This is a genomic window from Paraburkholderia ribeironis (genome assembly GCF_900019265.1).
Classification (GTDB): domain Bacteria; phylum Pseudomonadota; class Gammaproteobacteria; order Burkholderiales; family Burkholderiaceae; genus Paraburkholderia; species Paraburkholderia ribeironis.
Map to the genome: position 1 here is coordinate 12,423 of NZ_CYGX02000046.1, position 53,645 is coordinate 66,067.

A 53,645-nucleotide genomic window follows, 5' to 3' on the forward strand; every position below is an offset into this window, starting at 1 on the left:
CCACCGAAGCACCACCGACGCACTGCCAACTCACCACCTTATGGCGCGGCATCCGCCTGCATTTGCGGCGGAGCCAACATGGCGACACCACAGAACCAGTCGCTATCGCGCGGCTTGTCGTGCCACGGGTTGGGGCTCTGCCCGATCACGGTCGAGCACTGCTCACTGACGACGAGCCCAGGATTGGCGGCCGTGCATTGAAGCACGGCTGGTCCGGCGGCATGCGCTGCCGCCATCGATGGTCTGCGCCGGTCGTCTGCAAAGACCGGCGTGACTGGAGTAGCCGGCGCGCCCGGAGCAACGGACGGTTCGGGCGGCGGCCCCGTCCGCATGCTCTCGATCAGCCGTTGCAACTCGTCGATACGCGTCGCGTACCAGGTTCCCAGACACTCGAGATCGCGACAATTCGCTTCCCGCCATGCCCACTTGCTGTCGCTGTCGCTGTCGCTGTCGCTGTCGCTGAGAAACGCGCGCCGGTCGATAACTCGCCGACGCGCTTTCCAGTACAGTTGCCCCAACGTGTCGTCGAGTTTCGACAGCGCGGGATCGTTGCAGATCATTCTTTCAGTCAGCGAACGTCCCCGGTTGCAGTCGAAGCTCGTCGCGTGGGCAGGCAGATGCGTGAGCATCAGGCCGGCGATCAGAAGTGAGCGGAATACTTTCATGGCGGTCGCGGCAGTGCGTGGGTTGTTCATGCCGTGAATGATCGACCGGATGACCGGGATGCAGACCCCTGAAAAACGCCTGACTTGCTTCAGGTCCTTACCAGATCTTGCGTCGCATGAGGCAGGCGGCAACCTGCCAGGACGTTGGTTGCGGACTATGCGAACGGAGCGCTTGCGGGCACCCACAAGCCTGGCGTACACCGCGCCGCAACCCCGCCCCGAGCACCGCCAATCCATGCATCCCAAATATTCCACGTCGGATTCGCGTAAACCCCAGTGTGCCGCTTACACTAACGTGCCGATGTTGGGTTGGGGGGCGCATATATGAGCTGTGAAGCAACATCAGGTTGCACCATGGGAGCGACGCCACAGGGCACCCGCTACCAGCCGGATCTGGCCGAAGAGGTGTTGGCGTCGGAGCGTAGCGTGTTGCGGCTGATTACGCGCAATACGCCGCTGCCGGAATTACTCGACGAGGTGTGCCGCCGCGCGGAAGCGCTGCTCGGTGAAGGCGCGTCCTGTTCGATCCTGCTGCTGGACGCCGATGGCGTGCACGCGAGGTGCGGTGGCGCGCCGTCGCTGCCGCCGCATTTCAGCGCCGCGATCGACGGCGTCGCGATCGGTCCGCACGCAGGATCGTGCGGCACCGCGATGTACGAGCGGCGCCTCGTCGTCGTCGAAGATATCGAAACCGATCCGCTGTGGGCGGATTACCGGCATCTCGCGTTGCCGCTCGGCTTGCGCGCGTGCTGGTCCGTGCCGTTCGAAAACGACGCTGGCGCGGTGCTCGGCGCGTTCGCGGTGTACTACCGCACGTCGCGCCGTCCCAGCCGCGAGGAACAGGCGCTGCTGCGCGACATCGGCAACAGCGTCGGTCTTGCGGTCCATCAGGACACGATGGCGCAGCGTCTCGCCCATAGCGAAGAGCATCACCGGCTGGTGGTCGATCATCTGAGCGAGGGCATTCTCGTGCAGTCGCGCTCGGGCGTGGTGCTGGCCTGCAATCCGAGCGCGCAGCGCATGCTGCGCACGACGCCGCAGGTCATCGGCCGCAGCATCGAAACCGTGATGCTGCGCGCGTTCCACGAGGACGGCTCGATCGTCACCGATGCCCAGCGCCCGATCATCCAGGTGCTGGCGACCGGCAAACCCGTGCTCGGTGTCACGATCGGCGTGGAGCTGATCGACGGCGACATCGTCTGGATCACGGAGAACGTGGTGCCGATCGTCCGACCGGGCGACACCGAGCCGGACTCGGTGCTGATCTCGTTCACCGATCTCGGCCCGGTACGCGAGGCGCAACGGCAGCTCAAGTTCCTCGCCACCCGCGACTCGCTCACTGGCCTGTACAACCGCGCCTATCTCAGCGAGCGCATGCGCGATCTGCTCGCGCCTGTTGCGGCCGACGGCTCGGGCGGACTGGCGAGCCTCGCCGTGCTGTTCGTCGATCTGGACGGTTTCAAGAAGGTCAACGATACGGCGGGTCACGAGGCCGGCGACGCGCTGCTGTGCAGCGTGGCCGAGCGGCTGTCGGCGTGCATCGGGCGCAACGACACGCTGGCGCGCGTGGGCGGCGACGAGTTCGTGATCGTCGTCAGCGCCTACGAAACGACCGGGCGTCTGATCGGACTCGCGCACCGGGTCCTCGACATGATCGCGGTGCCGTTCGCGGTGGCGGGCAACGAGTACTACCTGGGGGCGTCGATCGGCATCAGCCAGTTTCCCGAAGACGGTCAGGACGCCGCCACGCTGATGCGCAACGCCGATTCGGCGATGTATCACGCCAAGCAGCGCGGCCGCAACAACTTCCAGTTCTTCACCGCCGAGCTGAATCAGCATCTGCAACGCCGCTTTACGATCGAGCAATCGTTGCGGCGCGCGCTCGCCGCCGAAGAACTGAGTCTGGTGTATCAACCGATCGTCGATAGCGAGAACGGCCGCACGATCGGCGCGGAAGCGCTGCTGCGCTGGTACAACAGCGATCTGGGCAATGTGTCGCCGGGGGAGTTCATCCCGGTGGCCGAAGACGCCGGGCTGATCGCCGAGATCGGCGACTGGGTGCTGGCGCGGGCCTGCGCGCAAGTCGCGCAATGGCGGCGCACGCTCGCGCCGGATCTGATCGTCGCGGTGAACCTGTCGCCACGGCAATTCAACGACGGGCTGCTGGAGCGCGTCCAGCGCTGTCTGTCGGAGTCGGGACTCGAGCCGGCGGCGCTCGAACTGGAGATCACCGAACGGCTGCTGATGCATGACAGCGACACCGTGCTGCCCATGCTGAGCGCGTTGAGCGAGATGGGCGTGCGGATCTCGGTCGACGACTTCGGCACCGGTTATTCGTCGCTGTCGTATCTGAAGCGCTTCCCGCTGCATAACCTGAAGATCGACCGCTCGTTCGTCGCGGGCTTGCCGGATCATCGCGACTCGGTCGCGATTACGCAGGCGGTGGTGGCGATGGCGCATTCGCTCGGCATGAACGTCACCGCGGAAGGCGTGGAGACCGCCGAGCAGGCCGCCTTCCTGCGCTCGATCAATTGCGATAAGCAGCAAGGCTATCTGTACAGCCGGCCGGTTGGCGCGAGCGCGTATGCACGCTGCCTGTGCGACGCGCAGATGAGCATGGCCAGCGCGCCCTGAACGAGCGGGTGGCTGCGGCCGCCCGCGCGCATTCATCAAACTGTCAGGCGCTCGCCGGTCGGCCCGCGAGGCGGGCGAGCGCGCCATCGATCCGTCAAGATAGACGGTCCGCTGGCGCGATTGTTCGGATTGGTCAACAAGTGACTTCGCGTTCGCGGTATTTATCCGTAGCTGTCCGCTTCATACAATCCTCCCATCGAAATGCATATTGAGCGCGGTGCCGAAGCGGCGCCGCGCGATGGGAGTCGTCATGCCAGCCTTGATCAGAAACCAGTTGTACCGACCGTCGGTGGTGCTGCCGATGGTCGCGCTCATGCAGGTGATGGTGGCGCAGGATTTCAATCTCGGCCAGGTCGGCTGGGTCGTGGCGGCGCGCGGCGCGCAGGCCGCGCTGCAACGCTCGCGCGAACTGATTTGCGCCGTGCACTGCCACGCCTGAATGCACCCCTGAACCCACCCCCACTGAAACAGATCCGCCGCAATCAGCGGCACCGCGTGGCGACGCGAGGCACTAAGGGTAAGATGCTACGACCTGCACCCAAGCCTCGGGAGAGTCGTCATGCCACAGCACTTCGACGCAGTCGTGATCGGTACCGGACAAGGCGGCTCGCCGCTTGCCGTGCGTCTCGCTCAAAGCGGGCGTAAAACCGCGGTGGTCGAACGCGCGGCCTTTGGCGGAACCTGCGTGAACGTCGGCTGCACACCCACCAAGTCGTATGTGGCTAGCGCGCGTGCCGCGCACGTGGCGCGCCATGCCGCGGAATTGGGCGTGCAGGTGAGCGGCCCGGTCAGCGTCGATCTCGCGGCGGTCAAGGCGCGCAAGGACAGGATCATCGGACAGTCGCGCGACGGGGTCGAGAAATGGCTGCGCGGCACCCAGAACATCACCGTATTCAACGGCCACGCGCGCTTCACCGGTGCGCATACGTTTGCGCTCAGCGGACCGGACGGCGAGGTGCTGACTGAATTCAGCGCCGACGAAATCTTCCTCAACACCGGCACACGCGCGATCGTGCCGCCGCTCGAAGGTCTCGAACGGATCCGCTACCACACCAACTCCAGTCTGCTCGAACTGACGGAATTGCCGAGTCATCTGGTGATCGTCGGCAGCAGTTATATCGCGCTCGAATTCGCGCAGGTGTTTCGCCGTTTCGGCAGCCGCGTGACGGTGCTGGTGCGTGGCGAACGCGTGCTCACGCGCGAGGACGCCGATTTCGCGGAGTCGGTGCGCAAGGTGCTGGCACGCGACGGTGTGGAGTTCCGCTTCGGCGTGCAGCCTGCGCGGGTCGAGCCACATCCGCATCGTGCGAATGACGTGTGCATCGGCTTCGAGCAGAACATGCCGGCGCTCGAGGCGTCGCATCTGCTATTCGCGACCGGCCGCGCGCCGAATACCGATGACCTCGGCCTAGCCACCGCGGGCATCGCGACCGACCGGCACGGCACGATTCCGGTCGACGGCCAGTTGCGCACCAATGTGCCGGGCATCTGGGCGATCGGCGACATCAACGGCCGCGGCGCGTTCACCCATACTTCCTACGACGACTTCCAGATCGTCGCGGCCAACCTGATCGACGGCGGCACGCGCAGCGTCGACACGCGGATCATGACCTACGCGGTGTTCGTCGATCCACCGCTCGCACGCGTCGGGCTCTCCGAGGACGAGGTGCGCAAGACCGGCCGCGACGCGCTGATCGCTACCATGCCGATGTCGCGCGTGGGTCGCGCCCGCGAACGCGGCGAGACCGACGGCTTCATGAAGGTGATGGTCGACGCGCAGAGCAGGCGCATTCTCGGGGCGGCGATCCACGGCATCGAAGGCGATGAGGCGATTCACACGTTCGTCGACATCATGACGGCGGGCGCGCCGTATCCGACCTTGCAATACGCGATGCACGTTCATCCGACCATCAGCGAGCTGGTGCCCACCTTGCTCGATGGGCTCAAACCGATGAAGTGAGCAGCAGGCGCGCACGACGCCCATGGCGCGGAATCAGCTCGGACACGATCGATGAAACACGTACTCGCCACCGGCAATCTGTTCGACTTCAACGCAGCCACATCCATACCCGCATGCGCCGGCGAGCGGGTCGACGCGCTCGTCGAGCAGCGCGGCGTCACGATCGAGCGCATCGTGTCGACCGGGCAGGCCAGTGCGCCGGGCTTCTGGTATGACAGTCCGCGCGCCGAATGGGTCGTGCTGCTGAGCGGCGCGGCGACGCTCGAGTTCGAAGGCAACGCGCAGCCGCATTCGATGAAGCCCGGCGACCATGTGCTGATCGACGCGCATTGCCGACACCGCGTGGCATGGACGAGCGATAGCGAACCGAGCGTGTGGCTCGCGGTGTACTACCCGGGCGACGTGTCGAGTTGAACGGCGCACGCGCGGCGGGTGTCAGTCCCGGCGTGCGCTGCCGGGCCGTCGCATGGTGGCGCACGCCACGCAGGGCCACGTAGCGGCACGTAGCGCCACGTAGCGCATCGCTCTCGCGCATCGACAAAGCGTCGCGGCATCGCGGATAATCGGCAGCGGCGCGGGTCGTCTGCGGGACACGGCCGAGCTGTGCGCCCAACCGCATTCGTCATCAGGAAACCCACCGATGGGCAAGGGACGTGTCGAGGCCTTCAGCGATGGCGTGATCGCCATCATCATCACGATCATGGTGCTCGAGCTGAAGGTGCCGCAAGGTTTCGATCTCGCCGCGCTGCGTCCGGTGGCGCCGGTGTTCTGCGCGTACGTGCTGAGCTTCGTCTACGTCGGCATCTACTGGAACAATCACCATCACCTGTTCCATGCCGTGCAGCGGGTCAACGGCGCGGTGTTGTGGGCCAACCTTCATCTGCTCTTCTGGCTTTCGCTGATGCCGGTCGTCACGCACTGGATCGGCGCAACGCATCTGGCCGCGTGGCCGACCGCGATGTACGGCGTCGTGCTCTTCATGGCCGCGATCGCCTATTTCATTCTGACGCGCATGCTGATCCGCGAACACGGCAAGGGGTCGACCATCGCCAAGGCGGTCGGCAGCGACTTCAAGGGCAAGGTGTCGGTCGTGTTGTATCTTGCCGGCATCGCGCTGGCCTTCGTCGTACCGTGGGGCTCGGCGGCGCTTTATACGTTCACCGCCGCTTGGTGGCTGGTGCCCGATCGGCGCATCGAACACGTGCTGGAAGCATAGGCATGCTGCTCGCGCTGAAGCTCGTGCTGGTGCCGGCTTTTCTCGCCGCGTTGACGGTGGCCGCACGCGTGTGGGGGCCGTCGGTGGCGGGATGGCTGGCGGGGCTGCCGGTCGTCGCCGGACCGATCGTGTTGCTGCTTGCGTTGGAGCGCGGGCCGTCGTTCGCGGCGCAGGCGTCGGTGGCCTCGATAGCGGCGATCGCCGCGTCGGAAGCATTCAATCTCGCCTATGCGTGGACCTGCCGACGCTTTGCATGGCCGCTCGCGACGGCTGCCGGCATGGCGGGATGGCTGGGTGCGGCGCTGTTGCTTGCGCATCTGTCCGCGCCTTTGCCAGGCTCGCTGGTGGCGGCGATGGCCGCGGCATGCGTGGCCGTGGCGGTCTCGCAAAGCTGCCTGCCACGGGTGACGGGCGCCGTGCCGGCGGCGCGTGGCGGGCGCGTCGATCTGGCCGTGCGCATGCTGGCCGGCGCGCTGCTGACCGTCATGGTGACGACCATGTCCGTGTCGATGGGCGCGACCTGGAGCGGGCTGCTGTCGGTGTTTCCATTGCTTGGCATCGTGCTCGCGGTGTCGGCGCAGCGCGCGCACGGCGTGGACTTCGTCGCGTTGCTGATGCGCGGCATGGTGATCGGGCGTGGCTCGTTCGCCGCGTTCTTCGCGGTGGCCGCGACGATGCTGCCGCGCTATGGTGTCTGGTTGAGTTTCGCGTGCGCGGCGGTGGTGTCGATCGTCGTGCAGGGCGCGACGCGGCGCATGCTCCGCGCGAGGCGGCCAGTGCCGGCCGCCTCGCGGGCAGCGGGCCGGGTCGGGCGGATGAGGCGGGATGATGCCGAAGGAGGCCGAATGACGCCAACTCGTCGGAACCCGACGCTATGACTTCGCGTCACTCACGCTCGCCGACGACCCGCATCGGTCTCATCTCCGATACGCACAATCTGATGCGGCCCGAAGCGCTCGTCTATCTGGCCGGCTGTGACTTGATCATTCATGCGGGCGATATCTGCAATCAGGCGGTGCTGGATGCGCTGAGGAAGATCGCGCCGGTCACGGCGGTGCGCGGCAACAATGACACCGGCGACTGGGCTGCGTCCTTGCCGACGCATGCGACACTGACCGTGCAGCAGGTGACGATACGCGTCGTGCACGACATCGCCGAGCTGGGCGCTGATCTGTGCAGCGAGGGTGTCGGCGTGGTGGTGAGCGGCCATTCGCACAAGCCGTCGATCAGTGAGCGCGATGGCGTGCTATTCGTCAATCCTGGCAGCGCGGGGCCGCGCCGTTTCAGGTTGCCGGTCTGCGCGGGAATGCTGCGGGTCGAAGGCGCGCAGGTGAGCGCGACTTTCGACACGCTGCTCATGTAACAGAACGGGCCGGCAGAAATCTGCCGGCCGGTTTGCGGGCCACTTGCACGGCTCGCCGGTAATGCGCGTTTCAGGCACGCGCCGTTGCGCGCGGCGGCCATCCATCCATGCGAAAAAGGTGAAAAGCTGGGTATCCGTATTCGGCGGTTGAGTTGTCATTGTGCGGCGCAGTGAATGCGGCGGGATGCCAGTGGCTATAGAGGTGTCGCTGAACGACCACAATCGGCCGGTGGACGCGCCCTGCTAGATCGTCAACAATCTGCCGCATATTCAAGAATGGGCCAACGGTATGACTATGCATTTCGTAAAGATGCATGCGCACGGCGACGACTTCGTTATTTTGGATTTGCGCGGCAAAGCCGATCCGATAACGAGTGAGGTAGCTCGCAGTATGGGTGATCGACATAGAGGAATCGGGTTCAATCAGCTTGCCGTCATGCTTGACTGCGATGATGCGGCAGTACGCTTACGGTTCTGGAATGCCGACGGGTCCATGCTTGATACCTGTGGGAGCGCAACCCGAGGCGTCGCGGATATGCTCATGCACGAAATCAATAAGCCTACCGTCGTGCTAAGAACTAATCGCGGCTTGCTTACCTGCACGCGGGACGCGGATCAACGCGTGTCGGTCGATATGGGAAAGCCTCTGCTTAACTGGCAAGACATTCCCCTCACCGAGGAAATGGACACCACTGCGCTCCCCCTGTCCGGCAACCCCACTGCCTGTAGCATGGGCAATCCGCATTGCACGTTTTTCGTTGAGGATTTGGGGTCCGTGGACGTGGCCGCTATTGGACCAATGATCGAAACCAACCCGCTTTTCCGCAATAGGACTAACGTGCACTTCGTACAGGTTATCGATCGTGGTCGAATCCGCTTGCGCATTTGGGAACGTGGAGGCGGTATACCGCTCGGATCGGGCTCCTGTTGTTGTGGAGCAGCCATTGGAGGAATTCGACGCGGCCTTTTGGATGACACGGTCGAAGTCCAGTGCGACGGGGGGACGGTAAAGGTGCAATGGGACGGCATCGGCAGCGTTTTTCTGACGGGATCGGTCAAACCAGTCTTTTACGGAAAGATTGTTCTTTAGGTTTGCCCAGCAGACGTATGCGGAGAGCGCAATCGATTCGCAATCGACGACAGAAGCGATGGTAGATTAGGCCACTTGAATTGAAGAGGGGCCTTTATGAGTGCACATACCTACATGCTGTTCATTGGCGCCAGCGTGGTGCTCTGTCTCGTACCAGGACCGGACATGCTCTTTCTGCTGGGACGGTCGATTGCCCAAGGTCGATCCGCTGGGTTGAGTGCAGCGTTTGGCATTAACCTTGGCGCGTATGTACATTTGCTTGCCGCTGCCAGCGGGTTATCAGCGTTGGTTTTAGCATCAGCAACAGCATTTTCTGTGGTGAAGTGTGCTGGTGCGGCATACCTCATCTATCTTGGATGGGGCGCTCTGCGGACCAAAGGCGGGCTCGTTTTCCCGGAGGGTGGTGGCGCAAAAGAGGTCGCTTTGCGGCGTATCTTCTGGCAGGGATTTCTGAGCGACGTATTGAACCCCAAGGTCGCGTTGTTTTACCTTGCACTGCTTCCTCAGTTTTTGAGCGCACACGACTCGGACCCAATGAAGCATCTCCTTGCTCTTGGCGTGACTGGCAACATGGTCGGGATAGCGACCAGTGTCATCTATGTTTTTATCGCGTCCCAGTTGACCAATGTTCTTCGGCGTAGCCCCACCGTCTCGACCTGGATCACCAAGGCGATGGGCGCGTTGTTCGCCGGGTTGGGCGTGAGACTCGCTACGGAGAAGCTGTAACGAAATTCCACCGAAATGCTCACTTTCGAAAACGGCCTTGCGATGGCCGATGGCGAATGGTCGCTTGGGAGAAAACTGAGTGACAGCTTCGGGTCCGAAATGCCTCCCCCGTGCGACGGACGGTCGGCGCCCGATTTTTGCGATGCTGCGGAGAACGCCTGTATCAACCGCAAAATACGGACACCCAAAAAACCCCAAAAAAATCCGCGCTCGCGGCGCGGATTTTCTGTCTATACGAGAGGGTGTTGCCCGAACGCCTGCTCAGGCCGACGGCGGCACGTAACCCGACGCGGTATCCGCGCCCTCACCGAAGAAGAACTTTTCGGTCTGCTTCATCAGGTATTGACGTGCGCGGGGATCCGCCATGTTCAGACGGTTTTCGTTGATCAGCATGGTCTGTTGCTTCAACCAGGCCTGCCACGCTTCCTTCGAAATGCTTTCGTAGATCCGCTTGCCGAGTTCGCCCGGCAGCGGCGGGAAATCGAGGCCTTCGGCTTCCTTGCCGAGCTTCGCGCATTGAACCAAACGAGTCATGCTGTGCTTCTCCTGTAATCGATGTGGGGCGGCCAGACGCTTGATTGAGCGCCGCTCAGAGCTGTTTCATCAGCACCAGCGACTTGCGCTGCCAGTTATAGAGTCTGCGGCGGTCTTCAGGCAAGTCGTCGACCGTGACCTTGACGAAACCGCGTTTGAGGAACCAGTGTTCGGTGCGCGTGGTGAGCACGAAAATGCGCGTCAGGCCGCGCGCCCGAGCGCGCTGCTCGACGCGCTTGAGCAGGCGCTCGCCGTCGCCGGTGCCTTGCGCTTCGGGCGCGACCGTCAGGCACGCCATTTCGCCGATGCGCTCCTGCGTATACGGATACAGCGCCGCGCAGCCGAACAGCACGCCATCGTGCTCGATCACCGAGAAATGGTCGATGTCGCGTTCGATCTGGTGGCGGCCGCGCCGCACCAGCGTGCCGTCCGCTTCCAGCGGCTCGATCAGCGCGAGAATGCCGCCGACGTCGTCCGGCGTGGCTTCGCGCAGGCTTTCGAGGTTCTCGTACGAGATCATCGTGCCCACGCCGTCGTGCAGGAATAGTTCGAGCAGCAGGCTGCCGTCGAGCGCGTACGGGATGATGTGCGCCCGTGCGACGCCGCCCCGGCACGCGCGGATCGAATGCTTCAGGTAGAAGCCCGCGTCGCCGGTGACTTCGCCGCTTTCGTGCAGCTTGTACGCGTCGTCGAGCGACAGTTCGCGGATCAGTTCCGCGCCGTTTTCGCCGGCCTGCATCAGCCCCGGCGTTTCGGTCAGGAACACGATCTTGTCGGCGCGCAGCGCGATCGCCGCGGCCGAGGCCACGTCTTCCATCGAAAGATTGAACGCCTCGCCGGTGGGCGAGAAGCCGAGCGGCGATAGCAGCACGAGCTTGCGGCTCGCGAGCGAGTGGCGGATCGAATCGGCGTCGATCTTGCGTACCACGCCGGTGTGCTGGAAATCGACGCCATCCAGAATGCCGACCGGCCGCGCCGTCACGAAGTTGCCCGACACCACGCTGATGTGCGCGTGTGCCATCGGCGTGTTCGGCAAGCCCTGGCTGATCGCGGCCTCGATGTCCAGACGCACTTCGCCGGCCGCTTCTTTGGCGGACTCGAGCGCGCGGGCATCGGTAATGCGCATGCCATGCGAAAACTCGGATTCCACCCCATGCAAGCTCATCTGCTCTTCGACCTGCGGTCGCGAGCCATGCACCAGCACGATCTGGATGCCCATTGCCTGAAGCAGCGCGATATCGGACACCAGCGCGTTCAGGAGCCCTTGATGTACCACCTCGCCACCGAAACCGACCACGAACGTCTTGTTTCGGAACGCATGGATGTAAGGTGCGACTGAGCGCATCCAGTCGACGAATTGCGCATGCTGTGCGAGGTCTTCCGCTGCTCCGGCGGGGGCCGGAACGCTCGCGGGCGCGGGGACGAGGTCGGTTTGGGAATTCATGCCGGGGATTATAATGCGCCCCCATGTCGAATGTACCCAAAAGTCCCGCTGCGGCGAACGAGAATCCGGCGCCGGCCGCCGATCAGAAGAACGCCGGCGCCACGCGGCGCCGCGCGGCACACGATGCTGAGCCCAACGCGCCGCACACGGCGCGCGAGCCGCGTCGCGAATCTGGCGCGCCTGCCCGAAAATCGTCGCAAGCGGGCGGCGCTGAACGCACGGCCGCCGGCCCCGAGCAGCGGGAGGCCAGTAAGCCGAGCGGTGAAGCGCGTGAACCGCGGGAAGCGCGTGAGCCGCGGGAACCCCGCGCGCCGCTTGCGCCGCGTGCGCCGCGTGCGCCTCGTGCGCCGCGCGTCGTCGAACCGAATCCGATCCCGCCGATCACGTTCCCCGAAGCGCTGCCGGTGTCCGGCCGCCGCGATGAGATCGCGAAGGCGATCGCCGGAAATCAGGTGGTGATCGTGTCGGGCGAAACCGGCTCCGGCAAAACCACCCAGTTGCCGAAAATCTGTCTCGCGCTGGGACGCGGCCTCGGCGCAGGCGGCACGGGTCTGATCGGCCACACGCAGCCGCGCCGCATCGCGGCGTCGGCGACGGGGCGCCGGATCGCCGAAGAGCTCGGCACGCCGTTCGGCGAAGTGGTCGGCTACAAGGTGCGCTTCACGGACAACCTGGCGCCGGGTGCGTCGGTCAAGCTGATGACCGACGGAATCCTGCTGGCCGAAACGCAGACCGATCCGCTGCTCAAAGCGTATGACACGCTGATCATCGACGAAGCGCACGAGCGCAGCCTGAATATCGATTTCCTGCTCGGCTATCTGAAGGAAATCCTCGTCAAGCGTCCCGATCTGAAGCTGATCGTGACCTCGGCGACCATCGACGCCGATCGTTTCGCGCGCCACTTTGGCAGCGAAGAGAAACCCGCGCCGGTGATCGAGGTGAGCGGGCGGCTTTATCCGGTTGAAGTGCGTTACCGGCCGGTCGTGGAAGACAGCCCGGCGATGAAAGCGGCCCAGGGCACGTCAGGCACCTCGCCTGCGTCGTCGCGCGAGCGCCCGAAGACCCAGCGCGAAGCCGATCGCGATCTGATGGAGGCCATCGTCGATGCGGTCGACGAACTCTGCCGCGAAGGTCCCGGCGACGTACTGGTGTTCCTGCCCGGCGAGCGCGAGATTCGCGATGCCGCCGAGGCGCTGCGCAAGCATCACCCGCCGCATACAGAAATTCTGCCGCTGTTCGCGCGGCTATCCGCGGCCGAACAGGAGCGTGTGTTTCGTGTTTCGAACGCGCGCCGCATCGTGCTCGCGACCAACGTCGCTGAAACTTCGCTGACGGTGCCCGGCATCCGCTATGTGGTCGATACGGGGCTAGCGCGCGTGAAGCGTTACTCGTACCGCAACAAGGTCGAGCAACTGCAGATCGAGTCGATTTCGCAGGCCGCCGCGAATCAGCGGGCAGGGCGTTGCGGCCGGGTCGCTGATGGCGTGTGCATCCGGCTGTACGAGGAGAGCGATTTCCAGGGCCGCGTGCGCTTCACCGATCCGGAAATTTTGCGTTCGTCGCTGGCATCGGTGATTCTGCGGATGAAGTCGCTGCATCTGACGGCGATCGAAACCTTCCCGTTCATCGAACCACCGCCCGGCCGCGCGATCGCCGATGGCTACCAGCTGCTCAACGAGCTCGGCGCCGTCGACGACGACAACCGGCTCACGCCGCTTGGCCGTGAACTGGCGCGCCTGCCGCTCGATCCGCGCGTCGGCCGGATGATTCTGGCCGCCCGCGATCAGCAGGCGTTGAAAGAAGTGCTGATCATCGCTAGCGCGTTGTCCGTGCAGGACCCGCGCGACCGGCCGATCGACGCGCAGGAGCAGGCTGACCAGGCGCATCGCCGGTTCGCCGACGAGCGTTCCGAATTCCTGCAATGGCTGAAAATCTGGAACTGGTTCGACGAGGCGGTCGCGCACAAGAAGTCGAACAAACAGCTGCACGAGGAATGCCGCAAGAACTTTCTGTCGCAGCTGCGGCTGCGCGAATGGCGCGACGTGCACTCGCAGTTGCTGACGGTGGTGCGCGAGCATGGCTGGCGGTTGAATGAAGCGGAGGCTACCTTCGAGCAGATCCATCTCGCTCTCCTGACCGGTCTGCTCGGCAACATCGGTCTCAAGGCGGACGACGAACCGTATTACCTCGGTGCGCGTGGCATCAAGTTCTATCTGTGGCCGGGCTCGGCGCTCGTGAAGAAGGCGGGCAAGTGGGTGATGGCAGCCGAACTGGTCGAGACGAGTCGTCTGTACGCGCGTTGCATCGCGAAGATCGAGCCGGAGTGGGTCGAGAAGATCGGCGCGCATTTGCTGAAGAAGTCGCTCTCCGAGCCGCATTGGGAGAAGCGGGCGGCACAGGTGTCGGCGTTCGAGCGCGCGATGCTGTACGGTCTGCCGATCTACCACCGGCGGCGCGTGAGTTTCGGCAACCAGGACCCGGCGCGTGCGCGCGAGCTGTTCATTCGCGGTGCGCTGGTCGAAGGCGAGTTCGAGACGAAGCTCGCGTTCTTCGCGCATAACCGCAAGCTGCTCGCCGAGATCGAGCAGCTGGAACACAAGTCGCGCCGCCAGGACGTGCTGGTCGACGACGAACTGATTTTCGCGTTCTACGACGAGGCGCTGCCGGACGGCATCTACACCGGCGCGGCGTTCGAGCGCTGGTATCGCGACGAGGTGAAAAAGAGCGGTCAGCCGGAAGACAAATTGCGGCTGCTGTATCTGTCGCGTGACGATCTGATGCGGCACGAAGCCGCTGGTGTGACGACCGATCTGTTCCCGAAACGGATGACGATGGCGGGCGTCGACATGGCGCTCACCTATCACTTCGAGCCGGGAGCGCCGCGCGACGGTGTCACGCTCGCCGTGCCGCTGTATGCACTGAATCAGGTCGACGCGCGCCGCTGCGAGTGGCTCGTGCCCGGCATGCTGAAAGAGAAGACGCAACTGTTGCTGAAGTCTTTGCCGCAGAAGTTGCGGCGTCATTGCGTGCCGCTGCCGGACTACGCGGCGGGTTTCGTCGACCGGCACGCAGGGCCGCGCTTCGGCGCGGGCGGTTTGCTCGAGTCGTTGATCGTCGATGTTCGCGAGCAAACCCAGGTCGCGACGAAGCAGTCGGACTTCAAGCTGGAGACCGTGCCGCCGCATCTGTTCATGAACTTCAAGGTCATCGACGAACACGGGCGGCAGCTTGCGATGGGGCGCAATCTGTCGCAACTGCGTGCCGAACTCGGCGGCCAGGCGCAGCAGCATTTCCAGAAGATCGCGTCGAGCGCGGCGGGCGCGGCGTTGGCGGATGCCGGGGGCGGCGTGGCGACGCCGTCGCAGACTGCCGGTGCAGGTGGTGCCGCGGCGCGCGGCAAGGGCGCGGCCGCGTCCGGTCCGCAAACCGCGTCGCAGGATGGCACGGCGGGCGCGGCGGGCACGGCGTTGTACGAAAAGCTGACCACGTGGAATTTCGGCAAGCTTCCCGAATTGCTCGAGATTCGCCGTGGCGGGCAGACGCTGTTCGGCTATCCGGCGCTGGTGGATCGCGGCACGCATTGCGACGTCGAAGTGTTCGATTCGCCGGATGAAGCCGCGCGGATTCATCGCGCGGGACTGCGCAGGCTGTTCGCGTTGCAGTTGAAGGAGCCGATCAGGTATCTGGAGAAGAACCTGCCGGGTCTGCGTGAAATGGCGATGCAGTACATGCCGCGCGGCACGCAGGAAGAGCTGCGCGATCAATTGGTCGACACCGCGCTCGACCGCGCCTGTCTGCAGGATCCGCTGCCGGATGATGACGTCAGTTTTCATGCGCGACGGGACGAGGGTCGCAGCCGTCTGACGCTGCTCGCGCAGGAAATCGCCCGGCTGGTCGGGCAGATTCTCAGCGAATACGCGAGCGTAACCAAGAAGCTGGTGCAGGCGAAGTCGTTCACCGCTGCGCATGCCGACATGCAGAATCAGCTCGATGCGCTGATTGGCAAGCGCTTCGTGGTCGATACGCCGTATGCCCAGTTGACGCACTTCCCCCGCTATCTGAAGGGGATCGCGCTGCGCGTCGACAAGCTGAGGGCGGACCCCGCACGCGACGCCCGACAATTCGCCGAGTATCAGCCGCTGTTGCAGCACTATCAGCGTGCGGTGGCGCAGCGCGGCGGCGTGCTGGACCCGCGTTTGTCGGAGTTTCGCTGGCTGCTGGAGGAGTTGCGCATCTCGCTGTTCGCTCAGGAGTTGCGTACGCCGATGCCGGTTTCGGTGAAGCGGTTGTACAAGGTGTGGGAGTCGATGCAGCGCTGAGCGGTGGGTTGGCCGCTAATGTGGCGGTGTGAGCGTGTGACCGTGTGACCTTGCGACCTTGCGACCGTGTGACCGTGTGACCGTGTGACCGTGTGACCGTGTGACCGTGTGACCGTGTGACCGAGCGACTGTGACCGCGTGACCGCGTGACCACGTGACCGCGTGACCGCGTGACCGCGTGACCGCGTGACCGCGTGACCGCGTGACCGCGTGACCGCGTGACCGCGTGACCGCGTGACCGCGTGCGTGAGATGGCGAGAACGAAAGTTCCGATGTTGCGCCTGCGCGCGGACCATGGGCGCGCGCAACTCCAACCCTTGTGGGAATGAAGTCGCGCGCAACCGACGCCGGCCTTCTTCCAACCCGCGCGCTTTGCCGCCGCCACGATGCGCGGGCCATTGCGGCGGCGGCTCTAAAGCGGATCGCTCCGTAATTTCGACCTACCAATGCACGCCGGCGCCGATTGACGCGCCGAACTGGCCGCGTGAATCGGTGGCGCCTTGCACCTTGTAGACCCACTTGCCGGTATCGGATAACTGCGACACGCCGATTGCCAAAGCCGACTGGCCGCCATACGTGCCGCCGGCCATCGCGACCATCCCACGACCCGGTAGAACCGCCTGCGGCAATCCCGCCATCGCCAACGCGGTGGCCGTGCCGCCGTATCCATCCCGGCGGGCCGAGCGGATCTGGTCGTCGGTATAGTGGTTCGCCTGACCGACCGCGCCGCCGATACTCTGCTGCAATTGATCGACGTTGACCGCGTCGGTGCCTCGCACGCCGGCGGCAACGTTGGAGACCTGCCGCTCCTGACCGACGCTGCCCACCGATACCGTGTTCGGCCGGTCCGCGATCGAGCCTTGGCCCAATGCGACCGAATTGTCGGCGCTCGCGTTCGCTGCCGTGCCAAGCGCGATGGCGTTGTTGCCGCCGGCAATCGCATTCGCCCCGAAGGCCGCCGCGTTCGCGCCGGTGGCCTGCGCGTTCGCGCCCGCCGCGACCGCGTGTGGGCCTGACGACACGGCGCCTTCGGTAGCGTGATCGCCTTGCGCACTGAGGAACGTGTTGTCCGCGCTAACCGCATCGAGCACGGCATGGTTGACGGCGCCAGTGACGGCCGCGTTCAACTGACCGAGATTGACCGCATCAGAGGCGCTCACGCCGTCGGCGACGTTGTGAATGACGGTGCCGCTGCTTGCTGCGTCGCCAAGCGTGACGCTCGCGCGGTTGACACTGCCATCGGCGTTCAGGTCGTACATGAGCGCGCCGTCGAGCTTCGCGGCGGTGGCCGCGCCCTGTGCGTTCACCGCTTTCAACTGGGCGAGGTTGACCGCGTCGGTATCGGCGGTGCCCGCGGCGAGGTTCGTTAGCTGGCGTTCGTTGCCAGCGGAGCCGATCGAAACGGTGCCCGCGCGATCGGCGATCGAGCCTTGACCGAGTGCGACCGCGCCGACGGCAACGGCGCTCGCGTCATTGCCGAGCGCGACGGTGTTTGCGACCGAGGAATTCGCGTGGTAGCCGAGCGCGGTCGAGCCGTCGCCTGAAGCCGCGGAGAGCCCGCCGATGGCTGTGCTGAACTCGCCGCGCGCCAGCGAACCCATGCCAGCGGCGACGCCGGCCTCGCCAGAGGCGAGCGCCGCGCTGCCGATAGCGACCGCGTCACTGCCAACAGCCAATGCGTTGTCGCTGCCATCGTTGAGGCCGTTGCCATTCGCGTTGAAGTAGCGCGATGCGTTTGCGCTCGCGGCCTGCAATTGGCTCAGGTTGACCGCGTCGGTCGGCTGGGTGCCGGCCGCGACGTTCGTGAGCTGGCGTTCCTGTCCAGCTGTGCCGAACGACACCGTGTTCGCGCGGTCAGCCACCGAGTTCTGGCCGAGCGCGACGGCGTTGTCAGCGCTGGCAGACCCCGCGTAGCCGAGCGCGACACTACCGTCGCCGGTCACCGCCGAATACGCGCCGATCGCGGTCGCGTTCGCAGCGCTTGCTGAGGCCGATGTGCCGACTGAAGTGGCGTTCAGCGCGCCAGCCGCGGCACTTGCTCCGAGCGCCGTCGAGCCGGTTGCTCCGGCGACTGCGGCGGCACCGAGCGCGGCCGCATCGGTACCAGTCGCGCTCGCGCCGGCACCTGCCGCGAGCGCGTGCGTTCCGCTGGCGACGGCGTCGTCGGAGCTGTCGGCTGGACCATTGGCTTTGAAGTAATGCTGGGTACCGCTTTCGACAATCGCCTCGACCTTGCCGTCGAGCGCGCTCAACTGGCTGACGTTGACGGCATCGGTCGGCGCCGCGCCCGCGGCGACATTCGTCAGGCGGCGCTCGTTGTGCGGTGAGCCTAGCGAGACTTCGCCGGTCGGGTCGGGAGCCGCGATCAAGGTGAAGTCCGAATCCATCGGAGCAAAAGCGGGTTGAGTCAGATCCGCGGTGGTCGCGGAGTTCGCGCCCAACGCGACGCCATTGGCGGCACTGGCGTTGGCATGGTCGCCGATTGCCACGGCGCCGAGGCCCGCCGCCATGGCCCCGTAGCCGAACGCGCTCGCATTGGCGCCGCTCGCTTGCGCGAATGCGCCGACTGCGATCCCGCCCACGCCGCTGACGGCGGCCTGGTTGCCGATCGCAATGCTGTAGTCGGCCGCTGCCAGGGCCGACATGCCGCCAGCGAAGGCCGCACTGCCGCTGGTTTGCGCGTGGTAGCCGACTGCGGTGGACCCAAAGCCGCTAGCCGTTGCCAGTGCGCCGAAAGCGGACGACGCCGCGTCTGCCGCCGTCGTACCCGCACCTGACGCGATGGAATGGACGCCCTGTGCGTTGGCGTTCAAGCCTGCCGCGATAGCGCCCTCGCTCTGGGCGGTGGCGTTCACGCCTGCTGCGATCGCGCCGTTGCCCTGCGCGCTCGCGTTCGGGCCGACGGCGATCGCGCCGCTGCCCTGCGCGTTGGCTTGCGTGCCGAGCGCGACCGAACTGTCGTCCAGCGCAGCCGCCTGCTCGCCAATCGCAATCGAATAGTCGCCGGATGCGCTCGCTGTCGTACCCAACTCGATGGGATCGAGGGCCGCCAGTGTGATAACTCCATTCGCGCCGACACCAGCCGGGGCCGGCGTGAGAAAGCCGGCGGCGTGGGCCGCTGGCGCTGCGGACGCGAACGCCGCCGCGGTCAGCACGCCCTGCACGATGGCCTTCTTTCGCGCCGCCGCACGGTTTTCCCTTAAGTTTGCCGGTCCGGATACGGCCAGCCACGCGTGCGCCGCTCCATACCAGGCGACCGAAGTATTTTTATTCATTGCGTTATTGCCTCCACTTTATTTGCGCGCGTGGACGATACGTGATTCAAGGTGGTTAGTCGGATTCCATCGCCCTGATAAACCGTAAAAACATGAAAGCCAATAGCTGGCGATTCCATCCGCACTCGCGCTTTCGTGTCTCTTGCACGTCCGGAACACCCGCGTCACGCCATCGATCCACAGAAACGAGTGTCAGGGTGATGAGGGTTGGATTATCGAGTCCGTCAGCGTCGCGCGGATATCAGCGAACTCTTAAATGAATAAAGATGATGGGTTATCTGAATTAATAAGTAGGGAATTCTCAGAGTGATATATAAATTACAGGGCGGTCTGATCCACTCCTAAAAGTATTTGTCGAGATTTGCGAGTATTTAAATGTTTGGCCGAATGGGATAGGGGCGCGCATGACGAGAGTGATGCGCACATTGTTTCCTCGGCCAGATAAGCGTCGATTGCCGTGTCTGAACCGTCGTCCCCGGAACGCGGCTGAATTTAATCGTGCCTTTCATTTCCAACGCACCGTGCACCGACCTACGTCAACCTCTGGCGCTGGCAAACGTTCTACAATGACGGTCGTTCTCCGAAGCGAGTTTTCATGCGTAAATATTTTCTTCCCGGCTTGACTGCCACGTTCGCCGCAAGCGCGGCGCTGGTTGCCGCCGCAGGCGTTTTTTCTCCCGCGGCTCACGCCAATGACGTGATCGTGCTCAATTCCGGCGAAGCCACGCTGAGCCTGATCGACGAGACCAGCCGCCAGGTCGTCGCCACGGTGCCGACGGGCAAGGAACCGCATCACCTGATGGCCACGCCGGACAATTCGTCATTGATCGTCGCCAATTCGGTGTCGAACAATCTGATGTTCGTCGATCCGAAGTCCGGCCAGGTGCAGCGTTGGGTCGAGAACATCGAGGACCCGTATCAGATCGGCTTCTCGCCTGACCGCAAGTGGCTCGTTACCACCGGCCTGCGTCTGGACCGCCTCGACATTTATCACTACGACGGCCAGAAGAACCAGATGTCGCTCGCCTCGCGCCTGCCGCTCGCGGTGATGCCGAGCCACATGGCGTTCACGAACGACAGCAAGACGGTGTTCGTCACGCTGCAGGTCTCCGGCGAACTCGCCGCGATCGATCTCGCCACGCAAACCGTGAAGTGGAAGATGAAGGTCGGCAAGGTGCCGGCCGGCCTGTGGATGACGCCGGGTGAGAAATATCTGCTGGTCGGCATGACCGGCGCGGACTACGTCGCGGTGGTCGACTGGCACAACCAGAAGATCGTCAAGACCATCCAGACGGGCAACGGCGCGCACAACTTCCGTTCGCTCGCGGACGGCAAGCACGTCGCGGTATCAAACCGCGTCGCAAGCACCATCAGCATCATCGACGAAGACACGCTCACCAACGTCGGCGACATCACCGGTTTGATGCCCGGACCGGACGACATGGAACTTTCCGCCGACAAACGCTATCTGTGGGTGACGTTCCGCTTCGCGAAGCACATCGGCATCATCGACCTGAACACGCGCAAGCTGATCCAGACCATTGCCGTCGGCCGATCGCCGCACGGCATCTATTTCTTCGATCGCGCGCCGGTGACGGCGCCGAACGGCGCTTAGTGCTGTTCGGATGCCGCATCGAGCCGAGCCATCACGGATGAAGTAACCAGGCGAGCACCATGTTCCATCTGATTTTCTCTTCGCTCGACAACTTCGTTTCAGCCGTGCAGACGCTGCTGTACGTCGACGTGGTGCAGCCGCTGCTGTTTCGCTTCAACCTGATGGACTACGACGAAGACACCTACAACAGCCTGTACTGGGTGATCGTGGGTGTGCTCGAAGTGCTGGCGATGTACGCGATCCTGCGCCCGCTCGAGGCGCTGCGTCCGGTGGAACGGTGGGAGAACCGCAAGGCGGTGCGCGTCGACGTGCTGTACACGTGGATCGTCAAGCTCGGCATTCTCAACCTGTTCTTTTTCTTCGCGTTGCAGCCGTTTTTCGACAACGTGCAGGCCTGGCTGCGGCTGCACAACATCGCGAATATCGACTTCGACAATCTGTGGCCCGGCGTGACCACGCAGCCGCTCGTCACGTTCGTGATGTATCTGCTGGTGCTCGATTTCGCCGGTTACTGGTATCACCGCTGGGAACACCGGTTCGGCGTGTGGTGGGAATTGCACGCGGTGCATCACAGCCAGCGGCAGATGTCGCTGTGGTCCGACGACCGCAACCATCTGCTCGACAATCTGCTGCAGGCGTCGTTCTTCGCAGCGATCGCGCTGGTGATCGGCGTGCCGCCGTCGCAGTTCGTCGTGCTGGTTGCCATCACGAACCTCGCGCAGAGCGTGCAGCACGCGAACATCCGGCTGTACTTCGGCTGGCTCGGCGAGCGGCTGCTCGTCAGCCCGACCTTCCATCGCCGTCACCATGCAATCGGCTACGGCCACGAAGGGCTGAAGTACGGTTGCAACTTCGGCGTGCTTTTCCCGTGGTGGGACATGCTGTTTCGCAGCGTGTCCTGGAGCCGCGACATGGAACCGACCGGTATCAGCGATCAGCTCGAAGGCCGTCGCTATGGCGACGGATTCTGGGCGCAGCACTGGCTCGCGTTCGTGCGCATCGCCGCGCGCCTGGCGCCGAAGCGCGCAGCCGGTCCCGGCGAAAGCAACGACGCCGCGGCCGTTTGAGCCTCTTTCCTCCCACGCCGCCGGTTTGCCCGGCGGCGCGTCACGTGGTTTATCCTGTTCACACTTGCGCGCGTGTTCCCGGCTTTCCCGGTATTGCGGCCGGTTCGCCGCGCGCTTTCCTTCCTTCCATCGTTTCGTTCACCGGCACTGGCTCGCATGAATGATCTGTTGCGCTCGTTCGGACGCGCGCTCGCAAGCGCGCTCCACCCGCGCATGCTCTGGCTGACCTTCATGCCGTTTTGCGCGGCTGCGGTCGGGTGGGGCGTGATGCTGTGGTTTTTCTGGCAGACCCTGATCGGCATGACTCGCGAATGGCTCGAAAGCTGGTCGTTTACGGTCACGCTTTACCATCTGTTTGACTGGCTGGGTTTTTCGGCGCTGCATGCGGCGATCGCGCCGTTTATCGTGATTGCGATGGCGATCCCGCTGATCGTCGTCACGGTGTTGCTGCTGATCGCCTCGCTGTCGATGCCGTCCGTGATCCGCTTCCTGTCGACGCGGCACTTCCCTGGCCTCGAAATGCGGCGCGGTGGAACGTGGTACGGTAGTCTTGGCCAGGCGCTATGGACCACGCTGCTGTGTCTCGTCTTGCTGATCGTCACCTTGCCGCTCTGGCTGGTGCCGCCGTTCTTCGCGCTGATTCCGCCGCTGCTGTGGGGCTGGCTCACCTATCGCGTGATGAGCTACGACGCCCTCGCGCTGCATGCGACACGCGACGAGCGGCGCGTGCTGGTGCGCCGTTTCCGGCTGCCGTTGCTGTTGATCGGGATTGCGAGCGGCTTGCTGGGTTCGCTGCCTACGCTGCTGTGGGCGTCGTCGGTCTGGCTGATCGTGCTGTTCCCGGTGATCACGGCGGTGACCATCTGGATCTACGCGTTCATTCTCGTGTTTTCGGCGCTGTGGTTTGGCTACTACTGTTTGCGTGCGCTGCAACGCATGCGCGCGGAAGCGCCCGGCGGCGTGCATCACGCGGCGCCGGTTCCCTACTGATCAAACGAAAGAGGCCGCAATGGCATTTGGCGTCATTATCATCGGCGACGAAATCCTGTCGGGCAGGCGAGTCGACAAGCATCTGCCGAAGGTCATCGAATTGCTGCGCGCGCGTGGGCTGTCGCTCGGCTGGGCGGAGTACATCGGCGACGATCCGGAGCGCATCACGGCGACGCTGCGGCGCACGTTCATGTCGGGCGACATCGTCTTTTCAACCGGCGGCATCGGCGCGACACCGGACGACCACACGCGCCAATGCGCGGCGGCTGCGCTCGGTGTGTCGCTCGAACTGCATCCGGAGGCCGCGAAGCTGATCCAGGAACGCATCCGCGAGACGTATCCGGGGAACGCGGCGGCGCCGCTCGATCTCGACTCGCCGGAAAACCGCCACCGTTTGAACATGGGCACGTACCCGCAAGGCGCGTCGATCATTCCGAACGGCTACAACAAGATTCCCGGATTCTCGATCCGGCATCACCATTTCGTGCCGGGGTTCCCGGTGATGGCGTGGCCGATGATCGAATGGGTGCTGGATTCGCAGTACGTGCATCTGCATCATGCGATGCCGCATGCGGAGAAATCATTGCTGGTGTTTGAATTGCCGGAATCGCGCGTAACGCCGCTGATGGAAAAAATCGAACGCGATTTTCCGGGCGTGCGGGTCTTCAGTCTGCCGAGTGTCGGCGATGCGGAGCGCGGCGGCGTGTATGCGCGGCATCACATCGATCTCGGCGTGAAGGGCGAGCCGGAAGCGGTGGCGGCTGCGTTCGTCAAGCTGCGCGAAGGTGTGCATCTATTGGGCGGCGATATCGTCGAGCCCGAGCCGATCGCGACGGCGAAGCCGCGCAACTGACGGGGCGCGGCGCTGACGGGACGCGGCGCTCGCTCATCATCGGCCTGTCACATCTGGCGCCGACGATGGGCCTGTGATCGCGCGGGAGGCCTGAAGGTGCGGCGTCCACGCACGTAGGGACGAGCGGGGCACACAGAAAAGCAGCCGGGACGGCGGCAAGCGCAGCCGCCCGCAGCCGTCATCAGGCATCAGGCATCAGGCATCAGGCATCAGGCATCAGGCATCAGGCATCAGGCATCAGGCATCAGGCCGCGCTCAGGCAGTCACCCGCTTGGTTCACGCGCCGATCCACGGCAATCCGCGAAAGCACCAGCCCGATACCGTCTTACGATGTCCCTGGCCGTCCTTGTCGCCTTCGAAGCCTTCCAGCAGGTCGTACGCCTTGTCGAAGCCGGCCTGGGTGGCGGCGATCGCGGCGAGTTTGGAGCGTGCGGCGCTGCGGCACAGAAACAGTACCGGCGTATCGGGCGACGCCACCTGACTCAGTTGCTGCAAGAACTCCTGATTCGGCACTGCGCCCGGATAGCGCGCCCATTCGACGTGCGCGTATTGCCCATCGCCCACGACCGGCCGGCCGACCCAATCGAGTTCGGCACGGGTGCGCACGTCGACCAGACGCGTGCGCGGATCGAGTTGTAGCAGTTCGAAGGCCTCGGCGGGCGATACCGCGCCCGCGTAGGGCAGTTGATTCTCGGTGCGGCGTGCTTCCGCCTTGGCATACAGCTGTTCGAGCGTGCTCATGAGGCTCACTCTCCTTGGGATCAAAAGATTATTCTAGCGCTTGGCGCACGCCGCGCACACGTGACCTCCCGGCCGGCCCGTTGCCCGCGTTGCAGTCCGAATGCGCCAATGCGGTGCATTCGGAGCCGCACGCACCAGAATGAGGATTGTCGAGGCCTTCAGTCCGATGAATGCGCGAATATGGTGCGTAAAGCCGCCCGCGGATTTGAGCGTGGCCCACCAAACGGTGCGCTGATTCCCCGCAAACGCGCGCACAGCATGGTTTTGCGCCGGCTTGGCGCATACGTGGCACGGAAGCTGCTTTATTGGTATCGATCGACTCACCGGCAAATTTATGTTCCTTCCCGATAATTGAGGGTGGACGCGCCGGGACGGGTCAGCTAGATTGGGCGGCGGCTGAAATCCGCCGAATTCGTTAATCAGGAGATAGGTTATGAGTAAATCCGTGGCCGACGTCGTGCAACTCGTCAAAGACGAGGACGTCAAGTTTGTCGACTTCCGTTTCACCGACACGCGCGGCAAGGAACAACACGTTTCGGTGCCGGTGTCGGCATTCGATGAAGACAAGTTCGAAAGCGGCCATGCGTTTGACGGTTCGTCGATTGCCGGCTGGAAGGGCATCGAAGCATCGGATATGTTGCTGGTCCCGGACGCGAACACGGCCTTCATCGACCCGTTCTACGAAGAATCCACCCTCGTGCTGACCTGCGACGTCGTCGAACCGGCGGACGGCAAGGGCTACGAGCGCGACCCGCGTTCGCTCGCGAAGCGCGCTGAAGCGTACCTGAAGAGCACGGGTCTGGGCGACACCGCCTTCTTCGGTCCGGAACCCGAATTCTTCATTTTCGACTCGGTCCAGTGGAACACGGACCAGTCGGGCTGCTTCATCAAGATCGGTTCGGAAGAAGCACCGTGGTCGTCGGCGAAGGAATTCGAAGGCGGCAACACCGGCCACCGTCCGGGCACGAAGGGCGGCTACTTCCCGGTCGCGCCGGTCGACACGTTCCAGGACATCCGTTCGGAAATGTGCCTGCTGCTCGAACAGATCGGCATTCCGGTCGAAGTGCACCACCACGAAGTCGCAGGCCAGGGCCAGAATGAAATCGGCACCAAGTTCTCGACGCTGGTGCAACGCGCTGACTGGCTGCAGCAGATGAAGTACATCATCCACAACGTCGCGCACACGTACGGCAAGACGGCCACGTTCATGCCGAAGCCGGTCGTCGGCGACAACGGTTCGGGCATGCACGTTCACCAGTCGATCTGGAAGGACGGCACGAACCTGTTCGCAGGCAACGGTTACGCAGGTCTGTCGGAATTCGCGCTGTTCTACATCGGCGGCATCATCAAGCATGCTCGCGCGCTGAACGCGATCACGAACCCGGGTACGAACTCGTACAAGCGTCTCGTGCCGCACTTCGAAGCACCGGTCAAGCTGGCTTACTCGGCTCGCAACCGTTCGGCATCGATCCGTATTCCGCACGTGTCGAACCCGAAGGGCCGCCGCATCGAAACGCGCTTCCCGGATCCGCTGGCGAATCCGTACCTGTGCTTCTCCGCGCTGATGATGGCGGGTCTGGACGGCGTGCAGAACAAGATTCACCCGGGCGAAGCCGCCGACAAGAACCTGTATGACCTGCCGCCGGAAGAGGACGCAAAGATCCCGACCGTGTGCGCCGGCCTCGACCAGGCTCTGGACGCGCTGGATGCGGACCGCGAATTCCTGACGCGCGGTGGCGTGTTTACGGACTCGATGCTCGACGCGTACATCGAACTGAAGACGGGCGAGCTGCAACGCTATCGTCAGTCGGTGCACCCGATCGAATTCGAAATGTACTACTCGCTGTAAGCGGCCATGGCGCTTCGCCCTTCACGTGGCGAAGCGCTTTGCCCGACGCTCGCGATCGGTCACAAAGGGACGGCGGCGCCGTCCCTTTTTCGTTGGACCATGCACAACGCGTACGAGGCCCGGGTAGCGGGCGACACCCGGAAGCGGCACACTGATTTATCACCATCTCCTATCGGCCAGACTGCAAGATGGTTCTCAAGAATCTGATCAAGGCAAGGAAAGGGCACGAGCAGACGCTGTCGGACGATGCGCAGCTCGTCAGCTCCGGTTTGCTGCCCGGCTTCGAGACGTTGCCGACCGTCGTGCTGGTGCTCGACAAGCGCACGCTGCGCGTCGCGTTCGCGAACCCGTCGGCGGAGTCGATGCTGGAGATGTCGCGTCGGCAACTGACACAGATGGCGTGGCAGGAGATTTTCTCGAATGGGGACGAACTGGTCGCGACCATCACGTCGATCGCCGACCACCGTTTTCACGCGACCCATCTGGACGCCGTGCTCGAGCGTCCCGGCCACGAGCCGCTGCATGTGCATGCGATCGTCGGCTTCCTCGAGGGGGCGCAGGATTACGTGCTGCTCGAACTGTTCGAGAACGAGCGCCATTTGCGCACCGACCGCGAGGAGCGCATCAACGACCTCACGGCGGTCAACAAGCAACTGATCCGCAATCTCGCGCATGAGATCAAGAATCCGCTCGGCGGGATTCGCGGCGCGGCGCAACTGCTCGAGTTCGAACTCGGCGAGCGTCAGCGCGACGAGTTGCGCGAGTATACGCAGGTCATCATCAAGGAATCGGACCGGCTGCAAACGCTGGTCGACCGTTTGCTGGAGCCGCACCGTCATCCGCATATCGTCGGCGACGTGAACATTCACGAGGTGTGCGAACGCGTGCGCCAGGTGATTCTCGCGGAGTTTCCGCGCGGCCTCACGATCGAACGCGACTACGACGTGAGCGTGCCGGACCTGCGCGGCGACAAGGAGCAACTGATTCAGGCGTTGCTGAACATCGTGCGCAATGCCGCCGAAGCATTGCGCGAACGCATTTCGCAAGGCGATGCGCGGATCGAATTGCGCACTCGCGTCGCGCGCAAGATCACCGTGTCGAAACGCTTATGTAAGCTGGCACTGGACTTGCACATCATCGACAACGGCCCGGGCATCCCGGAAGACATTCGTGACCGCATTTTCTATCCGCTCGTGTCGGGACGCGAGGACGGCAGCGGTCTCGGTCTGACGCTCGCACAGACCTTCGTGCAACAGCACGAAGGTCTGATCGAAGTGGACAGCCGACCGGGCCACACCGAGTTTCAGATTTTGCTGCCGCTCGACTGCTAACCCCACACGCATCTCAAGACTTCTGACCGACCCATATGAAGCCGATCTGGATAGTAGACGACGATCAATCGATTCGCTGGGTGCTTGAAAAAGCGCTCGCTCGCGAAAACTTCGCGACTCGCAGCTTCGCGAACGTGCGTGAGGCTTCGGCCGCGCTCGATCACGACAGCCCGCAGGTGCTGGTGTCCGACATCAGGATGCCGGGCGGCTCCGGCCTCGAACTGCTGCAAACCGTGCGCGACAAGGTGCCGGGCTTGCCCGTCATCATCATGACGGCGTTCTCGGATCTGGATAGCGCGGTCGCCGCATTCCAGGGCGGCGCGTTCGAGTACCTGGCCAAGCCGTTCGACATCGACAAGGCGGTCGAGTTGATCCGCCGCGCAGTGGACGAAAGCATGCGCGGCGAGCAGACATGGGACGAGCGCGTCGCCGAAGCGCCCGAAATGCTCGGCCAGGCGCCGGCGATGCAGGACATGTTTCGCGCGATCGGCCGCCTGTCCCATTCGGCGGCCACCGTGCTCATTACCGGCGAATCAGGCACCGGAAAGGAACTGGTCGCGCGTGCGTTGCACCGACATAGCCCACGCGCGAACGGTCCCTTCATCGCGCTCAACACGGCCGCGATTCCGAAAGATCTGTTGGAGTCCGAACTATTCGGTCACGAGCGCGGCGCGTTCACCGGCGCACAGGCGATGCGTCAGGGGCGCTTCGAGCAGGCCGAGAACGGCACGTTGTTTCTCGACGAGATCGGCGACATGCCGTTCGATCTGCAGACGCGCCTGTTGCGTGTGCTGTCGGACGGGCAGTTCTATCGCGTCGGCGGGCACAATCCGTTGCGCGCCAATGTGCGGGTGATCGCGGCGACGCACCAGAATCTCGAATCGCGCGTGCGTCAGGGGCTGTTTCGCGAGGACCTGTATCACCGCCTCAATGTGATCCGCCTGCGCTTGCCGGCGTTGCGCGAACGCAGCGAAGACATTCCACTGCTCACGCGGCACTTCCTGCAAAAGAGCGCACGCGACCTCGGCGTCGAACCGAAGCGGGTGTCCGAGGAAGCGCTTGCCTATCTGGCGTCCCTGCCGTTTCCGGGCAACGTGCGGCAGTTGGAGAATCTCGCCAACTGGCTCACGGTGATGGCGCCCGCGCAGACCATCGAGATCAAGGACTTGCCGCCCGACCTCGGCCCTGCGCAAACCGGCGTGAGTGATCTTGCGGGCGGCGGTGCCGCGAGCGGTGTGGGTGATGCAGGGCTTGCCGGCAGTGCGCCGATCAACGGCGTGAGCTCCGCAGGTCAGCCGGCCGGCACGGCCAGCATGCCGGTCGCGAGCGTCGCGAGCGCCTGGGAAGGCGGCTTGCGCATCGAAGTCGCGCGGATGTTGCGCGAGAACGCGGCGGACGTGATGGACGAACTCGCACGCCGTTTCGAAGCGGCGGTGATCCGCGAGGCGCTGGACTTCACGCGCGGACGCAAGGTCGAGGCGGCCGAGCGGCTCGGCATCGGCCGTAACACGATTACGCGCAAGATTCAGGAACTCAATCTCGAGCCCTGATTCGCGTGGCATGACAGGGCATGACAGGGCGTGACTGGGCGTGACAGGCCGGCGGGGCGCAAGCAACGCTGGCTTGCCGCGTTCCGTGTTTCGCGTGTCGCCTTTCGGGCGTCGTGTCAAAGTGGGCAGCAGGCAGTGGGCTGCAGGCGCCCACAAGGCATAATCAATGCTGTTCTGATTCGACAGCTGACGATGCCCGCTCCTCCCACTTCTCCCGCTCCTTTCTGCTGGCCGCTTTCCCCCGATCCCTTCCTGTCGCTCGAAGCGCTCGATGACCCTGATGCGCTCGCGTGGGTCGAGCGGCAGAACGCCCGCACGCGCGCCGCGTGGTGCAGCGGCGCACCATTCGAGTCGCTCAGGCAGCGGCTCGCCGAGGCATATCTGCCGCGCGAGCGTCCGGTGATTCCCGATCGCTGGATGGATTGGGCCTACGATCTGTGGCAGGACGAGCGCAATCCGCGCGGCATCTGGCGACGCACGACGTGGGCGGCATGGCGCGCTGGCGCGCCGGTCTGGCAGAACCTGCTCGACTTCGATGCGCTCGGTGCCGCCGAAGGCACGCCATGGGTGTGCGTCGAACTCGACATTCTCTATCCGGACGGCGACCGCGCATTGATCACGATGTCACCGGGCGGTTCGGATGCACAGGTGGTGCGCGAGTTCGACATCGATGCGCAACGTTTCGTCGACGACGGCTTCGTGATCGCGAAGGCCGGCAAGCATACGGCGTCGTGGATCGATCGCGACACGTTGTACGTGGGCTGGGACAACGGCCGCAAGACCTTGACGCGCTCCGGTTATCCGCGCGATGTACGGCGCTGGACGCGCGGCGGTGCGCTGGCGGATGCGCCAGTGGTCTTCAGGGGCGCGTTCGGCGATATCGGCGTGGAAGCGCACTACGATCCGGTCGAGCGGCGGCATACCATCGTGAGCAGCGTCGATTTTTTCGACTCGCACACGTATTACCTCGACAGCGACCTCGACAGCGCCGCGGCTGCCATCGACGCGTGGCGCCGGTACGATGTGCCGGCGCACGTGGCGGTCGGCGGCTGGCAGGGCTGGCTGCTGCTCGAGCCGCGCCTCGACTGGGACTGCGATGGCGTGCGCTATCCGGGCGGCGCGTTGCTGGCGATTCGCGAAGCCGCTTTTCTGCGTGGCGAGCGCGACGTGCTGGCGCTGTTCACGCCGACGCCGCTGACCTCGGCCTGCGAGTGGACGCATACGCGTCACCACCTGATCGTGTCGTACCTCGAGGACGTGCAGAACCGGACCGTGCTGTGGACACCGTCGCAAGATGTGGATCAGACGTGGCATTGGCAGCAGCGCGTTTTTCCATCGCACGATGATGGGCACGTCGACGTTTCGGCGGTCGAGCCGACGCTGAACGACGAAGTGTTCGTCGATACCGACGACTATCTGCAACCGCCCGCATACTGGCTTGCCGACCTCGCGGGCGACCTGAACAAGTGGGAATTGCTCGACCGCTGGCCGACCCAGTTCGACGCGACGCGATTCGCCGTGACGCGTGGGCACGCCGTGTCCGCGGATGGCACGCGGGTGCCTTATACCGTGATCGCGCCGCATGCGACGCACGCCGCTGCGCAGGAGCAGGCGTCGCAGCACGGCACAGTGCAAAGCGAACGGCCCTGTCTGCTGAATGGCTACGGTGGTTTCGCGATTCCTCTGCTGCCGGGTTATCTGACGGGGCAGGGTATCGGCTGGCTGGAGCATGGCGGCGTCTACGTGGTCGCGCATATTCGCGGCGGCGGCGAATTCGGCACGCGGTGGCACACGGCGGCGCAGGGCGAGCAACGTCAGCGCGCGTTCGACGATTTCATCGCGGTGGCTGAAGCGCTCATCGACACCGGCGTGACGCACGCCGCGCAGCTCGGCATTCAGGGCGGCAGCAATGGCGGTCTGCTGGTGGCGGCGTGCATGGTGCAGCGCCCCGAGTTGTTCGGCGCCGTGGTGTGCGAGGTGCCGCTGCTCGATATGAGCCGCTATCACCTGCTGCACGCAGGCGCATCATGGATCGACGAATACGGCGATCCGGACGAACCGGACGAAGCACGCGCGCTGGCTGCTTACTCGCCGTATCACCGCGTGTCGGCGGGCATCGCGTATCCGCCCGTGCTGTTCACCACGTCGAGCGCCGACGATCGCGTGCATCCCGGCCACGCGCGCAAGATGGCCGCGCGCATGCAGGCGCTGGGCGCGGACAAGGTCTGGTATCGGGAGAACACCGAAGGCGGGCATGGCGGCTCCGACGAGTTGGAGCAGGCCGAGCATGATGCGATGGTGTTCGGGTTCTTGTGGCGCGTGTTGAGTGGTGACGTGCTGCCTGAAACGACGGCATAGGGACCAACGGCATAGGGACGCGCAAGGAGGGTGTGGTGCGGGGCATCGTTTGTGCCCCGCACCGTCGACGACTCAACCGAGAAGCGCGACGACCGGTGCGTGGTCCGATGGCTGGTCCCATTTGCGCGGCACCTTGTCGATATCGCACGAGGTGCACACGTCAGCCAGCGCTTTCGACAGCAGGATGTGGTCGATACGCATTCCCGCATTACGGCGGAACGCCATCATCCGGTAGTCCCACCAGGAGTAGAGCTTTTCCGGCTGCTCGAACTGGCGGAACGCATCGAGCAGTCCGAGTTCGATCAGCCGCACGAACGCCGCGCGTTCTTCGGGCGACACCAGATTCTGACCTTCCCACGCTTTGGGATCATGCACATCGCGATCTTCCGGCGCGATGTTGTAGTCGCCGAGCAGCGCGAGCTTCGGATGCTGCGCCATTTCGTTCGCGATCCAGTCATGCAGTGCGGCGAGCCAGCGCAACTTGTACGCGAACTTGTCGGTGCCCGGCGCCTGGCCGTTCGGGAAGTAGGCGGAGATGATGCGCACGCCGTCGATGGTCGCCGCGATCACGCGTTGCTGCGGATCGTCGAAGCCGGGAATGTTGCGCACGATGCTGGCTTCGTCGACGCTCAGACCGTCGCGCACGAGAATGCCGACGCCGTTATAGGTTTTCTGACCGGCATACCAGCTCCGGTAGCCTTTCTCCGCGAGTTCGGCGCGCGGAAATTTTTCGTCGGGCAGTTTCAGTTCCTGGAGACACAGTACGTCGGCGCGGCTGGCTTCGAGCCAGTCGATCACGTGTTGCTGGCGGACTTTGAGGGAGTTGACGTTCCAGGTGGCAATTTTCATGACATTCTCACATTCTTGCTGGGCAAGGTTTTGTCGGGGCATCGGCCCTCGTTCTGCTCGATCGCCCAGGCTTGTCGCGCCGTCATTCGACCCGACGCGCGGATCATTGTGCAGCTGTTTATGCGGGCGATTCCGATAGTCCCGCATCTTATCTCGCGCGAGCGGGGACGGCGAATATTGCTGCCGAGGCCTAACGAAAATAAGAAAATAAAAATGCGATCCGCGGACGCCGCGGCGTATAGTGGGATCACACCCATACATTCGCAGGCGTGCGAGCTGGAGAATCATCATGGCCGAACTTCACCCGGACCTTTATAAGGACTTCGAAGTGCATCCGCTGGTGTTTTCACATGTGTTCGAAAAATTCGACGGTCACAGTCGTGACGCCGAGGGTTACGACGTCGCGGTGCGTGTGTGTCGGCCGGGCGCGCTTAGCGGTTCGAAAGCAAGCCGCGTGTTCCGCCTCGTGCTGTCCAACCCGATTTCCGATTTCGGTGTGGCCAAGCGCAGTGCGAGTCAGTACGGCGTGGACATCATCGACGGCAAGGTGGAAGGCGCCACGGTCCAGGATCTTTGAGGCGCCACGCGAGTACGCTCGTCGTTTGGGAAACAGTTCACGCAATGGTTTGACGTTTTGCCAACATCCCTATACAATCTCTTTTCTCTGACGCGGGGTGGAGCAGTCTGGCAGCTCGTCGGGCTCATAACCCGAAGGTCGTAGGTTCAAATCCTACCCCCGCAACCAAGCATTTGAAGGGTTACACGCTTTGGCGTGTAACCCTTTTTGCTTTTGGGCATTCGTGCAACTGGTGCGCAACTCTGGTGTGGAACCGGGTGCAATCGTCCTTTGCCATCCGCGAGCTGCGAGCGTTGGCTATCAGCCTCTGGTCAATGCTTCTCACGATCATGTTGCGGTTCACGCCTATAGCCGATACTGCCTTTGCGATGAATCGCACACGCATCCCATTGCCTCAACCCTCACTTTGATCCGATCGCCCACTCCACCGCCGCTTGCGCATGCAACGCGGTTGTGTCGAACACCGGCAGCACGGAATCTTCCGGTTTGATCAGCAACGTAATCTCGGTGCAACCAAGAATCACCGCCTGCGCGCCGCGTGTGGCCAACGTGCCGATCACATCCTGATACAGCGCGCGTGAAGCGTCATTCACGTGGCCATGGCACAACTCGTCGTAAATGATGCGATGCACGTCTGCGCGTTGCGCCTCGTCGGGGACTAGCGCCTCGAGGCCGTAGCGCTCGCGCAAGCGGCCCGTGTAGAACGTCTGCTCCATCGTGTAGCGCGTGCCGAGCAAACCAACCCGCTCGACGCCCGCCGCGCGCAGCGCGTGGCCGGTCGGATCGGCGATATGCAGGAACGGCACCGCGATCGCCTGCTCGATCGCTTCATACACGCGATGCATGGTGTTGGTCGCGAGCATCACCAGATCGGCGCCGCCACGTTCGAGCTGGCGCGCGGCATCGGCCATCTGCTGGCCGAGCGCGGTCCAGTCGCCCGCACGCTGATGCGCCTCGATCGGCGCGAAGTCGACGGTGAGCATCAGACTGCGTGCGTTGTGGTGACCGCCGAGGCGCGCCTTCGCATAGCGGTTGATGAGCTTGTAGTACTCGGTGGACGACTCCCAGCTCATCCCGCCGATCACGCCAATCGTTTTCATATGTCTGCTCCGTGAATGGACGACGGCATCCGGAACGCCCCCGGACCACCGTTCTGAAGGCCGAGTATAGGCGCGCTGTATTGTGCGTAGCCGGTACGCATTTCGCGCCGCGCGCCAGTACGGGCATCCCGATAAAACACCGCACGACCTTTCTGACGCCGATAGAATCGTACGCATCAGAAGCGGGCAAGCGACTGTCTTGCATGGGACCGGAGTAAGTGCTAAAGCACTAACTCCCATCGACAAATGGAGCGATTCATGGAGATGATCATCCGCCGCGCGATGCTGCCGCCGAGCGCCTCGCCTCAGCCCAGGCAGCACAGGCAACCGGTCGACATCGGCATCGATGCGGGCCGCATCGTCGCCGTCGAGCCGAATCTGGCCGCGAGCGCGGGCGAGGAAATCGATGCGGCGGGCTCGCTCGTCACCCCACCGTTCGTCGATCCGCATTTCCACATGGACGCGACGCTGTCGTATGGTTTGCCGCGCGTGAATGCGTCGGGCACGCTGCTCGAAGGCATTGCGCTGTGGGGCGAGCTGAAGCCGGAACTGACGCAGGCGGCGTTGGTCGAGCGCGCGTTGCAGTATTGCGACTGGGCCGTCGCGCGTGGCTTGCTGGCGATCCGTAGCCACGTGGACGTGTGCGATCCGCGCCTGCTCGCGGTCGAAGCGCTGATCGAAGTGAAACGCCGGGTCGCGCCATATCTCGATCTGCAACTGGTGGCGTTTCCGCAAGACGGCGTGCTGCGCAGCGCCGGCGCGTTCGAGAACCTCAAGCGGGCGATCGCGATGGGTGTCGATGTGGTCGGCGGCATTCCGCATTTCGAACGCACGATGGCCGATGGCGCGCAGTCGGTGCGCATGCTGTGCGAGTACGCGGCGCAGCAGGGCTTGCGCGTCGATATGCATTGCGACGAATCGGACGATCCGCTGTCGCGTCACATCGAAACGCTCGCGGCTGAAACGCATCGGCTCGGCTTGCAGGGGCGCGTCGCCGGCTCGCATCTGACCTCGATGCATTCGATGGATAACTACTACGTCAGCAAGCTCTTGCCGCTGATGCGCGAGGCGGGCGTCGCGGCGATCGCGAACCCGCTGATCAACATCACGCTGCAGGGCCGCAGCGATACGTATCCGAAGCGACGCGGCATGACGCGCGTGCCGGAGATGATGGCGGCCGGCATCAACGTCGCGTTCGGCCACGACTGCGTGATGGACCCGTGGTACAGCCTGGGTTCTGGCGACATGCTCGAAGTCGCGCACATGGGTCTGCACGTCGCGCAGATGACGGGCGTCGACGGGATGCACGCGTGTTTCGACGCGGTCACGGTGAATGCCGCGCGTATCCTCGGTCTGGAAGGCTATGGTGTCGCGCCTGGATGCGCGGCCAATCTCGTGCTGCTCGACGCACGCGATCCGGTCGAAGCGATCCGCTTGCGTGCCGCCAGGCTCGCGGTGGTGAGCCGCGGCAAGGTGGTGAGCCGTGCGCCGGCGGCACGCGCGGCGCTATCGCTCGACGGTCGTCCGGCGCAGGTGGACTTCAAGCTGCATCGCGCCTCGCGGTCTGGCTAGCCGCGGCGGCGTAGTGGCGTGTTGGCGTAATGGTGTGTTGGCGTGTTGGCGTGTTGGCGTAATGGCGTAACGGCGCGTGCATGAAAAAGCCGGCGCCTGCTCGCGCAGGTCGCCGGCTTTTTATCGGCGCAATGCTACCGGCGCGATCCCACGCGCCGACGAAGGCTTCAATTGCTCAATGCGCGGCGCCCGGCGTCATGCCGTTATGGCGCAACAACGCATCGATAGTCGGCTCGCGGCCACGGAACGCCTTGAACGATTCCATCGCCGGACGGCTGCCACCGACCTCCAGAATCTCCTTGCGGTAACGCATGCCGGTCGCCTGATCGAGCACGCTGCCGCTCGCGGCTTGCGCCGCTTCTTCGAACGCGGCGTACGCATCGGCGGACAGCACCTCGGCCCATTTGTAGCTGTAGTAACCCGCGGCATAGCCGCCCGCGAAAATATGGCTGAAGGTGTTCGGCCAACGCGAGAACGCAGCCTGCGGCACCACATGGAAGCGCTCGTTGATTTCGCGCGCTAGTTCGTTGGCGTTGTTGGTGCCGCTCGCATCGAAGCCGGTATGCAGCTGCATGTCGAACATCGAGAATACGATCTGCCGCAGCGTTCCGAGACCGCTCTGGAAATTCTTCGCAGCGAGCATCTTGTCGAACAGATCGCGCGGCAACGGTTGCGCGGTTTCGACGTGTGACGTCATGTCGCTCAGCACGTCCCACTCCCAGCAGAAGTTCTCCATGAATTGCGACGGCAGCTCGACCGCGTCCCACTCGACGCCGTTGATACCCGACACGCCGAGTTCATCGACGCGCGTGAGCATGTGATGCAGACCGTGGCCGAACTCGTGGAACAGCGTGATGACTTCGTCGTGCGTGAAGCAGGCGGGCTTGCCGCCGACCGGCGCCGAGAAGTTGCAGGTCAGATACGCGACCGGCGTCTGCACGCTGCCGTGCGCGAGCTTGTGGCGGCCGCGCGCATCGTCCATCCACGCGCCGCCGCGTTTGCCTTGGCGCGCGTACAGGTCGAGGTAGAACTGGGCGACCAGACCGCCGTCCTGATTCTCGACGCGAAAGAAGCGCACGTCCGGATGCCATACGGCCGCTTCGTCGCGACGGATGCGCACGCCGAACAGCGTTTCGGTGACCTTGAAAAGACCCTTGAACACGGCGTCTTCAGGGAAGTACTGTTTGACCTCGTTCTCGGAGAACGAATAGCGCTTCTGACGCAGACGTTCGGCGGCGAACGTCATGTCCCACAGTTGCAGGTCGCTCATGCCGAGTTCGTTCGTGGCGAATTCGCGCAGCTCTTTCCAGTCCTGCTCGGCATGCGGACGGGCGCGCGTGGCGAGGTCTTCGAGGAAGGTCATCACCTGAGCGGGCGACTCGGCCATCTTCGGCGTGAGCGAGACTTCGGCGAAATTGTTGAAGCCGAGCATGCGCGCTTCTTCGGCGCGCAGCTTCAACTGCTCGGCGAGCACCGACGTGTTGTCCCACTCGGCACGGCCGTCGCCGTATTGCGGGCCAAGCTCGGATGCGCGCGTCACATACGCGCGATACATCGCTTCGCGCATCGGACGATTTTCCGAGTACTGCATCACCGGAAAATACGACGGGAAGTGGAGCGTGAATTTGTAGCCAGTCTTGCCTTCGCGCTCGGCCGCTTCCTTCGCGGCTTCAATCACGTCTTCGGGCAGGCCGGCCAGTAGCGCTTCGTCGCCAGCCTCGACGACGTACGCGTACGCGTTGGTTGCGTCGAGCACATGATCCGAGAATGCTTTCGACAGCGACGCCTGGCGCTCCTGCAATTCGGCGAAGTGCGGCTTTTGCTCTTCGGGCAATTCGGCGCCGGACAGCCGGAAATCGCGCAGTGCATTGCCGAGAATCTTCTGGCGCTCGCCAGTCAGCGACGCGAAATCGCTGCTCGCATGCAGCGCCTTGTACTTCTCGTACAGCGCGAGATTCTGTCCGACGCTCGACCAGAATTCGGTGACGCGCGGCAGATTCTCGCCATGCACGGCGCGCAGCTCGGGCGTATCGGCGACGGCGTTCAGATGGCCGACCACGCTCCACGCACGCGACAGCGGTTCGGTGGCGCGCTCGACCGGCTCGACCACGTCGGCCCACGACGCGGGCGTGATCGGCAGCGCGGCGCGCTCGACGGCGGCGGCTGCATCGGCAAGCAGTACATCGAGAGCGGGCGTGACGTGTTCGGGGCGGATCTCGCCAAAGCGCGGCAGGTCGGAGAAATCGAGGAGCGGATTGTCGTGATTCGAGGCAGTGGTGGACATAAGGCTTCCTGTCTGACGCGGGTGAACGGGTAGTCGGTGCAGCGACGGGCGCGAGGTCGCTCCGTGGCACCGGATACGGACATTATTGGGGCGCGGTGCGCGGATTCCAATCGGTTGGCAGACAAATTATCAGATGTCGCGGCCGCATGTGCGGAATCGGGCGTGCCGGTGACCCGGCCGCATGACGCATAAGGGTATGAGGGCCGCGGCGTCTTTGTGCGAAAGCGAACGGTGCGAATTGTTGCCTTGCCGCAATCTGCCGTGTCGCTGTCGATCGTGTTGGTAGTGTCGATATCGGTCGGCGGCGTTCTCTGTCAGAGGTATTGATGAACCCGCTTTCGCACGCTCTATCGCGCAACCGCAACAATTTCGACCTCGTGCGGCTGCTGGCTGCCTTTGCTGTTGTGTATGGCCACTCCTGGCTGCTGCAGGCGCCGGACGGCACCACGGACTGGGTGCGGAACGCGCTCGGCTTCGACGGGTTCGGTCCGCTCGGCGTCTACGCGTTCTTCCTGCTGAGCGGCATGCTGGTGACCGCCAGCTACGATCGGCAACGCTCGGGGCCACGCTTCGTTGCGTTGCGGATCGCGCGGCTGTGGCCAGCCGTGGCGGTGGGATCGGTGGTGATGGTGTTCATCGTCGGGCCGCTCTTCACGACGCTGCCGCTGCATGAGTATTTCGCCGCCGGCATGACGTGGGCCAACCTCGACAACTTCTCTACGATCGTGCTGAAAAGCCGCTGGACGCTGCCGGGCGTGTTCGAGCACAACCGTTTTCCAGTCGACATCTGCTGGCCGCTGTGGACGCTGCCGGTCGCAGTGCGCTGCTATCTGATCGTGCTCGTGACCGGCACGCTGGGTCTGTTGTCGAGCCGGCGCGGCGTGATGCTGGCGGCGGCGCTCGGTTGCATCGCGGTCGCACTGCGCTGGCATCTGCCGCATCTGCAGATCGGCGTGCGCGATTTCAGCGAGCCTCCCGGCGGCTATTCGTTCTGGCCGGAGCCGTTCTTCATGCTGGGGATGCTGCTGTATGGCTGGCGTGAACGGATCGACATCAACGGCCTCACGGCGCTGGCCTTCGCGATGGTGTTTCTGGTTTTCCGCGATATGGCCGCAGCGCGGCCGCTGTTCTATCTGGCCTTCGTGTACGGCGTGCTGTGGGTGGGGACGACGCCGCTGTTGCGACGCTTCGTGCCGCACCACGATTACTCGTACGGCATCTATCTGTACGGCTTCATGGTGCAGCAGTGCATCGCGAGTCTTGCGCCGCAGTTGAGCCACGTGATGTCGCTGCTGATCGCCGCACCGTTGATTCTGGTGTGCGCAGCGTTGTCGTGGCACTTCGTCGAGCGGCCCGTGCTGACGTGGTGCCGCTCGCGCCTCGCGCCGCAGCGGCGGCCGCTGGCGACGGGCATCGCGGCGGGGGATCAGGCAGTGCGTTGAGACAATTACGCGTTCGCGTTTGCTGCGCGCTCGGCGGCTTCGATCGTATTGACGAGCAGCATCGTGATGGTCATCGGGCCGACGCCACCCGGTACCGGCGTGATGTAGCCGGCCACTTCCTTGACGCCCGCGAAATCGACGTCGCCGCAGAGCTTGCCGGCTTCGTCGCGATTCATGCCGACGTCGATCACTGCCGCACCCGATTTGACCATGTCGGCCGTCAGGATGTTGCGCATGCCGGTGGCGGCGACCACCACGTCGGCGTTGCGCGTATGCGCGGCGAGATCGCGCGTCTTGCTATGGCAGATCGTCACGGTGGCGCCCGCTTCGAGCAGCAGCAGTGCCATCGGCTTGCCGACGATGTTCGAGCGGCCGATCACCACCGCGTTCGCGCCCTTCAACGCAATCTCGTACGCGGCGAACATTTTCATCACGCCGTACGGCGTGCAGGGGCGAAACAGCGGCTGGCCGGTCATCAGCGCGCCGGCATTGGCGACGTGAAAGCCGTCGACGTCCTTTTCCGGCGCGATCGCCTCGATCACCTTGTGGCTGTCGATATGCGGCGGCAGCGGCAGTTGCACCAGAATGCCGTGGATGCGCGGATCGCGGTTCAGTTCGTCGATGCGCGCAAGCAGGTCGGCTTCTGGCAAATCGGCCGGATAGCGGTCGAATGACGAGCCGAGACCGTTGTCGTGACACGCCTTGACCTTGTTGCGCACATACACTTCGCTGGCCGGATTGTCGCCGACCAGCACCACCGCGAGGCCCGGCTGATGGCCGCGGGCGGTCAGGGCGGCGGCGCGTGCGGCGACGTCGGCGCGCAGGGTCTTGGAGAGGGCTAGGCCGTCGATCAGTTTGGCAGTCATGGTCGGGTCGAGAAAGGCAGTTTGGAAAGCGGGGCAGGAGACGGATGCTCGGGCGCTCGGGCGCTTTGCCGCACCCTGCGCATTGGCGCTTTTCGACGGGAACGCGTCGGCCCATGAAAAGCATGGCGTGCCGATCGGAGCCAGGCACCGCTGCAAAGTGCGACATTATACCGGCGCCGGAGGGGCGTCACATCGTTCGCGCATCAGCGATCCGCGTTAAGGAGTCCCGCATAAATTGGGGGTGTCGTTGCGCTTGCCAATCTGGTCGGAAAAGTGAGCTGGTTGAAATGCAGCGAGCGATGGCTATGTCGCGTGTGTCGATCGATGTGCGCCGACGTGTTGTGGCCCGAGCGGATCGTCTTCATTGCAGTGAAGGAGCAGCGGGGAGAAGCAGGAGCAGGGGAGAAGCGGCGGGCAAACAGAAGCGGCGGATGAAACGCCGCACGTGAACAGCAGGAACAGCAGGAACAGCAGGAACAGCAGGAACAGCAGGAACAGCAGGAACAGCAGGAGCACAGATGCGGGCCGGACTCTTCTGCAGTCCGGCCGTCGAACCCTCGATAACCTCTAGCGGGGAATGCCGCCGGTCGTTTTTATTGCGCCGCTTGCGGCTTGTTCGACAACGCCAGTCGCAGCAGATCGGCAACCGTGTTGACGTTGAGCTTTTCCATGATGTTCGCGCGGTGCGCTTCGACCGTCTTGATGCTGATGCCGAGGTCGTCAGCGATCTGCTTGTTCAGGCGGCCGGCGATGATGCGTTCGAGCACCTGATGCTCACGCGCGGTCAGCTTGCCCAGACGCTCGGCGGCGGCGCGCTGCTGCTGCACGCTGGTGCTCTCGCTGCGCGCTTTGTCGAGCATGCGCTCGACCAGTTTGCGCAGCTCGGCTTCGTCGAACGGCTTTTCGATGAAGTCCATCGCGCCTTTTTTCATCGTCGACACTGCCATCGGCACGTCGCCGTGACCGGTCACGAAGATGATCGGCAGCGACGCGTTGTCGGCGATCAGGCGTTCCTGCAACTCGAGTCCGCTCATGCCGGACATCCGCACATCGAGGATCAGGCAGGCGATCTGGCCCGGATGCTGATGTGGCTGCCATGCGTCGATGAACTGCTCGGCGCTGGAGAAGCATTGCACGCGGTAGCCGTTCGCCTCAAGCAGCCAGCGCAGCGAATCTCGCACGGCCTCGTCGTCGTCGACGACAAAGACGGTTTCCTGTGTGGTGACTGGGCTGTTCATAGCTCTCCCGTAACGGTTTGTGGTGTCGGCGCCTCTGACCCGCCGTTGCTCGGGCCGTCCGGCTCTCCAATAGGCAGACTGCAATGAAACGTGGCGCCTGTGATGTGGCCGTCGGACTCGACATTGTTCACCACCCACAGACGGCCGCGATGCGATTCGATAATCGAACGGCAAATGTTCAGCCCCATGCCCATGCCGTCGGACTTGGTGCTGTAAAACGGTTCGAACAGCCGCTCGGCCGTCGCTTCGTCGACGCCCGGTCCCTGGTCGACGACGCTGATGCAGACAAACCCGCCGTCCAGCCGCACGACCACGCGGATCACCGGATCGACCGCAAGCGGGCGTGCTTCGGCCATCGCTTCGGCGCCGTTCTTCAGCAGGTTGACCAGCACCTGCTCGATCAGCACCGGGTCGACATAGATCACCGGCAGGCGCGAGCGCAGATCGGTGACGATGCGGATGCGCCGCTTGCGCGCCTCGAGCTCGGCCAGACCCACCGCGTCCGCGACGATATCGGCGACGCGCGTGGCTTGCCGCTTGGGCTCGCTGCGCTTCACGAACTCGCGGATGCGCTTGATGATCATGCCAGCCCGCACTGCCTGCTGGGCCGTTTTTTCGAGCACCGGCAGCAGATTGTCGGGCGTCGTTCGACCGGATTTAACCAGTGCGACGGTTCCGGAGCAATAGTTATTGATTGCGGCGAGCGGCTGATTGAGCTCGTGCGCGAGCGACGAGGCCATTTCGCCCATCGTCATCAGGCGGCTGGTGAACTGCAGCTTTTCGTCCTGCTGCCGCGACAGTTCCTGGGCCTGCTTGCGGGTCGTGATGTCGGTCGCAATCTGCATTTGCGCGAGGTGGCCGTCCACCCACTGGATGTACTGGCGGCGCACTTCGAACCACTTCTGGATGCCCTGCACGTAGACTTCCTGCGCATCGGCGGTGCTTTCGGTCAATGCGGCGGCGGGCAGGCCGGCGTAAGTGTCCACCATATCGATCGAATCGGACGACGCCTGTGCGCTATCGAACCCGCCGCCCGCCAATTCCAGATGGCCGTCCGGGCGAATGCCGAACAGGTGCCGATAGTAGCGGTTGGCGAACAGCAGCTCGGCTTCGTCGGCGGCCAGCACGGACACCGCGGCGTCGAGGCTTTCGAGCACGGTGGTGAAGCGTTCGTGGGCGGCGGCGAGTTCTTCGCGAGCGCGTTTCGGCTCGGTGATGTCGGTCATCGACGACATCCAGCCGGTCTGGCGGCCCGAGCTGTCGATCAACGGCGACACGTAGAGGCGCGCATGGAACAGCGAGCCGTCCTTGCGGCGCACCCGCAATTCGAAGCCCGACGACGGCGCCTTGCCGCGCAGCGTCATGTCGAGCTGGCGCTGCATCTCGGGATAGGCGTCGCGCGGCCAGTAGGCGAACGGCGCGTTCTTGCCGACCAGGTCGCTCTCGTCCCAGCCGGTCATCCGGCAGAACGCCGGATTCACGTGGGTGATGCGGCCGTGCATGTCGAGCACGCGCATGCCGATCAGCACCGAGTTTTCCATCGCGCGGCGGAAGAACGCTTCCGCGTACAGCGCCTGCTGAGCCTCGAAGCGTTGCCGGGTGTGTTTCCACAGACTCCACAGGCTCCACAGCACGAAGCACGACAGTCCGGCCACCAGCCACACCAACGTGTTGTTGGTGAAGTTGGTCATCTGCGGGAACGCGTATACACGCACCGACATGCCCTGGCCCGGCGGATCGAGCGGCAGGTCGTAGAACATGTCGCGCGGCAGGCGCGGGCGGGTCGACGTGGTGGTCAACTCGCGGTTGTTCACGTCGATGATCGAGATCTTGTACTTGGCCGACAGCTCGGGCGGGATGTCGCGCTTGAGGATGCCTTCCACCGAGAACACCGCGGCGATCGTGCCGAGGAACTCGCGGTCGCGGAACACTGGCGTCTGCAGCGTGATATAGCCATTGCCGAGGTCGTCGTAGATCAGCGGCGAGTACACCTGGCGGCGCGTGTTGCGCGCCTCGGCGAAGGCGGCCTTGACGGCTTCGTCCATCTGCGTGTCGTTCGGCCTCGCCAGACGCTGGCCTAGCACGGGCAGCGCGGTATTGGGCCAGCGCGGCTGCTGCTGGCTCGTGTACCAGTTCATATAGAGGATCTCGGGATGCCCCTGCATGATGTCCGTAGTCGACACCTGGAACGAATGCGGATCGGCGTGGCCGGCGGCCAGATCGCGCGCAAGCGCCTGAATCTGTTCCTGCGCGCCGGTCATGGACAGGCGGATCTGCTGCTGCGCCCACGCGACGTTACGGTACAGCGTGTCTTCCTGCTGCTGCTGCTCGCGCCGGTTCAGGCTCCACAGGATCAGGCTCATGACGACCAGAAAGACCAGGATCGACAGGAGCGGCGTCAGCAAATAGGAGTTCGACCACCATGGTCCATGGTGCCAGCGGGAGGACGGCGTCGAATCCGCCGACGAACCGGCGGTGCGCGCCGATCGTGCGAAAAGCCGTTCGGTCAACATGCGTGGCATTGTAGCTCAGCGCGTGCCTGACAAAAGGCGCAAAAAGGCACGGACAGTACCACTAATCGGCGCAAACTAGCCGACGTATCCGTCGATCGGCAGTCAAACCAGGGTGCGCCGCAACAAATTTTCGCATTATGAGATTTGATCTCGTAATTTGAAAATTTTGTTGCGTGGACGTCGGGACCCTTATTACAATCGGCCGAAGCTGCCGCGGCCGTGCTTCGTCCGCGCCGTCTGTTCACAGAGCGTTCCTCTATACCCAGGAGACGAGCATGTCCGCTGTACCCGACGAAGTCATGAAATATGTCGCCGCCGAAAAAGACGACGATCCCCAGGAAACCGGCGAATGGCTGGAAGCGCTGGATGGCGTGATTTCTGCGGTGGGCCCTGACCGTGCCCACTACCTGATCGAGAAACAGATCGAATTCGCGCGTGTGCATGGCGAACATCTGCCGTTCTCGGCCAACACCCCGTACATCAACACGATTCCGGTCGCGCGCCAGGACAAGATCCCCGGCGACCAGGACGTCGAACACCGTATCCGCTCGTACACGCGCTGGAACGCCATCGCGATGGTGCTGCGCGCCGGCAAGGAAACCAACGTCGGCGGCCACATCGCGTCGTTCGCGTCGGCCGCCACGCTGTACGACGTCGGCTTCAATCACTTCTGGCACGCACCGTCGCCCGAGCATGGTGGCGATCTCGTGTTCGTGCAGGGCCACTCGTCGCCGGGCGTGTACTCGCGCGCGTTCCTGCTCGGCCGCCTGACCGAGCAGCAGCTCGACAACTTCCGCCAGGAAGTGGGCGGCGAGGGCATCTCGTCGTACCCGCACCCGTGGCTGATGCCGGACTTCTGGCAATTCCCGACCGTCTCGATGGGCCTCGGCCCGATCATGGCGATCTACCAGGCGCGCTTCATGAAGTATCTGCAGGCGCGCGGCATTGCGAAGACCGACGGCCGCAAGGTCTGGGCCTTCCTCGGCGACGGTGAAACGGACGAACCGGAATCGCTCGGCGCGATCGGCATGGCCGGCCGCGAACGGCTCGACAACCTGGTGTTCGTGATCAACTGCAACCTGCAGCGCCTCGACGGTCCGGTGCGCGGCAACGGCAAGATCATCCAGGAACTCGAAAGCGAATTCCGCGGCGCCGGCTGGAACGTCATCAAGGTCATCTGGGGCAGCCGCTGGGATGCGCTGTTCCAGCGCGACAAGTCGGGCGCGCTGATGCGCCGGATGATGGAAGTCGTCGACGGCGAATACCAGACGTACAAGTCGGAGTCGGGCGCGTTCGTGCGCGAACACTTCTTCAACACGCCGGAACTGAAGGCGCTCGTCGCCGACTGGTCCGACGAGGACGTCTGGAACCTGAATCGTGGTGGCCACGATCCGCACAAGATTTACGCCGCATTCACTCAGGCCACCCAGGCCAAGGGCCAGCCGACCGTCATCCTCGCGAAGACGATCAAGGGCTACGGCATGGGCGAAGCCGGTCAGGCGATGAACATCACCCACCAGCAGAAGAAGATGCAGGTGGAGCAGCTGAAGAAATTCCGCGATCAGTTCCGTCTGCCGATCTCCGACGAAGACATCGTCCACGTGCCGTACCTCAAGTTCGAGGAAGGTTCGAAGGAGCTCGAGTACATGCGCACTCGCCGCCAGGACCTCGGCGGCTATCTGCCGGCGCGTCGTCAGAAGGCCGAGTCGCTGCCGGTGCCGGAACTGTCGGCATTCGAGCCGCTCCTGAAGGGCACGGGCGAAGGCCGCGAGATCTCCACGACGATGGCGTTCGTGCGGATCCTGAACATCCTGCTCAAGGACAAGGCGCTCGGCAAGCGCGTCGTGCCGATCGTGCCGGATGAGTCGCGTACCTTCGGCATGGAGGGCCTCTTCCGTCAGATCGGTATCTGGAATCAGGAAGGCCAGAAGTACGTGCCGGAAGATTCCGACCAGCTGATGTTCTACCGTGAGTCGGAAACCGGTCAGATCCTGCAGGAAGGCATCAACGAAGCCGGCGGCATGTCGGACTGGATCGCGGCCGCGACGTCGTACTCGACGCACGGCGAGATCATGATCCCGTTCTACATCTTCTATTCGATGTTCGGCTTCCAGCGCATCGGCGACCTGGCATGGGCGGCGGGCGACATGCGCTCGCGCGGCTTCCTGCTGGGCGGCACCGCGGGCCGCACGACGCTGAACGGCGAAGGTCTGCAACACGAAGACGGTCACTCGCTGCTGTGGGCCGCATCGGTGCCGAACTGCATCAGCTACGACCCGACGTTCGGCTACGAACTCGCGGTCATCATGCAGGACGGCTTGCGTCGCATGGTGGCTGAGCAGGAAGACGTGTACTACTACGTCACGGTGATGAACGAGAACTACGAGCACCCGGCGATACCGCAGGGCGATACCGTGGCGGCCGACATCATCAAGGGCATGTACTCGTTCAGCAAGGCCGAAGCCGACAAGAAGGCGCCGCGCGTGCAACTGATGGGCGCGGGCACGATCTTCAACGAAGTGATCGCCGCCGCCGACCTGCTGAAGAACGACTGGGGCGTCGCCGCCGACCTGTGGAGCGTGCCGAGCTTCACCGAACTCGCGCGCGAAGGCCACGAAGTGCAGCGCTGGAACCTGCTGCATCCGACCGAAGAGAAGAAGCTCTCGCACGTCGAGAAGCTGCTGAAGGACGCACAAGGTCCGGTGATCGCCTCGACCGACTACGTGCGTGCGCTGACCGAGCAGATCCGCGCGTTCGTGCCGCAGAAGTTCGTCGTGCTGGGCACGGATGGCTACGGCCGTTCGGACACGCGTGAAAAGCTGCGCCACTTCTTCGAAATCGACCGCTACTGGGTCACGGTTGCCGCGTTGAATGCATTGGCAGATGAAGGCACGATCGAACGCAAGGTCGTCGCCGAGGCGCTCAGGAAGTACAACCTTGATCCCGCCAAACCCAACCCGATGGCCGTCTAAGGCATCCTTCCCCGTGTGCCACGGCGCACGCGCCTGCCCCACCAGGGGCGGGTTGCGTGCGCGGCCCAGGAGACACTAACAATGAGTCAAGCGATCGAAGTCAAGGTGCCGGACATCGGCGATTACAAGGACATCCCTGTGATCGAGGTGCTGGTGAAGGCGGGTGACACCGTCGAGAAAGAGCAATCGCTCGTTACGCTGGAGTCCGACAAGGCGACCATGGACGTGCCGAGTTCGGCGGCCGGCGTGGTCAAGGAAGTGAAGGTCAAGGTCGGCGACAACGTCTCGGAAGGTTCGCTGATCGTCGTGCTGGATGGTGCCGCTGGCGGCGCGGCTGCAGCTGCTCCGGCTGCTGCACCTGCTCCGGCGCCTGCCGCTGCACCGGCTGCTGCACCCGCACCGGCACCAGCTGCGGCGCCTGCTGCGAGCGGCGGTGGTCTGCAAGAAGTCAAAGTGCCGGATATCGGCGACTACAAAGACATTCCCGTGATCGAAGTCGCGGTGAAGGTCGGCGATCGCGTCGAGAAAGAGCAGTCGCTGGTGACGCTCGAATCCGACAAGGCGACCATGGACGTGCCGAGCTCGGCGGCCGGCGTCGTCAAGGAAGTGAAGGTCAAGGTTGGCGACACCGTATCGGAAGGCTCGGTGATCGTCGTCGTGGAAGCGGAAGGCGCCGCTGCCGCTGCGCCGGCTGCCGCGCCGGCCGCGAAGAAGGAAGCGCTCGAGAAGCCGTCCGACGCGCCGGTGGCACCGTCGCTCGCGCCGGCAGGCGCGCCGTCGGCGCTCGCGCAGGCGCCGCTGATCCCGGCTGGCGAAGGCGGCTCGCGCCGTCCGAGTCATGCGTCGCCGTCGGTGCGCAAGTTCGCGCGTGAACTCGGCGTGGACGTGACCCAGGTGCAGGGCACCGGACCGAAGGGCCGCATTACGCAAGCCGACGTGACCGCGTTCATCAAGGGTGTGATGACCGGTCAGCGTGCTGCGCCGGCTGGCGCGGCGGCACCGGCTGCCGGTGGTGGCGAGCTGAATCTGCTGCCGTGGCCGAAGGTCGACTTCACGAAGTTCGGACCGATCGATCCGAAGCCGCTGTCGCGCATCAAGAAGATTTCCGGCGCGAACCTGCATCGCAACTGGGTGATGATTCCGCATGTCACGAACAACGACGAAGCGGACATCACCGAACTCGAAGCGCTGCGCGTGCAGTTGAACAAGGAAAACGAAAAGGCCGGCGTGAAGATCACGATGCTGGCGTTCGTGATCAAGGCGGTGGTGTCGGCCCTGAAGAAATTCCCGACCTTCAACGCGAGCCTCGACGGCGACAACCTCGTGTTCAAGCAGTACTACCACGTGGGCTTCGCCGCCGATACGCCGAACGGTCTGATGGTGCCGGTGATTCGCGATGCGGACAAGAAAGGTCTGGTCGAGATCGCGAAGGAAATGGCCGAGCTGTCGAAGGCCGCACGCGAGGGCAAGCTCAAGCCGGACCAGATGCAGGGTGGCTGCTTCTCGATCTCGTCGCTGGGCGGGATTGGTGGCACGCATTTCACGCCGATCATCAACGCGCCTGAAGTCGCCATTCTCGGTCTGTCGCGTGGTGCGATGAAGCCGGTGTGGGACGGCAAGCAGTTCGTGCCGCGCCTGACACTGCCGCTGTCCCTGTCGTACGACCATCGTGTGATCGACGGGGCGGAAGCGGCGCGCTTCAATGCCTATCTGGGTGCGATTCTTGCCGATTTCCGGCGTGTGATTCTTTGACCGGTTGCTGAGGTTTCTGCTGGAGACGCGGGTCGCCTGGGTTATCCGCGTCTTCCTGTTTGCGCTCTTTGCGCGCAGCTCATCGCCGATCAATAAGAGAAGGGGACACCATGAGTCTCGTCGAAGTAAAAGTACCGGATATCGGTGACTTCAAGGACGTCGATGTCATCGAAGTCAACATCAAGCCGGGCGATGTCATCGAAAAAGAACAGTCGCTGATGACGCTCGAGTCCGATAAGGCCTCGATGGAAGTGCCGAGCGATACCGCAGGCACGGTCAAGGAAGTACGCATCAAAGCCGGCGACAAGGTTTCGCAAGGCACGGTGATCGCGCTCGTCGAGGCATCGGCGGAAGCGGCTCCCGCGAAAGCCGCGCCTCAGCAAGCCGAGAAGGTGCCGGCGCAAGCCGCGCCCGCTCCGGCGCCGCAGGCTGCCGAAGGTTCGAAAGCCGCTGCTCCGCAAGCCGGCAGCTTCTCCGGCAGCGCGGATATCGAGTGCGACATGCTCGTGCTCGGCTCGGGCCCCGGCGGCTATTCGGCCGCGTTCCGTTCGGCCGATCTCGGCATGAAGACGGTGCTGGTCGAGCGTTATTCGACGCTCGGCGGCGTCTGTCTGAACGTTGGCTGCATTCCGTCGAAAGCGCTGCTGCACACGGCGCTCGTCATCGACGAAGCCGAAGAACTCGCCGCGCACGGCATCTCGTTCGGCAAGCCGCAGATCGATCTCGACAAACTGCGCGACTTCAAGTCGGGTGTCGTCAAGAAGCTGACCGGCGGTCTCGCGGGCATGGCCAAGATGCGCAAGGTCGAAGTGGTGACGGGTACCGGCTCGTTCGTCGACCCGCATCACATGGAAGTGCAGACCGAAGGCGGCAAGAAGGTCGTCAAGTTCAAACAGGCGATCATCGCCGCGGGCTCGGAAGCGGTGAAGCTGCCGTTCATTCCGGAAGACCCGCGGGTGGTCGATTCGACCGGCGCGCTGGAACTGCGGCAGATTCCGCAACGCATGCTGGTGATCGGCGGCGGCATCATCGGTCTGGAAATGGCGACGGTGTACGCGACGCTCGGCGCGAAGATCGACGTGGTCGAAATGCTCGACGTTCTGATGGCCGGCGCGGACCGCGATCTGGTCAAGGTCTGGGAGAAGTACAACAGCAAGCGTTTCGCGAACGTCATGCTGAAGACCAAAAGCGCCGCGGCCGAAGCCAAAGAAGACGGCATCTACGTGTCGTTCGAAGGCGAACAGGCACCGGCCGAAGCGCAGCGCTACGACCTCGTGCTGGTGGCGGTCGGCCGCACGCCGAACGGCAACAGAATCGGCGCGGACAAGGCCGGCGTCGCGGTCACGCAGCGCGGCTTCATCGACGTCGACAAGCAGATGCGCACCAACGTGCCGCATATTTTCGCGATCGGCGATATCGTCGGCCAGCCGATGCTCGCGCACAAGGCGGTGCACGAAGGCCACGTTGCCGCCGAAGCCGCACACGGCGAGAAGGCGTACTTCGACGCGCTGCAGATTCCGTCGGTGGCTTATACCGATCCGGAAGTGGCGTGGGCCGGCAAGACGGAAGACGAGTTGAAGGCGGGCGGCATCAAGTACGGCAAAGCAGTGTTCCCGTGGGCCGCGTCGGGCCGCGCGATCGCCAATGGCCGCGAAGAAGGCTTCACGAAGCTGCTGTTCGACGAGGAGACGCATCGCGTGATCGGCGGCGGGATCGTCGGTCTGAATGCGGGCGACCTGATCAGCGAAATCTGTCTCGCGGTAGAGATGGGCGCGGATGCAACGGACATCGGCAAGACGATCCATCCGCATCCGACGCTCGGCGAATCGATCGGCATGGCCGCCGAGTTGTATGAAGGCGTCTGTACCGACTTGCCGCCGCAGAAGAAGAAGTAATGCTATTCGGCCCGTCTGCATGCAGGCGGGCTCGAAGAGCCTGAGGCAAAGGCAAAAAAACGGCGCGCCCTGTGAGGGGCGCGCCGTTTTTTTGTGTGGTCGCGAGAAGCAGCGCAGGGCGCTGAGCTTGCGTCGATGCACGACGCCACACACAGCCTCACCACGCGTTAGCCGACCGAAAGAAGATCGGCCGCAAAAAAATCCCGGCCTTGCGCCGGGCAAACGATACGTTATTCAACGTATCGGAGCGTTGGGCCAATCAAACCGTGCGAGCGGCAACGGCACGACGCTATTGCTTGCGGTAACGCCGGCACAGCGCGTGAGCTGTGCCGGCGCGAGGTGATGCCTGCAGTGATATTCGAGGTGCTGCTTGCCTGTAGCTTAGACTGCCTTCTTGGCCGAGCGCGATGCTTGCGCAGCGGCTTGCGAAGCTGCCTTCGATGCGGCGGTAGCGGCTGCATTGAAGTTGCTTTCGGCGATTTCGACGGCTTGCTTGGTCGCCTTGTGGACCGTTTCGTACGTGGTGTTGGCGGCGGTGATGGCCGACTTCATCACGGCGACAGCGGTTTCCGAACCGGCCGGCGCATTCTTCGCGACGTTTTCGACGAGCGACTGGACCTTGCGGTTCTGCTCTTCGAATTGTGCTTCGGCGACGCGGGTGAATTCGCCGTGCGTTGCCGAGACGATTTCGTACACGTGACGGCCGTACGACAGCGCCTTTTCAGCCACCGGCTGTGCGAGGTTTGCCTGCAGCGCCAGCAGTTCTTGCGCGTCCTTCACCGACAGCGCGCGTTGGGTATTTTCCTGGCTTTCGGCGAGCGTCGACTTCACGACTTGCAGGTTCAGCTCAACCAGCTTTTCGAGGCCTTCAAATGCTTTGGTCGTCAGGCCGAACAGCGTGTCGAAGTTGGCTTTCTGGGCTGCGGCGAATTGCTCAGGGGTCAGCAGAGTCATGGTTTACGCTCCTGGATCGCGGTCTGTCTGTGCGGACCGCATTGGGTGGGTGGGGAGGCGCGGTGAAGCGCCCCTCCGGACCGCGATGTATTGTGCATCGCAGCAATAGTTCCTATTTTAGGATGGTCGCGATGAATGTCAAGTGTTTTTTGTGCGTTGCACAAGTTTAAGAAACTGTTGATAAAACAATACGTTATGCAGTAGGCATGACATTAATATGACGCCATCGAATTTTGACGTCCCGATCGCGTCGGTGCAGCAAAAAATGCCAGGCATTGCCGGTCTGTCAGGACAATTTTTACCGCCTGAACCGGTGCCAGCGGCCAGAGCACGATACGTGGTAAAAAGCTAGGTGATTGGCGGATTTCATGTAAACCAGAAACTGTCACGGAACGTTAATGCCGCATGGCGGTCGAACGCGCGCTGGTTTGCAGCAGGTTTTTAACAGGCTGGTCGCGGCACTCCGGCGACTTCCTGTTGCAGTGGCGGACGCACCGGCCGCTGTCGCTCTAACAGTATTTCCCCTCATCAAGGTTGTCTCGAAATTGCCGTTATGCTGCAAGAATCTCCTCGATTCCTCGCGCGCGCGGCGGCAATGGTGAGGCCTGACGCGCTGACGATCGTTTTTTTCGATCGGCGCGCGGCACTTATTCGCGTTTTTGCGATCGGAGCTTATAAGCTGGTTTAAAGAGCGCTCATAAGTGCTTCAAATTGCTAATTTTTCGTTGTTTTACTACACTTGCGGAAAAACTCTCGCCGCTCCCTATCGAACACCCATGAAAACCGACATGTTTTCGTCGCTAAAAGTGCTCCACGGCGCGGCCCGCAGCACCGCCCTGTCGATGGCCGTCTCGCTGGCCGTCGCGGCGGCGATTGCCACGCCTGTCAGCACTTTTGCCGCCACGCCTGCCGCAACTGCAAAAACCTCGAAACACACCAAAGCCACGCACAAGCCGGCCGCCGCTGATACCGCCAAGGTGTCGGACAAGTCGGCGAAGGCCGTCAAGGGCGCGGCTGCGAAGACCGTGGCCGCCGCGGAAGACGATGCGCCGCGCGCCAGTGTCAAGCGCAAGCGCGTGAGCTTCACGTCGAACGGCCGTCACCACGCGGTGATGCGCCGAGTCGCGTTCGAGCCGCGTCAACCGAGCGTTGGACAGGCTTTTGGCCTGCACGAAACGCCGGATGCATTGATGCTGCGCTCGAGCGTCGCGTATGTGATCGATCAGAACACCGGTGAGCCGCTGTTCGACAAGAACTCGCGAGCAGTGGTACCGATCGCGTCGATCACCAAGCTGATGACGGCGATGGTGGTGCTCGATTCGAAAGAGCAGATGACCGACCAGATCGAAGTCACCGACGAAGACCGCGACTACGAGAAGAACACCCACTCGCGGCTGTCGGTGGGCTCGGTGCTCTCGCGTGAAGACATGCTGCATATCGCGCTGATGGCGTCGGAAAACCGTGCCGCCGCGGCACTGTCGCGTTACTACCCGGGCGGCCGGCCGGCGTTCCTTGCGGCGATGAACGCGAAGGCGAGGCAGCTCGGCATGACCGACACGCACTTCGAAAACTCGACGGGTCTGACGAGCCAGAACGTGTCGAGCGCGCGTGACCTCGTGAAGATGGTCAACGCGGCGTATCAATATCCGCTGATCCGCAAGTTCTCGACCGATCACAGCTATGAGGTGTACACCGGCAAGCGCACGCTGGCTTACAACAGCACCAACGCGCTGGTGCGCAACCCGACGTGGGACATCGGTCTGCAGAAGACCGGTTTCATCAACGAAGCGGGTGAGTGCCTCGTGATGCAAGCGACCATCCATGGCCGCCCGATGGTCCTGGTTCTGCTCGATTCGTCGGGCAAGTACTCGCGCTTCGCGGACGCGACGCGCCTGCGCACGTGGCTGGACAACGGCGGCGACCAGCCGCGCATTACCAGCGCGGACGCCAGCGATCCGGGCACCTGACGTGTTGCGGCGGCCAGTCGGCAAGGCCGGCCGTCTCCAAAGCAAAAAGCCTCGCAATTGCGAGGCTCAGACTGCTGACGAACC

Annotated in this window: 39 protein-coding genes and 1 tRNA gene; 26 read left to right on the forward strand and 14 right to left on the reverse strand. The window is 63.7% G+C overall.

Annotated elements, in window-relative coordinates:
• Window positions 1–38: 38 nt before the first annotated feature.
• Window positions 39–665: a lysozyme inhibitor LprI family protein gene (locus tag BN2475_RS20630; RefSeq protein WP_094781392.1), complete on the reverse strand. Its 627-nt coding sequence runs from the start codon at window positions 663–665 to the stop codon at window positions 39–41.
• Window positions 666–989: 324 nt separating this feature from the next.
• On the opposite strand from BN2475_RS20630, the gene BN2475_RS20635 reads away from it, so the two are divergent.
• From BN2475_RS20635 to BN2475_RS20665, 7 genes are all read left to right on the forward strand, one after another.
• On the forward strand, window positions 990–3,299 hold the full coding sequence (locus BN2475_RS20635) for a putative bifunctional diguanylate cyclase/phosphodiesterase (protein ID WP_094781359.1): 2,310 nt from the start codon (window positions 990–992) through the stop codon (window positions 3,297–3,299).
• Window positions 3,300–3,549: 250 nt separating this feature from the next.
• A complete protein-coding gene (locus BN2475_RS20640) occupies window positions 3,550–3,738 on the forward strand; it encodes a hypothetical protein (protein ID WP_094781393.1) in 189 nt (62 codons plus the stop codon).
• A gap of 120 nt (window positions 3,739–3,858) precedes the next feature.
• Complete coding sequence (locus BN2475_RS20645) at window positions 3,859–5,259, forward strand: FAD-containing oxidoreductase (protein ID WP_094781360.1); 1,401 nt, start codon at window positions 3,859–3,861, stop codon at window positions 5,257–5,259.
• A 51-nt stretch (window positions 5,260–5,310) separates the two neighbouring features.
• Window positions 5,311–5,673, forward strand: a complete 363-nt coding sequence (locus tag BN2475_RS20650; RefSeq protein WP_094781361.1) for a cupin domain-containing protein — start codon at window positions 5,311–5,313, stop codon at window positions 5,671–5,673.
• Between the two features lie 226 nt (window positions 5,674–5,899).
• Window positions 5,900–6,475, forward strand: a complete 576-nt coding sequence (locus tag BN2475_RS20655; RefSeq protein ID WP_094781362.1) for a TMEM175 family protein — start codon at window positions 5,900–5,902, stop codon at window positions 6,473–6,475.
• A gap of 2 nt (window positions 6,476–6,477) precedes the next feature.
• The gene (locus tag BN2475_RS20660; protein ID WP_245841442.1) at window positions 6,478–7,353 is read left to right on the forward strand and encodes a hypothetical protein; all 876 of its coding nucleotides are present in this window, start codon (window positions 6,478–6,480) and stop codon (window positions 7,351–7,353) included.
• The gene (locus BN2475_RS20665) at window positions 7,350–7,838 is read left to right on the forward strand and encodes a metallophosphoesterase family protein (RefSeq protein ID WP_094781363.1); all 489 of its coding nucleotides are present in this window, start codon (window positions 7,350–7,352) and stop codon (window positions 7,836–7,838) included. Before BN2475_RS20660 ends, BN2475_RS20665 begins: the two co-directional genes overlap by 4 nt.
• Window positions 7,839–7,908: 70 nt before the next feature.
• Here the strand turns inward: BN2475_RS20665 and BN2475_RS34540 are convergent, their stop codons facing one another.
• Window positions 7,909–8,244 (reverse strand): hypothetical protein, encoded by a 336-nt coding sequence (locus BN2475_RS34540; RefSeq protein WP_162494337.1) that lies wholly within the window; start codon window positions 8,242–8,244, stop codon window positions 7,909–7,911.
• On the opposite strand from BN2475_RS34540, the gene dapF reads away from it, so the two are divergent.
• Together dapF and BN2475_RS20675 are read left to right on the forward strand one after the other, a co-directional pair.
• The gene (gene dapF, locus BN2475_RS20670) at window positions 8,128–8,928 is read left to right on the forward strand and encodes a diaminopimelate epimerase (protein WP_094781364.1); all 801 of its coding nucleotides are present in this window, start codon (window positions 8,128–8,130) and stop codon (window positions 8,926–8,928) included. The two genes, BN2475_RS34540 and dapF, sit on opposite strands and share 117 nt — an antisense overlap.
• 96 nt (window positions 8,929–9,024) lie before the next feature.
• Entirely contained in the window at window positions 9,025–9,654 is a 630-nt protein-coding gene (locus BN2475_RS20675; RefSeq protein WP_094781365.1) for a LysE family translocator, read from the forward strand.
• A gap of 261 nt (window positions 9,655–9,915) precedes the next feature.
• On the opposite strand, the gene BN2475_RS20680 is transcribed toward BN2475_RS20675, so the two are convergent.
• Complete coding sequence (locus BN2475_RS20680) at window positions 9,916–10,188, reverse strand: oxidative damage protection protein (protein ID WP_094781366.1); 273 nt, start codon at window positions 10,186–10,188, stop codon at window positions 9,916–9,918.
• Window positions 10,189–10,243: 55 nt separating this feature from the next.
• Complete coding sequence (gene argA, locus BN2475_RS20685; RefSeq protein ID WP_094781367.1) at window positions 10,244–11,632, reverse strand: amino-acid N-acetyltransferase; 1,389 nt, start codon at window positions 11,630–11,632, stop codon at window positions 10,244–10,246.
• A gap of 23 nt (window positions 11,633–11,655) precedes the next feature.
• Here argA and hrpA point away from each other — a divergent pair, with 23 nt between their 5' ends.
• Window positions 11,656–15,951, forward strand: coding sequence for an ATP-dependent RNA helicase HrpA (hrpA, locus tag BN2475_RS20690; protein ID WP_094781368.1), 4,296 nt, complete (start codon window positions 11,656–11,658; stop codon window positions 15,949–15,951).
• 440 nt (window positions 15,952–16,391) lie between these two features.
• Here the strand turns inward: hrpA and BN2475_RS20695 are convergent, their stop codons facing one another.
• Window positions 16,392–19,226 (reverse strand): YadA-like family protein, encoded by a 2,835-nt coding sequence (locus BN2475_RS20695; protein WP_094781369.1) that lies wholly within the window; start codon window positions 19,224–19,226, stop codon window positions 16,392–16,394.
• Window positions 19,227–19,821: 595 nt separating this feature from the next.
• On the opposite strand from BN2475_RS20695, the gene BN2475_RS20700 reads away from it, so the two are divergent.
• From BN2475_RS20700 to BN2475_RS20715, 4 genes are all read left to right on the forward strand, one after another.
• Window positions 19,822–20,841 (forward strand): YVTN family beta-propeller repeat protein, encoded by a 1,020-nt coding sequence (locus BN2475_RS20700; protein WP_094781370.1) that lies wholly within the window; start codon window positions 19,822–19,824, stop codon window positions 20,839–20,841.
• Between the two features lie 59 nt (window positions 20,842–20,900).
• Window positions 20,901–21,908, forward strand: a complete 1,008-nt coding sequence (locus BN2475_RS20705; protein ID WP_094781371.1) for a sterol desaturase family protein — start codon at window positions 20,901–20,903, stop codon at window positions 21,906–21,908.
• A 156-nt stretch (window positions 21,909–22,064) separates the two neighbouring features.
• Complete coding sequence (locus tag BN2475_RS20710; protein ID WP_094781372.1) at window positions 22,065–22,898, forward strand: EI24 domain-containing protein; 834 nt, start codon at window positions 22,065–22,067, stop codon at window positions 22,896–22,898.
• A 19-nt stretch (window positions 22,899–22,917) separates the two neighbouring features.
• Window positions 22,918–23,751: a competence/damage-inducible protein A gene (locus BN2475_RS20715; RefSeq protein ID WP_094781373.1), complete on the forward strand. Its 834-nt coding sequence runs from the start codon at window positions 22,918–22,920 to the stop codon at window positions 23,749–23,751.
• A 276-nt stretch (window positions 23,752–24,027) separates the two neighbouring features.
• Here BN2475_RS20715 and BN2475_RS20720 read toward each other — a convergent pair whose 3' ends face one another.
• Entirely contained in the window at window positions 24,028–24,492 is a 465-nt protein-coding gene (locus tag BN2475_RS20720) for a rhodanese-like domain-containing protein (protein WP_094781374.1), read from the reverse strand.
• A 433-nt stretch (window positions 24,493–24,925) separates the two neighbouring features.
• Here BN2475_RS20720 and glnA point away from each other — a divergent pair, with 433 nt between their 5' ends.
• The 4 genes from glnA to BN2475_RS20740 all read left to right on the forward strand — a co-directional run bounded on the left by glnA (window position 24,926) and on the right by BN2475_RS20740 (window position 31,580).
• Window positions 24,926–26,341 carry a type I glutamate--ammonia ligase gene (glnA, locus tag BN2475_RS20725; protein WP_064268939.1) on the forward strand — a complete coding sequence of 472 codons (1,416 nt, stop codon included), beginning with the start codon at window positions 24,926–24,928 and terminating at the stop codon, window positions 26,339–26,341.
• Window positions 26,342–26,529: 188 nt separating this feature from the next.
• The gene (gene glnL, locus BN2475_RS20730) at window positions 26,530–27,672 is read left to right on the forward strand and encodes a nitrogen regulation protein NR(II) (RefSeq protein ID WP_094781375.1); all 1,143 of its coding nucleotides are present in this window, start codon (window positions 26,530–26,532) and stop codon (window positions 27,670–27,672) included.
• Window positions 27,673–27,707: 35 nt separating this feature from the next.
• Window positions 27,708–29,222, forward strand: coding sequence for a nitrogen regulation protein NR(I) (ntrC, locus tag BN2475_RS20735; RefSeq protein ID WP_094781376.1), 1,515 nt, complete (start codon window positions 27,708–27,710; stop codon window positions 29,220–29,222).
• Between the two features lie 192 nt (window positions 29,223–29,414).
• Entirely contained in the window at window positions 29,415–31,580 is a 2,166-nt protein-coding gene (locus tag BN2475_RS20740) for a prolyl oligopeptidase family serine peptidase (protein WP_094781377.1), read from the forward strand.
• Window positions 31,581–31,652: 72 nt separating this feature from the next.
• On the opposite strand, the gene xth is transcribed toward BN2475_RS20740, so the two are convergent.
• A complete protein-coding gene (gene xth, locus BN2475_RS20745; RefSeq protein ID WP_094781378.1) occupies window positions 31,653–32,429 on the reverse strand; it encodes an exodeoxyribonuclease III in 777 nt (258 codons plus the stop codon).
• 289 nt (window positions 32,430–32,718) lie between these two features.
• On the opposite strand from xth, the gene BN2475_RS20750 reads away from it, so the two are divergent.
• Together BN2475_RS20750 and BN2475_RS20755 are read left to right on the forward strand one after the other, a co-directional pair.
• Window positions 32,719–33,006, forward strand: a complete 288-nt coding sequence (locus BN2475_RS20750; RefSeq protein WP_094781379.1) for a hypothetical protein — start codon at window positions 32,719–32,721, stop codon at window positions 33,004–33,006.
• 91 nt (window positions 33,007–33,097) lie between these two features.
• A tRNA-Met gene (locus tag BN2475_RS20755) sits at window positions 33,098–33,174 on the forward strand.
• Window positions 33,175–33,407: 233 nt separating this feature from the next.
• Here the strand turns inward: BN2475_RS20755 and BN2475_RS20760 are convergent.
• A complete protein-coding gene (locus tag BN2475_RS20760) occupies window positions 33,408–34,106 on the reverse strand; it encodes an aspartate/glutamate racemase family protein (RefSeq protein ID WP_094781380.1) in 699 nt (232 codons plus the stop codon).
• A 258-nt stretch (window positions 34,107–34,364) separates the two neighbouring features.
• Between BN2475_RS20760 and BN2475_RS20765 the strand changes: the two genes are divergently transcribed.
• Window positions 34,365–35,678 carry an amidohydrolase family protein gene (locus BN2475_RS20765; protein ID WP_094781381.1) on the forward strand — a complete coding sequence of 438 codons (1,314 nt, stop codon included), beginning with the start codon at window positions 34,365–34,367 and terminating at the stop codon, window positions 35,676–35,678.
• Between the two features lie 175 nt (window positions 35,679–35,853).
• Here BN2475_RS20765 and BN2475_RS20770 read toward each other — a convergent pair whose 3' ends face one another.
• Window positions 35,854–37,962, reverse strand: coding sequence for a M3 family metallopeptidase (locus BN2475_RS20770; RefSeq protein ID WP_094781382.1), 2,109 nt, complete (start codon window positions 37,960–37,962; stop codon window positions 35,854–35,856).
• A 326-nt stretch (window positions 37,963–38,288) separates the two neighbouring features.
• Between BN2475_RS20770 and BN2475_RS20775 the strand changes: the two genes are divergently transcribed.
• Window positions 38,289–39,404 carry an acyltransferase family protein gene (locus BN2475_RS20775; RefSeq protein ID WP_094781383.1) on the forward strand — a complete coding sequence of 372 codons (1,116 nt, stop codon included), beginning with the start codon at window positions 38,289–38,291 and terminating at the stop codon, window positions 39,402–39,404.
• 5 nt (window positions 39,405–39,409) lie between these two features.
• On the opposite strand, the gene folD is transcribed toward BN2475_RS20775, so the two are convergent.
• The 4 genes from folD to fixL form a co-directional block, all read right to left on the reverse strand.
• The gene (gene folD / locus BN2475_RS20780) at window positions 39,410–40,270 is read right to left on the reverse strand and encodes a bifunctional methylenetetrahydrofolate dehydrogenase/methenyltetrahydrofolate cyclohydrolase FolD (protein ID WP_094781384.1); all 861 of its coding nucleotides are present in this window, start codon (window positions 40,268–40,270) and stop codon (window positions 39,410–39,412) included.
• A 303-nt stretch (window positions 40,271–40,573) separates the two neighbouring features.
• Entirely contained in the window at window positions 40,574–40,786 is a 213-nt protein-coding gene (locus BN2475_RS34325) for a hypothetical protein (protein ID WP_159444593.1), read from the reverse strand.
• Between the two features lie 77 nt (window positions 40,787–40,863).
• Window positions 40,864–41,508, reverse strand: coding sequence for an oxygen response regulator transcription factor FixJ (gene fixJ, locus BN2475_RS20785; RefSeq protein WP_042322743.1), 645 nt, complete (start codon window positions 41,506–41,508; stop codon window positions 40,864–40,866).
• Complete coding sequence (fixL, locus tag BN2475_RS20790; protein WP_094781385.1) at window positions 41,505–44,021, reverse strand: oxygen sensor histidine kinase FixL; 2,517 nt, start codon at window positions 44,019–44,021, stop codon at window positions 41,505–41,507. The genes fixJ and fixL overlap by 4 nt, the downstream gene beginning before the upstream one ends.
• A gap of 275 nt (window positions 44,022–44,296) precedes the next feature.
• On the opposite strand from fixL, the gene aceE reads away from it, so the two are divergent.
• The 3 genes from aceE (at window position 44,297) to lpdA (ending at window position 50,640) form a co-directional block, all read left to right on the forward strand.
• Window positions 44,297–46,993: a pyruvate dehydrogenase (acetyl-transferring), homodimeric type gene (gene aceE, locus BN2475_RS20795; protein ID WP_094781386.1), complete on the forward strand. Its 2,697-nt coding sequence runs from the start codon at window positions 44,297–44,299 to the stop codon at window positions 46,991–46,993.
• Between the two features lie 81 nt (window positions 46,994–47,074).
• A complete protein-coding gene (gene aceF / locus BN2475_RS20800; protein WP_094781387.1) occupies window positions 47,075–48,745 on the forward strand; it encodes a dihydrolipoyllysine-residue acetyltransferase in 1,671 nt (556 codons plus the stop codon).
• 110 nt (window positions 48,746–48,855) lie between these two features.
• Window positions 48,856–50,640 (forward strand): dihydrolipoyl dehydrogenase, encoded by a 1,785-nt coding sequence (lpdA, locus tag BN2475_RS20805; protein WP_094781388.1) that lies wholly within the window; start codon window positions 48,856–48,858, stop codon window positions 50,638–50,640.
• Between the two features lie 381 nt (window positions 50,641–51,021).
• On the opposite strand, the gene BN2475_RS20810 is transcribed toward lpdA, so the two are convergent.
• Window positions 51,022–51,594, reverse strand: a complete 573-nt coding sequence (locus BN2475_RS20810; protein ID WP_094781389.1) for a phasin family protein — start codon at window positions 51,592–51,594, stop codon at window positions 51,022–51,024.
• A gap of 776 nt (window positions 51,595–52,370) precedes the next feature.
• Here BN2475_RS20810 and pbpG point away from each other — a divergent pair.
• Window positions 52,371–53,561, forward strand: coding sequence for a D-alanyl-D-alanine endopeptidase (gene pbpG, locus BN2475_RS20815; protein ID WP_094781390.1), 1,191 nt, complete (start codon window positions 52,371–52,373; stop codon window positions 53,559–53,561).
• Window positions 53,562–53,645 lie beyond the last annotated feature (84 nt).

Bases quoted from the DNA above. Each gene is read 5' to 3' on its own strand.
- BN2475_RS20630 (WP_094781392.1), bottom strand. From the start codon at position 665: ATGAAAGTATTCCGCTCACTTCTGATCGCCGGCCTGATGCTCACGCAT.
- BN2475_RS20635 (WP_094781359.1), top strand. From the start codon at position 990: ATGAGCTGTGAAGCAACATCAGGTTGCACCATGGGAGCGACGCCACAG.
- BN2475_RS20640 (WP_094781393.1), top strand. From the start codon at position 3,550: ATGCCAGCCTTGATCAGAAACCAGTTGTACCGACCGTCGGTGGTGCTG.
- BN2475_RS20645 (WP_094781360.1), top strand. From the start codon at position 3,859: ATGCCACAGCACTTCGACGCAGTCGTGATCGGTACCGGACAAGGCGGC.
- BN2475_RS20650 (WP_094781361.1), top strand. From the start codon at position 5,311: ATGAAACACGTACTCGCCACCGGCAATCTGTTCGACTTCAACGCAGCC.
- BN2475_RS20655 (WP_094781362.1), top strand. From the start codon at position 5,900: ATGGGCAAGGGACGTGTCGAGGCCTTCAGCGATGGCGTGATCGCCATC.
- BN2475_RS20660 (WP_245841442.1), top strand. From the start codon at position 6,478: ATGCTGCTCGCGCTGAAGCTCGTGCTGGTGCCGGCTTTTCTCGCCGCG.
- BN2475_RS20665 (WP_094781363.1), top strand. From the start codon at position 7,350: ATGACTTCGCGTCACTCACGCTCGCCGACGACCCGCATCGGTCTCATC.
- dapF (WP_094781364.1), top strand. From the start codon at position 8,128: ATGACTATGCATTTCGTAAAGATGCATGCGCACGGCGACGACTTCGTT.
- BN2475_RS34540 (WP_162494337.1), bottom strand. From the start codon at position 8,244: ATGTCGATCACCCATACTGCGAGCTACCTCACTCGTTATCGGATCGGC.
- BN2475_RS20675 (WP_094781365.1), top strand. From the start codon at position 9,025: ATGAGTGCACATACCTACATGCTGTTCATTGGCGCCAGCGTGGTGCTC.
- BN2475_RS20680 (WP_094781366.1), bottom strand. From the start codon at position 10,188: ATGACTCGTTTGGTTCAATGCGCGAAGCTCGGCAAGGAAGCCGAAGGC.
- argA (WP_094781367.1), bottom strand. From the start codon at position 11,632: ATGAATTCCCAAACCGACCTCGTCCCCGCGCCCGCGAGCGTTCCGGCC.
- hrpA (WP_094781368.1), top strand. From the start codon at position 11,656: ATGTCGAATGTACCCAAAAGTCCCGCTGCGGCGAACGAGAATCCGGCG.
- BN2475_RS20695 (WP_094781369.1), bottom strand. From the start codon at position 19,226: ATGAATAAAAATACTTCGGTCGCCTGGTATGGAGCGGCGCACGCGTGG.
- BN2475_RS20700 (WP_094781370.1), top strand. From the start codon at position 19,822: ATGCGTAAATATTTTCTTCCCGGCTTGACTGCCACGTTCGCCGCAAGC.
- BN2475_RS20705 (WP_094781371.1), top strand. From the start codon at position 20,901: ATGTTCCATCTGATTTTCTCTTCGCTCGACAACTTCGTTTCAGCCGTG.
- BN2475_RS20710 (WP_094781372.1), top strand. From the start codon at position 22,065: ATGAATGATCTGTTGCGCTCGTTCGGACGCGCGCTCGCAAGCGCGCTC.
- BN2475_RS20715 (WP_094781373.1), top strand. From the start codon at position 22,918: ATGGCATTTGGCGTCATTATCATCGGCGACGAAATCCTGTCGGGCAGG.
- BN2475_RS20720 (WP_094781374.1), bottom strand. From the start codon at position 24,492: ATGAGCACGCTCGAACAGCTGTATGCCAAGGCGGAAGCACGCCGCACC.
- glnA (WP_064268939.1), top strand. From the start codon at position 24,926: ATGAGTAAATCCGTGGCCGACGTCGTGCAACTCGTCAAAGACGAGGAC.
- glnL (WP_094781375.1), top strand. From the start codon at position 26,530: ATGGTTCTCAAGAATCTGATCAAGGCAAGGAAAGGGCACGAGCAGACG.
- ntrC (WP_094781376.1), top strand. From the start codon at position 27,708: ATGAAGCCGATCTGGATAGTAGACGACGATCAATCGATTCGCTGGGTG.
- BN2475_RS20740 (WP_094781377.1), top strand. From the start codon at position 29,415: ATGCCCGCTCCTCCCACTTCTCCCGCTCCTTTCTGCTGGCCGCTTTCC.
- xth (WP_094781378.1), bottom strand. From the start codon at position 32,429: ATGAAAATTGCCACCTGGAACGTCAACTCCCTCAAAGTCCGCCAGCAA.
- BN2475_RS20750 (WP_094781379.1), top strand. From the start codon at position 32,719: ATGGCCGAACTTCACCCGGACCTTTATAAGGACTTCGAAGTGCATCCG.
- BN2475_RS20760 (WP_094781380.1), bottom strand. From the start codon at position 34,106: ATGAAAACGATTGGCGTGATCGGCGGGATGAGCTGGGAGTCGTCCACC.
- BN2475_RS20765 (WP_094781381.1), top strand. From the start codon at position 34,365: ATGGAGATGATCATCCGCCGCGCGATGCTGCCGCCGAGCGCCTCGCCT.
- BN2475_RS20770 (WP_094781382.1), bottom strand. From the start codon at position 37,962: ATGTCCACCACTGCCTCGAATCACGACAATCCGCTCCTCGATTTCTCC.
- BN2475_RS20775 (WP_094781383.1), top strand. From the start codon at position 38,289: ATGAACCCGCTTTCGCACGCTCTATCGCGCAACCGCAACAATTTCGAC.
- folD (WP_094781384.1), bottom strand. From the start codon at position 40,270: ATGACTGCCAAACTGATCGACGGCCTAGCCCTCTCCAAGACCCTGCGC.
- fixJ (WP_042322743.1), bottom strand. From the start codon at position 41,508: ATGAACAGCCCAGTCACCACACAGGAAACCGTCTTTGTCGTCGACGAC.
- fixL (WP_094781385.1), bottom strand. From the start codon at position 44,021: ATGTTGACCGAACGGCTTTTCGCACGATCGGCGCGCACCGCCGGTTCG.
- aceE (WP_094781386.1), top strand. From the start codon at position 44,297: ATGTCCGCTGTACCCGACGAAGTCATGAAATATGTCGCCGCCGAAAAA.
- aceF (WP_094781387.1), top strand. From the start codon at position 47,075: ATGAGTCAAGCGATCGAAGTCAAGGTGCCGGACATCGGCGATTACAAG.
- lpdA (WP_094781388.1), top strand. From the start codon at position 48,856: ATGAGTCTCGTCGAAGTAAAAGTACCGGATATCGGTGACTTCAAGGAC.
- BN2475_RS20810 (WP_094781389.1), bottom strand. From the start codon at position 51,594: ATGACTCTGCTGACCCCTGAGCAATTCGCCGCAGCCCAGAAAGCCAAC.
- pbpG (WP_094781390.1), top strand. From the start codon at position 52,371: ATGAAAACCGACATGTTTTCGTCGCTAAAAGTGCTCCACGGCGCGGCC.